Annotated in this window: 53 protein-coding genes and 2 pseudogenes (1 of these 55 running past the window's edge); 40 read left to right on the top strand and 15 right to left on the bottom strand. The window is 63.8% G+C overall.

The window, feature by feature from the left end; all coding sequences use genetic code 11:
• The 14 genes in view from bchF to hemA are tightly spaced (at most 37 nt apart) and all read left to right on the top strand, a layout consistent with a single transcriptional unit that may run on beyond the window.
• Window positions 1–384, top strand: partial view of a 2-vinyl bacteriochlorophyllide hydratase gene (gene bchF / locus NJ75_RS16905; protein WP_082013436.1) — the 3' portion only. 144 nt of this gene lie to the left of the window's left edge; 384 of the gene's 528 nt are visible here — the last part of the coding sequence; its start codon lies beyond the left edge, outside the window; it ends in the stop codon at window positions 382–384.
• Window positions 381–1,661: a ferredoxin:protochlorophyllide reductase (ATP-dependent) subunit N gene (locus NJ75_RS16900; protein WP_039336598.1), complete on the top strand. Its 1,281-nt coding sequence runs from the start codon at window positions 381–383 to the stop codon at window positions 1,659–1,661. The genes bchF and NJ75_RS16900 overlap by 4 nt, the downstream gene beginning before the upstream one ends.
• Before the next feature lie 3 nt (window positions 1,662–1,664).
• Window positions 1,665–3,233 carry a ferredoxin:protochlorophyllide reductase (ATP-dependent) subunit B gene (gene bchB, locus NJ75_RS16895; protein ID WP_039336596.1) on the top strand — a complete coding sequence of 523 codons (1,569 nt, stop codon included), beginning with the start codon at window positions 1,665–1,667 and terminating at the stop codon, window positions 3,231–3,233.
• Complete coding sequence (locus tag NJ75_RS16890) at window positions 3,223–6,843, top strand: magnesium chelatase subunit H (protein WP_039336593.1); 3,621 nt, start codon at window positions 3,223–3,225, stop codon at window positions 6,841–6,843. The genes bchB and NJ75_RS16890 overlap by 11 nt, the downstream gene beginning before the upstream one ends.
• Before the next feature lie 9 nt (window positions 6,844–6,852).
• Window positions 6,853–7,749 carry a ferredoxin:protochlorophyllide reductase (ATP-dependent) iron-sulfur ATP-binding protein gene (bchL, locus tag NJ75_RS16885; protein WP_039336591.1) on the top strand — a complete coding sequence of 299 codons (897 nt, stop codon included), beginning with the start codon at window positions 6,853–6,855 and terminating at the stop codon, window positions 7,747–7,749.
• Window positions 7,749–8,453, top strand: a complete 705-nt coding sequence (bchM, locus tag NJ75_RS16880; RefSeq protein ID WP_039336680.1) for a magnesium protoporphyrin IX methyltransferase — start codon at window positions 7,749–7,751, stop codon at window positions 8,451–8,453. The genes bchL and bchM overlap by 1 nt, the downstream gene beginning before the upstream one ends.
• A complete protein-coding gene (locus tag NJ75_RS16875; protein WP_082013435.1) occupies window positions 8,453–9,877 on the top strand; it encodes a BCD family MFS transporter in 1,425 nt (474 codons plus the stop codon). The genes bchM and NJ75_RS16875 overlap by 1 nt, the downstream gene beginning before the upstream one ends.
• Window positions 9,878–9,914: 37 nt before the next feature.
• Window positions 9,915–10,679 carry a photosynthetic reaction center subunit H gene (puhA, locus tag NJ75_RS16870; protein WP_039336589.1) on the top strand — a complete coding sequence of 255 codons (765 nt, stop codon included), beginning with the start codon at window positions 9,915–9,917 and terminating at the stop codon, window positions 10,677–10,679.
• A complete protein-coding gene (puhB, locus tag NJ75_RS16865; RefSeq protein WP_039336587.1) occupies window positions 10,676–11,299 on the top strand; it encodes a photosynthetic complex putative assembly protein PuhB in 624 nt (207 codons plus the stop codon). The genes puhA and puhB overlap by 4 nt, the downstream gene beginning before the upstream one ends.
• The gene (puhC, locus tag NJ75_RS16860) at window positions 11,296–11,808 is read left to right on the top strand and encodes a photosynthetic complex assembly protein PuhC (RefSeq protein ID WP_052242593.1); all 513 of its coding nucleotides are present in this window, start codon (window positions 11,296–11,298) and stop codon (window positions 11,806–11,808) included. The genes puhB and puhC overlap by 4 nt, the downstream gene beginning before the upstream one ends.
• The gene (locus tag NJ75_RS16855; RefSeq protein WP_039336585.1) at window positions 11,805–12,095 is read left to right on the top strand and encodes a hypothetical protein; all 291 of its coding nucleotides are present in this window, start codon (window positions 11,805–11,807) and stop codon (window positions 12,093–12,095) included. Before puhC ends, NJ75_RS16855 begins: the two co-directional genes overlap by 4 nt.
• A complete protein-coding gene (acsF, locus tag NJ75_RS16850; protein ID WP_039336583.1) occupies window positions 12,092–13,180 on the top strand; it encodes a magnesium-protoporphyrin IX monomethyl ester (oxidative) cyclase in 1,089 nt (362 codons plus the stop codon). Before NJ75_RS16855 ends, acsF begins: the two co-directional genes overlap by 4 nt.
• Window positions 13,174–13,953: a putative photosynthetic complex assembly protein PuhE gene (puhE, locus tag NJ75_RS16845; RefSeq protein WP_039336581.1), complete on the top strand. Its 780-nt coding sequence runs from the start codon at window positions 13,174–13,176 to the stop codon at window positions 13,951–13,953. Before acsF ends, puhE begins: the two co-directional genes overlap by 7 nt.
• Before the next feature lie 35 nt (window positions 13,954–13,988).
• Window positions 13,989–15,209, top strand: coding sequence for a 5-aminolevulinate synthase (gene hemA / locus NJ75_RS16840; RefSeq protein WP_039336579.1), 1,221 nt, complete (start codon window positions 13,989–13,991; stop codon window positions 15,207–15,209).
• 72 nt (window positions 15,210–15,281) lie between these two features.
• Here the strand turns inward: hemA and NJ75_RS16835 are convergent, their stop codons facing one another.
• Window positions 15,282–15,800 (bottom strand): c-type cytochrome, encoded by a 519-nt coding sequence (locus tag NJ75_RS16835; RefSeq protein WP_039336577.1) that lies wholly within the window; start codon window positions 15,798–15,800, stop codon window positions 15,282–15,284.
• Window positions 15,801–15,977: 177 nt separating this feature from the next.
• Here NJ75_RS16835 and NJ75_RS23835 point away from each other — a divergent pair, with 177 nt between their 5' ends.
• From NJ75_RS23835 to NJ75_RS16785, 11 genes and pseudogenes are all read left to right on the top strand, one after another.
• A complete protein-coding gene (locus tag NJ75_RS23835) occupies window positions 15,978–16,514 on the top strand; it encodes an STAS domain-containing protein (protein ID WP_211257956.1) in 537 nt (178 codons plus the stop codon).
• On the top strand, window positions 16,511–16,876 hold the full coding sequence (locus tag NJ75_RS16825) for a response regulator (RefSeq protein ID WP_039336573.1): 366 nt from the start codon (window positions 16,511–16,513) through the stop codon (window positions 16,874–16,876). Before NJ75_RS23835 ends, NJ75_RS16825 begins: the two co-directional genes overlap by 4 nt.
• Complete coding sequence (locus NJ75_RS16820; RefSeq protein WP_039336572.1) at window positions 16,873–18,933, top strand: chemotaxis protein CheA; 2,061 nt, start codon at window positions 16,873–16,875, stop codon at window positions 18,931–18,933. The genes NJ75_RS16825 and NJ75_RS16820 overlap by 4 nt, the downstream gene beginning before the upstream one ends.
• A gap of 4 nt (window positions 18,934–18,937) precedes the next feature.
• Window positions 18,938–19,429 (top strand): chemotaxis protein CheW, encoded by a 492-nt coding sequence (locus NJ75_RS16815; protein WP_039336674.1) that lies wholly within the window; start codon window positions 18,938–18,940, stop codon window positions 19,427–19,429.
• Window positions 19,426–19,731 (top strand): annotated as a pseudogene (locus tag NJ75_RS25520) (hypothetical protein); the annotation flags it as partial. The gene NJ75_RS16815 and the pseudogene NJ75_RS25520, both read left to right, overlap by 4 nt.
• Window positions 19,711–21,738, top strand: a complete 2,028-nt coding sequence (locus tag NJ75_RS16810; RefSeq protein ID WP_269078636.1) for a methyl-accepting chemotaxis protein — start codon at window positions 19,711–19,713, stop codon at window positions 21,736–21,738. The pseudogene NJ75_RS25520 and the gene NJ75_RS16810, both read left to right, overlap by 21 nt.
• Entirely contained in the window at window positions 21,735–22,223 is a 489-nt protein-coding gene (locus NJ75_RS16805; protein WP_039336570.1) for a chemotaxis protein CheW, read from the top strand. Before NJ75_RS16810 ends, NJ75_RS16805 begins: the two co-directional genes overlap by 4 nt.
• Before the next feature lie 71 nt (window positions 22,224–22,294).
• Window positions 22,295–24,220, top strand: a complete 1,926-nt coding sequence (locus NJ75_RS16800) for a methyl-accepting chemotaxis protein (protein WP_052242592.1) — start codon at window positions 22,295–22,297, stop codon at window positions 24,218–24,220.
• Window positions 24,221–24,261: 41 nt separating this feature from the next.
• Window positions 24,262–25,128, top strand: coding sequence for a CheR family methyltransferase (locus NJ75_RS16795; RefSeq protein ID WP_156135840.1), 867 nt, complete (start codon window positions 24,262–24,264; stop codon window positions 25,126–25,128).
• On the top strand, window positions 25,125–26,210 hold the full coding sequence (locus NJ75_RS16790; protein WP_039336568.1) for a protein-glutamate methylesterase/protein-glutamine glutaminase: 1,086 nt from the start codon (window positions 25,125–25,127) through the stop codon (window positions 26,208–26,210). Before NJ75_RS16795 ends, NJ75_RS16790 begins: the two co-directional genes overlap by 4 nt.
• Window positions 26,211–26,213: 3 nt before the next feature.
• Window positions 26,214–27,923 (top strand): hypothetical protein, encoded by a 1,710-nt coding sequence (locus tag NJ75_RS16785; RefSeq protein WP_039336566.1) that lies wholly within the window; start codon window positions 26,214–26,216, stop codon window positions 27,921–27,923.
• A gap of 23 nt (window positions 27,924–27,946) precedes the next feature.
• Here the strand turns inward: NJ75_RS16785 and NJ75_RS16780 are convergent, their stop codons facing one another.
• Window positions 27,947–28,129 (bottom strand): YegP family protein, encoded by a 183-nt coding sequence (locus NJ75_RS16780; protein ID WP_039336565.1) that lies wholly within the window; start codon window positions 28,127–28,129, stop codon window positions 27,947–27,949.
• Between the two features lie 349 nt (window positions 28,130–28,478).
• Here NJ75_RS16780 and NJ75_RS16775 point away from each other — a divergent pair, with 349 nt between their 5' ends.
• Entirely contained in the window at window positions 28,479–29,429 is a 951-nt protein-coding gene (locus tag NJ75_RS16775) for a sugar phosphate isomerase/epimerase family protein (RefSeq protein WP_039336564.1), read from the top strand.
• 18 nt (window positions 29,430–29,447) lie between these two features.
• The gene (locus NJ75_RS16770) at window positions 29,448–30,371 is read left to right on the top strand and encodes a sugar phosphate isomerase/epimerase family protein (protein ID WP_039336562.1); all 924 of its coding nucleotides are present in this window, start codon (window positions 29,448–29,450) and stop codon (window positions 30,369–30,371) included.
• Here the strand turns inward: NJ75_RS16770 and NJ75_RS16765 are convergent.
• Complete coding sequence (locus NJ75_RS16765; protein WP_052242596.1) at window positions 30,362–31,441, bottom strand: NAD(P)/FAD-dependent oxidoreductase; 1,080 nt, start codon at window positions 31,439–31,441, stop codon at window positions 30,362–30,364. The genes NJ75_RS16770 and NJ75_RS16765 overlap by 10 nt on opposite strands.
• A gap of 32 nt (window positions 31,442–31,473) precedes the next feature.
• Window positions 31,474–32,463, bottom strand: coding sequence for an alpha/beta hydrolase (locus tag NJ75_RS16760; protein ID WP_039336559.1), 990 nt, complete (start codon window positions 32,461–32,463; stop codon window positions 31,474–31,476).
• Between the two features lie 70 nt (window positions 32,464–32,533).
• Here NJ75_RS16760 and NJ75_RS16755 point away from each other — a divergent pair, with 70 nt between their 5' ends.
• From NJ75_RS16755 to NJ75_RS16725, 7 genes are all read left to right on the top strand, one after another.
• Window positions 32,534–33,034 carry an A24 family peptidase gene (locus NJ75_RS16755; RefSeq protein WP_156135842.1) on the top strand — a complete coding sequence of 167 codons (501 nt, stop codon included), beginning with the start codon at window positions 32,534–32,536 and terminating at the stop codon, window positions 33,032–33,034.
• A gap of 72 nt (window positions 33,035–33,106) precedes the next feature.
• Window positions 33,107–34,138 carry a Flp pilus assembly protein CpaB gene (gene cpaB / locus NJ75_RS16750; RefSeq protein ID WP_039336557.1) on the top strand — a complete coding sequence of 344 codons (1,032 nt, stop codon included), beginning with the start codon at window positions 33,107–33,109 and terminating at the stop codon, window positions 34,136–34,138.
• Window positions 34,138–35,796, top strand: coding sequence for a type II and III secretion system protein family protein (locus NJ75_RS16745; RefSeq protein WP_407668289.1), 1,659 nt, complete (start codon window positions 34,138–34,140; stop codon window positions 35,794–35,796). The genes cpaB and NJ75_RS16745 overlap by 1 nt, the downstream gene beginning before the upstream one ends.
• Before the next feature lie 14 nt (window positions 35,797–35,810).
• A complete protein-coding gene (locus NJ75_RS16740; protein WP_039336662.1) occupies window positions 35,811–36,482 on the top strand; it encodes a CpaD family pilus assembly protein in 672 nt (223 codons plus the stop codon).
• A gap of 1 nt (window position 36,483) precedes the next feature.
• Window positions 36,484–37,749: a P-loop NTPase family protein gene (locus tag NJ75_RS16735; protein ID WP_039336555.1), complete on the top strand. Its 1,266-nt coding sequence runs from the start codon at window positions 36,484–36,486 to the stop codon at window positions 37,747–37,749.
• Window positions 37,750–37,788: 39 nt separating this feature from the next.
• Entirely contained in the window at window positions 37,789–38,763 is a 975-nt protein-coding gene (locus NJ75_RS16730) for a type II secretion system F family protein (RefSeq protein WP_039336552.1), read from the top strand.
• A gap of 16 nt (window positions 38,764–38,779) precedes the next feature.
• Window positions 38,780–39,790, top strand: coding sequence for a type II secretion system F family protein (locus NJ75_RS16725; RefSeq protein WP_039336550.1), 1,011 nt, complete (start codon window positions 38,780–38,782; stop codon window positions 39,788–39,790).
• Window positions 39,791–39,864: 74 nt separating this feature from the next.
• On the opposite strand, the gene NJ75_RS16720 is transcribed toward NJ75_RS16725, so the two are convergent.
• The 6 genes from NJ75_RS16720 to NJ75_RS16695 all read right to left on the bottom strand — a co-directional run bounded on the left by NJ75_RS16720 (window position 39,865) and on the right by NJ75_RS16695 (window position 45,145).
• Complete coding sequence (locus tag NJ75_RS16720) at window positions 39,865–40,872, bottom strand: fumarylacetoacetate hydrolase family protein (RefSeq protein ID WP_039336548.1); 1,008 nt, start codon at window positions 40,870–40,872, stop codon at window positions 39,865–39,867.
• Complete coding sequence (locus NJ75_RS16715) at window positions 40,869–41,327, bottom strand: MarR family winged helix-turn-helix transcriptional regulator (RefSeq protein WP_039336546.1); 459 nt, start codon at window positions 41,325–41,327, stop codon at window positions 40,869–40,871. Before NJ75_RS16715 ends, NJ75_RS16720 begins: the two co-directional genes overlap by 4 nt.
• Before the next feature lie 203 nt (window positions 41,328–41,530).
• On the bottom strand, window positions 41,531–42,169 hold the full coding sequence (locus NJ75_RS16710; RefSeq protein ID WP_039336544.1) for a TetR family transcriptional regulator: 639 nt from the start codon (window positions 42,167–42,169) through the stop codon (window positions 41,531–41,533).
• Window positions 42,166–43,038 carry a crotonase/enoyl-CoA hydratase family protein gene (locus NJ75_RS16705; RefSeq protein ID WP_039336541.1) on the bottom strand — a complete coding sequence of 291 codons (873 nt, stop codon included), beginning with the start codon at window positions 43,036–43,038 and terminating at the stop codon, window positions 42,166–42,168. Before NJ75_RS16705 ends, NJ75_RS16710 begins: the two co-directional genes overlap by 4 nt.
• A gap of 119 nt (window positions 43,039–43,157) precedes the next feature.
• Entirely contained in the window at window positions 43,158–43,943 is a 786-nt protein-coding gene (locus tag NJ75_RS16700) for an SDR family NAD(P)-dependent oxidoreductase (protein WP_039336538.1), read from the bottom strand.
• A 29-nt stretch (window positions 43,944–43,972) separates the two neighbouring features.
• A complete protein-coding gene (locus NJ75_RS16695; protein WP_039336537.1) occupies window positions 43,973–45,145 on the bottom strand; it encodes an acetyl-CoA C-acetyltransferase in 1,173 nt (390 codons plus the stop codon).
• A 105-nt stretch (window positions 45,146–45,250) separates the two neighbouring features.
• Here NJ75_RS16695 and thiL point away from each other — a divergent pair, with 105 nt between their 5' ends.
• The 5 genes from thiL to NJ75_RS16670 all read left to right on the top strand — a co-directional run bounded on the left by thiL (window position 45,251) and on the right by NJ75_RS16670 (window position 51,493).
• Window positions 45,251–46,126: a thiamine-phosphate kinase gene (gene thiL, locus NJ75_RS16690; RefSeq protein ID WP_039336535.1), complete on the top strand. Its 876-nt coding sequence runs from the start codon at window positions 45,251–45,253 to the stop codon at window positions 46,124–46,126.
• Window positions 46,127–46,246: 120 nt separating this feature from the next.
• Window positions 46,247–48,370, top strand: a complete 2,124-nt coding sequence (locus NJ75_RS16685; RefSeq protein ID WP_039336660.1) for a sodium-translocating pyrophosphatase — start codon at window positions 46,247–46,249, stop codon at window positions 48,368–48,370.
• Window positions 48,371–48,518: 148 nt separating this feature from the next.
• The gene (locus tag NJ75_RS16680; RefSeq protein WP_039336658.1) at window positions 48,519–49,667 is read left to right on the top strand and encodes a GNAT family N-acetyltransferase; all 1,149 of its coding nucleotides are present in this window, start codon (window positions 48,519–48,521) and stop codon (window positions 49,665–49,667) included.
• Window positions 49,664–50,545, top strand: a complete 882-nt coding sequence (locus tag NJ75_RS16675) for a cupin domain-containing protein (protein WP_039336534.1) — start codon at window positions 49,664–49,666, stop codon at window positions 50,543–50,545. The genes NJ75_RS16680 and NJ75_RS16675 overlap by 4 nt, the downstream gene beginning before the upstream one ends.
• 45 nt (window positions 50,546–50,590) lie before the next feature.
• The gene (locus tag NJ75_RS16670; protein ID WP_039336532.1) at window positions 50,591–51,493 is read left to right on the top strand and encodes an acyl-CoA thioesterase; all 903 of its coding nucleotides are present in this window, start codon (window positions 50,591–50,593) and stop codon (window positions 51,491–51,493) included.
• Here NJ75_RS16670 and NJ75_RS16665 read toward each other — a convergent pair whose 3' ends face one another.
• The 4 genes from NJ75_RS16665 to uvrC all read right to left on the bottom strand — a co-directional run bounded on the left by NJ75_RS16665 (window position 51,494) and on the right by uvrC (window position 56,012).
• Window positions 51,494–51,946 carry a hypothetical protein gene (locus NJ75_RS16665; protein WP_039336531.1) on the bottom strand — a complete coding sequence of 151 codons (453 nt, stop codon included), beginning with the start codon at window positions 51,944–51,946 and terminating at the stop codon, window positions 51,494–51,496.
• Window positions 51,943–52,872: a hypothetical protein gene (locus NJ75_RS23430; RefSeq protein WP_052242590.1), complete on the bottom strand. Its 930-nt coding sequence runs from the start codon at window positions 52,870–52,872 to the stop codon at window positions 51,943–51,945. The genes NJ75_RS16665 and NJ75_RS23430 overlap by 4 nt, the downstream gene beginning before the upstream one ends.
• A 128-nt stretch (window positions 52,873–53,000) precedes the next feature.
• A complete protein-coding gene (locus tag NJ75_RS16655; protein ID WP_039336530.1) occupies window positions 53,001–54,059 on the bottom strand; it encodes a PLP-dependent cysteine synthase family protein in 1,059 nt (352 codons plus the stop codon).
• A gap of 15 nt (window positions 54,060–54,074) precedes the next feature.
• Window positions 54,075–56,012 carry an excinuclease ABC subunit UvrC gene (uvrC, locus tag NJ75_RS16650; protein ID WP_039336528.1) on the bottom strand — a complete coding sequence of 646 codons (1,938 nt, stop codon included), beginning with the start codon at window positions 56,010–56,012 and terminating at the stop codon, window positions 54,075–54,077.
• A gap of 130 nt (window positions 56,013–56,142) precedes the next feature.
• Between uvrC and NJ75_RS16645 the strand changes: the two genes are divergently transcribed.
• Window positions 56,143–56,550: a PilZ domain-containing protein gene (locus NJ75_RS16645; RefSeq protein WP_052242589.1), complete on the top strand. Its 408-nt coding sequence runs from the start codon at window positions 56,143–56,145 to the stop codon at window positions 56,548–56,550.
• A gap of 4 nt (window positions 56,551–56,554) precedes the next feature.
• Here NJ75_RS16645 and NJ75_RS16640 read toward each other — a convergent pair.
• A pseudogene (locus tag NJ75_RS16640) lies at window positions 56,555–57,080 on the bottom strand (TonB-dependent receptor); the annotation flags it as partial.

Raw genomic sequence — 57,080 nt, 5'->3', positions numbered from 1 at the left:
CAGTTCCTGGTGTTTCTGGTCAGTTTGGCACTAGTTCTACGTAGTCTTGCGTGGGGCGAAGGGGCCATGGCTGCCGACGTCTCGGTCGTGGTCAAGACGTTCACGCTCTATGCGATCATGGTGACCGGATCGATCTGGGAAAAGGTCGTCTTCGGCAAGTGGCTGTTCGCCCGCGCGTTCTTCTGGGAGGACGTGTTCTCGATGCTCGTGATCGCGCTGCACACCGCGTACCTGGTGATGCTGCTGGGCCATTACGGCAGCTTCGAGCAGCGCATGCAGATCGCGCTGGCGGGCTATGCCGCCTATGTCATCAACGCTGGACAGTTCCTGCTGAAGCTGCGCGCGGCGCGGCTTGAAACCGGCCAAGCGGAGGCTGTAGCATGAGCGGCGAAAGCGTTCTGGGATGCGCTCCGGCAGCACAGCCGCAAGTCCTGCGCGAACGCGGGCAGCGCGAGGTGTTCTGCGGGCTGACAGGTATCATCTGGATGCATCGCAAGATGCAGGATGCGTTCTTCCTCGTGGTCGGATCACGGACCTGCGCGCACCTGCTGCAGAGCGCGGCAGGGGTGATGATCTTTGCCGAGCCGCGCTTTGCCACGGCGATCATCGAGGAGCGCGATCTGGCCGGGATGGCCGATTGCCAGGACGAGCTCGACCGCATCGTCGACAAGCTGCTGACCCGGCGGCCTGAAATCCGCACGCTGTTCCTGGTGGGATCGTGCCCATCGGAAGTGATCAAGCTGGACCTGGGCAAGGCAGCGCAGCGGCTTGATGCGAAGTTTGCCGGCTCCACCCGCATCCTCAACTATTCGGGCAGCGGCATCGAGACGACCTTTACCGAGGGCGAGGACGCCTGCCTGACGGCACTGGTGCCCGAGATGCCGTCAGCCGACGCAGACAAGGCGGCCAACCTGCTCGTCGTTGGCGCCCTTCCCGACATCGTCGAGGACCAGTTCAAGCGGCTGTTCGACGAGCTGGGCATCGGGCCAGTACATTTCCTGCCCGCCAAGCGCATGGCCGAACTGCCGAAGGTGGGGCCGAACACGGTGTTCCTGCTGGCACAACCGTTCCTGACCGAGACGACCGGGGCGCTGCAACGTCGCGGAGCCAAGCGGCTCGACGCGCTGTTTCCGTTCGGCGCCGAAGGCACGACCGACTGGCTGCGTGCGGCGGCAGAAGCGTTCGGGATCGACCGGATGCACTTCAACCGCGTTGTGGCTCCGGGCCGCGAGCGGGCCAAGCGCGCAATCGCCCATTGGCGCGAGCGGCTTGAGGGAAAGCGCATCACGTTCCTGCCGGATTCGCAGCTGGAACTGCCGCTGGCGCGCTTCCTTCACACAGAGCTTGGCATGATGCCGGTGGAAGTGGGCACGCCCTACCTCAACCGCGAGCTGAATGCGCGCGAACTGGCACTGCTGCCTGCCTCGACCCGGCTGAGCGAAGGGCAGGATGTCGACCTGCAGCTCGACCGCGTGCGGCTCGACCGCCCGGACCTTACGGTCTGCGGCCTGGGCCTTGCCAATCCGCTGGAAGCCGAAGGGCTTTCGACCAAGTGGGCGATCGAGCTGGTGTTCTCGCCCATCCATGGCTTCGAGCAGGCGGGTGACCTCGCCGAGCTCTTCGCGCGGCCTCTGCGCCGTCGCGACATCCTGAGGGTATAGACGATGCAGCTGGCGGTCTGGACATACGAGGGTCCGCCACACGTGGGGGCGATGCGTGTCGCAACTGCGATGCAGGATCTGCATTACGTGCTGCATGCCCCGCAGGGCGACACTTACGCCGACCTGCTGTTCACGATGATCGAACGGCGCGGCAAGCGCCCGCCGGTGACCTATACCACCTTCCAGGCGCGCGATCTGGGCAAGGACACGGCGAGCATCTTCCAGAACGCCGCACGCGATGCCTACGAACGGTTTGCGCCCAAGGCGCTGCTGGTGGGTGCATCGTGCACCGCCGAACTGATCCAGGACGACCCTGCGGGCCTTGCCGAAGCGCTGGAGCTGCCCTGCCCGGTGATCCCGCTTGAGCTGCCGAGCTATCAGCGCAAGGAGAACTGGGGCGCGGCCGAGACATTCTACCGCGTCGTGCGGCAGCTGGTGGATCGGGACGTGCGTCCCTCCCCGCGCGAAGGTCGGCGTCCGCTGGTCAATCTGCTCGGCCCTTGTGCACTGGGCTTCCGCCATCGTGACGATGTGCTCGAAGTGCGCAAGTTGTTGTGGAATCTCGGGGTCGACGTCAATTGCGTCGCCCCGCTGGATGCTGCACCGGACGACATTCGGACGCTGGGCCGGGCCGATTTCAACATCGTGATGTATCCCGAAGTTGGCGGGGAAGCGGCGCGTTGGCTGGATCAGGCGCTGCACCAGCCGGCGATCCGCACCGTGCCGATCGGGGTGGGCGCGACCCGGGATTTCATTGCGGAAGTCGCTGCGCTGGCCGGCGTCGACGCAACGGAGGCCTTGGCCGACCCGCAATCGCGCATGCCGTGGTGGAGCCGTTCGGTCGACTCGACGTACCTGACCGGCAAGCGCGTCTTCATCTTCGGCGATGCCACGCACGCCATTGCCGCGGCGCGGATCGCGCATGAGGAACTGGGCTTCGAGATCTGCGGCCTGGGCTGCTACAACCGCGAATTTGCGCGCGAAATGCGCGCTGCGGCAGCGCATTATGGCGTCGAGCCGCTGATCACCGACGACCATCTCGAAGTGGAGGACGCGATCCTCAATGCCTCGCCCGAACTGGTCTTGGGCACGCAGATGGAGCGCCATATCGCCAAGCGCTTCGGCATTCCCTGTGCGGTAATCTCCTCGCCGGTGCATGTGCAGGACTTCCCTGCGCGCCACAGCCCGCAGATGGGCTTCGAAGGCGCCAACGTGATCTTCGATACTTGGGTCCATCCGCTGGTGATGGGGCTGGAGGAACACCTGCTGACGATGTTCCGCGACGACTTCGAGTTCTCGGACGAGGCAGGGCCATCGCACTTGCATGGGGCGGCTCCAGTGGCACGGCAACAGGCGGAACCAGCGATGCCCTCAACCCGGGGCGAACTGGCCGAATTGCCGACCGCGACCACCATCGCGTGGACCGCCGAGGCCGAGCAGGAACTCAAGAAAGTCCCGTTCTTCGTGCGCGGAAAGGTTCGCCGCAACACCGAGGCCTTTGCGCTTTCGCAAGGGCGCGGCGCGGTCGATCTGGCCACGCTCTATGATGCGAAGGCCCACTATGCCCGGTAGCCGCGCCCCTCAGGTCCGTGTCGCGATCGTCACGCTGGACAACCACCTCAAGGCTGGCGTCGAACGCGCCGATGCGCGACTGCGGCAGGACAATGTCAGCGTCACGCTGCATGCGGCGACCGATTGGGACCGGCCCGGCAGCAAGGCGCTGGAGGCGACCAAAGCGGCAATTGCGCAGGCCGATATCGTCATCGTGACGATGCTGTTCCTCGACGATCACATCCGCGCGATTCTGCCGACGCTGGAAGCGCGGCGTGAAGATTGCGACGCGATGGTCTGCCTGATGTCTTCGGGCGACGTGGTGCGGCTGACGCGGATGGGCGGTTACCGTATGGACGCACCTGCCAAGGGGCCGCTCGCCATGCTGAAGAAGCTGCGTGGATCGGGCAAACCGGGCGCGAATTCCGGCGCGGGCCAGATGCGCATGCTGCGCCGCCTGCCCAAGATCCTGCGGTTCATTCCCGGCACCGCGCAGGACGTGCGCGCCTATTTCCTGACGTTGCAATACTGGCTGGCCGGATCGGACGACAACGTGGTGTCGATGGTCCGTGCGCTGATCGACCGTTATGCCGCGGGCGAGCGTCTGACCCGGCGGGGCATGACCGGGGCCGAAGCGCCGCGCGACTATCCCGAAGTTGGCGTCTATCACCCGCGCACCGAACAGAAGTTTTCGGACAGCCTGCGCTTGTTGCCAACCCGGCAGGGCGCGAATGGCACGGTCGGCCTGCTGCTGCTGCGCTCCTACCTGATTTCGAAGGACGCCGGGCATTACGACGGCATGATCGCTGCACTGGAAGCGGCCGGCCTGCGCGTCATACCCGGCTTTGCCAACGGGCTGGATTCGCGCCCGGTGATCGAGAAGTTCTTTCTCAAGGACGGCGAGCCGGTGGTCGATGCGGTGATCTCGCTGACCGGATTCTCGCTGGTCGGCGGGCCCGCCTACAACGACGCAAAGGCGGCGGAAGAGATCCTCGGCCGCCTGAACGTGCCCTACATCGCGGCGCATCCGCTGGAGTTCCAGACGCTGGAGCAGTGGGGCGCATCGCGGCAGGGGCTGCTGGCGCTGGAATCGACCATCATGGTGGCGATCCCGGAACTCGACGGCGCAACGATGCCGACGGTGTTCGGCGGGCGTTCGGACGGTGTGGGCAAGGCTTGCGCAGGATGCGCCAGGGCCTGCGTTTTCGAGAGCACCGGGCCGGTCAACGCTATGCGTGCCTGCCCCGAGCGGGTCGAAGCGCTGGCGGCGAAGGTCGTGAAGATCGTGGCGCTGCGCAAGGCTGAGCGAGCACGGCGCAAGGTGGCGATCACCATCTTCAACTTCCCCCCCAATTCCGGGGCGACCGGGTCTGCAGCATTCCTTGCGGTGTTTGAATCGCTGCATGAGACGCTGAAGCGGATGGCGCGCGAGGGCTATCAGGTCGAAGTGCCCGAAAGCGTCGACGCGCTGCGCGATGCAATCCTGAAGGGCAATGCCGAGCGGTTCGGCGCCGACGCCAACGTCTACACCCGCATCGATGCCGACGAGCACGTGCGGCGCGAGCCCTACCTGGCCGAGATCGAGGCACAGTGGGGCCCGGCACCGGGCAAGATCCAGAGCGATGGCTCGCACGTCCACGTCCTCGGCGCGCGGTTCGGCAACGTGTTCGTGGGCGTACAGCCGGGGTTCGGCTACGAGGGCGATCCGATGCGCCTGCTGTTCGACGGCGACTTTGCCCCGACGCACGCGTTTTCGGCCTATTACCGCTGGATCCGGGAGGACTTCGGCGCCGATGCCGTGGTGCATTTCGGCACGCATGGCGCGCTGGAATACATGCCGGGCAAGCAGGTGGGCCTGACCGGCAAGTGCTGGCCGGAGCGTCTCTTGGGCGATCTGCCCAACTTCTACCTCTTTGCCGCCAACAATCCTTCCGAGGGCGTGCTGGCCAAGCGGCGTTCGGGCGCGACCATGCTGAGCTACCTGACACCGCCGCTGGCGCGGGCCGGGCTCTATCGCGGCTTTGCCGATCTCAAGGCGAGCATCGAGCGCTGGCGCATGACAACGGACGAGGCGGAGCGCCGGGCGCTAGAAGAGCTGATCTGGGACGAGTGCGACGCGCTCGACGTGACGGCTGAGAGCGTGCCGGAACTGAGCGCCAATCTCTATGAACTGGAGCGCACGCTGATCCCGCATGGGCTGCATGTTCTGGGCAAGGCCCCTGCCGGTTCGGAGCGCGCGGAACTTGTTGAAGCACTGATGGAAGCGGGCGAGAGTTCGGCCGAAGCGATCGAGGCGGCGCTGGATTCCTGCGACGAACTTGGCGCGCTGATGCACGCGCTGGATGGCGGATACGTCCGCCCTGCCCCCGGCGGCGATCTGCTGGCCAATCCCGAAGTGCTGCCGACCGGGCGCAATCTCCACGGCTTCGACCCGTTCCGCCTGCCCACGCGCTTTGCCTGCGAACAGGGCAAGCTGCAGGCGAACTGGTTGCTGGCGCGCCACGCCGCGAACGGAGAGGCCGCTCCGGAAAGCCTCGCCATGGTGCTGTGGGGCACGGACAACATGAAGAGCGAAGGCGCGCAGATCGCGCAGGTACTCTCGCTGATGGGCGCGCGGCCGCGGATGGACAGCTATGGCCGCCTTGCCGGGGCCGAACTGATCCCGCTGGAGGAACTGGGCCGCCCGCGCATCGACGTGGTGGTGACGCTTTCGGGCATCTTCCGCGACCTGCTGCCGCTGCAGACGCGGATGCTGGCCGAAGCCGCACTGCTTGCTGCGAATGCAGACGAGCCGCTGACCATGAACTTCGTGCGCAAGCACAGCCTTGCCCATCAGGCCGAACATCACTGCGACATGGAAACCGCCGCACTGCGCGTGTTCTCCAATGCCGAGGGTGCCTATGGCGCGAACGTCAACCAGCTGATCGAAGGCGGCGTATGGGCCGATCCCGACGAGCTGGCCAACGCCTTCGAGACGCGCAAGGGCTATGCCTATGGCGTCAAGGGCACGCCGGTGGCGCAGCGCGACCTTCTGCGCAGCGCGCTGAAGGACGTGGATTTCGTCTACCAGAACCTCGAAAGCGTCGAGGTCGGGATTACCGATCTTGACCAGTACGTCGACAGCCTGGGTGGGGTGAGCCGGTCGATCGCGCGGGCCAAGGGGGCAGAAGCGCCGGTCTATATCGTCGACGCCACGGTGGGCGAAGCCAAGGTGCGCACGCTGGCCGAACAGATCGATCTGGAAACACGCACGCGCACGCTCAATCCCAAATGGTTCGAAGGGATGCTCAAGCATGGCTTCGAAGGGGTGCGCAACATCGAGCAGCACGTGACCAACACCGTGGGCTGGTCAGCCACCACGGGCCAGGTAGCGCCGTGGGTGTACCAGCAGATCAGCGAGACTTTCGTGCTCGACCCGGCGATGCGCGAGCGCCTTTCGCAGCTCAACCCGACCAGTTCGGCGCGGGTGGCGAACCGCCTGCTCGAAGCCTGCGAACGGCGCCTGTGGGAACCCGACGACGATACGCTCGAAGCGCTGCGCATGGCCAGCGACGAGCTTGAGGACAGGCTGGAAGGCGTGTTCGTGGGGGCTGCCCCTTCCACCATCACTTCCGCAATTGCGGCGGAATAGGAGTTTGCGATGAACCTGCTCGACCCAAGGGCGCGCTTCAGCCAGCCGGACGGCGAAGGATCGATGCAGGTCTCATTGGACCCGCGCGACGAGATCAAGGGCGCGAAGGTCTTTGCCGTCTATGGCAAGGGCGGGATTGGCAAGTCGACGACATCGTCGAACCTCTCGGCCGCTTTCTCCAAGCTTGGCCATCGCGTGCTGCAGATCGGTTGCGACCCCAAGCACGATTCCACCTTCACGCTGACCAAGAAGCTGATGCCGACGGTGATCGACGTGCTCGAAAGCGTCGAGTTCCATGCGGAGGAGCTCCGGCCCGAGGACTACATGTTCGAGGGTTACAACGGGGTGATGTGCGTGGAGGCCGGAGGACCGCCGGCAGGCACCGGTTGCGGCGGCTATGTCGTGGGGCAGACGGTGAAGCTGCTCAAGCAGCACCACCTGCTGGAAGATACCGACGTGGTGATCTTCGACGTGCTGGGCGACGTGGTGTGCGGGGGCTTTGCTGCACCGCTGCAGCATGCCGAACGCGCGCTGGTGGTGGCGGCGAACGATTTTGATTCAATCTTCGCGATGAACCGGATCGTCGCGGCCATCGGTGCGAAGGCAAAGAACTACAACGTGCGGCTTGCCGGCGTGATCGCCAACCGTTCTGCCGCGACGGACGAGATCGACCGCTTCAGCGAAGCGATCGGGATGAAGCGCCTGGCGCACTTCCGCGACGTCGACGCTATCCGCCGCAGCCGCCTGAAGAAGTGCACGCTGTTCGAGATGGAGCCTTCGCCGGAAGTGATTGCTGCGCAGCAGGAATACCTGCGGCTTGCACAAATGCTGTGGGATGGCGTCGACCCAGTTGTCGCCAACCCGATGAAGGACCGCGATATCTTCGACTTCCTGGGGTTCGAATGATGGCCACGCAATTTGCTCCCAACCGCTATGACAGCCAGCGCGAAAAGCTGGCCGCATACTTCGACGGCACGGCGCAGAAGGCGTGGATCGACCTGACCTCGACCGCGAAGGTCAGCGGCATTCGCGCAACCGTGCGGGCGGGGCGCGATGCGATGCGGGCGCAACTGCTCGGCTGGCTACCCGAGGATCTGCGGCGGCGCGACGTGCTGGATGCAGGTTGCGGAACTGGCAGCCTCAGCGTGGAAGCGGCCTGTCGCGGTGCCGTGGTGACGGCGATAGACGTGGCGCAGGGGCTGGTCGACATCGCGGCCGAGCGCGCGCCTTCCTATCTTGGCCATGGGCGCATCCAGTGGCGCGTGGGCGACATGCTCGATCCGGCCTTGGGCAGCTTCGACCATGTCGTGGCGATGGACTCGCTGATCCACTACACCTTGCCGGACATGGTCTGGGCGCTGTCGGCGCTGACCCGCCGTTGCACAGGCTCGATCCTGTTCACTTTCGCGCCCTACACCCCGCTGCTCGGCGCGATGCATACCGTGGGCAAGGTCTTTCCGCGCTCTGATCGTTCGCCCGCAATCGTGCCTATTGCCGAAAGCCAGCTGCGTGCAGCGCTCAGCCAGTTCGAAGGGTGGGAGGTCCGCCGCTCCGGCCGGATTTCGAGCGGGTTCTACAAGAGCCATGCGATGGAGCTGGTGAAGATCTGATGGCGCAGCGGCAGGCCCTTTCTGCGAAATGGAGCAAGGTGGCGCTCACCTGGCTGCCCTTCGCCGATGCGGCCAGCGCCGAGATCCCGCTGTCACGCCTGCTGCGTCTTTCACTGTTCCAGGTGAGCGTGGGCATGATGACCGTGCTGCTCAACGGTACGCTCAACCGCGTGATGATCGTGGAACTGGGCATTCCGGCATGGCTGGTCTCGCTGATGATCGCCATTCCGCTGCTCGCCGCGCCATTCCGCGCGCTGATCGGGCACAAATCGGACGTGCATCGTTCGGTTCTGGGCTGGCGACGGGTGCCATTCATCTGGTTCGGCACACTGATGCAGTTCGGCGGCCTTGCGATCATGCCGTTCGCGCTGCTGCTTATGGCGCGGCCCGAGCTTTTCGCAATTGGCACTGCGGCGAGCGCGCTGGCGTTCCTTCTGGCAGGCTTCGGCATGCACACGACGCAGACGGCTGGCCTTGCCCTGACCGGCGACCTTGTCGATGACGAGCGCCGCCCCCGTGCGGTCGCCCTGCTCTATCTGGCGCTGCTGGCGGGCATGATGATTGCTGCACTGGTGATCGGCGGACTGCTGGCGCACTTCACGCCCACCCGTCTGGTGCAGGTGATCCAGGGTTCGGCGATCCTGACCTTCTTCCTCAACGTCATTGCACTGTGGAAGCAGGAGGCACGCAGTGCGACAATCGCTTCGGCTCAGACGCCGCGCCCCGCCTTTACCGACGTTTGGCAGAGCTTCGTGGCCGAGCCGATCACGATGCGGCTGCTGGTCGCGGTCGGGCTTGGGGCCACGGCATTCTCGATGCAGGATGCGCTGCTCGAGCCTTATGGCGGCGAAATCCTTGGCCTTTCGGTGGGCGCGACCACGTTCCTGACCGGTGGCTGGGCCTTGGGCGCACTGGCCGGATTCACGCTTTCGGCCCGGTGGCTCTCGCGCGGGATGGACGCGCTGCGGATTTCCGGGTTCGGCGCGGTCGTGGGGATCGCAGCATTCATGCTGGTGATCTTCGCCGCACCGCTCGCCAGCCCCGTCGCCCTGCTTGCCGGTGCGACCGCGATCGGTGCGGGCGCCGGGCTGTTCCTTGTCGGCACGCTGACCACGGCGATGACCTTGGCAACCGACAAGACGTCGGGCCTTGCCCTGGGCGCCTGGGGCGCGGTGCAGACGACGTTTGCCGGGCTTGCCATCGCCATGGGCGGGGTGCTGCGCGATATGGTCTCAAGCCTTGCCGTCTCGGACGAGCTGGGCCTGACGCTGGCCAATCGCGCCACGGGATATGCCACGATCTACATCATCGAGATCTGCCTGCTGCTGGCCACGCTCGTCGTGCTGGGCCCGCTCGTGGGCCAGACCCCGGCGGCTATCCGGCGGGAGGGACGAAGCTTTGGACTGACGGAATTCCCCACATGAGCAGCAGGGGCACAGGGAACGCGAAGAGGACACGCACATGAACTACGGCAATATCGTCGGCACGATCGATGCCGCTCAGATCGCGATGATAACCTTCATCGGGTTCTTCATCGCTCTTGTCTTCTGGCTCCGGCGCGAAGACCGGCGCGAAGGCTATCCGCTGGAGGATGCGCTGACCGGGCGCCTGCTCAGCGAAGGCGGGCCGCTTTCGGCCGCCGCGCCCAAGACCTTCATCCTGCCATTCGGCAAGGGCACGAAATCCGTGCCCACCGGCGAGCGCGATCCGTTCGAAGTGAACGCCAAGCGTCGCGAGAACTTCGGTGGCGCACCGCTGAGCCCGGTGGGTGACGTGTTTGCCGCGGGCGTCGGCCCGGGCTCCTATGCCGACCGTGCCAAGTGGGCAGATATCGATGCCCACGGCAATCCGCGCCTCGTGCCGATGGGCCTGGTGCCGGAAATCAGCGTTGCCACGGCCAGCACCGATCCGCGCGGGCTTCCCGTCTATGGCGCAGATGGCCTCAAGGCTGGCGTCGTCACCGACATGTGGGTCGACCGGGCCGAGCACTTGGTGCGCTATCTGGCGGTCGATACCGGCGGCAAGACGGTCCTCGCTCCGATGCCGATGGCAGTGGTGAAGAAGAACGCTGTGATCATCGACGCTATCAACGCGGCCGACTTTGCCGGGGCCCCCTTCCCCGCCAATCCGGGCGAGATCACCCGGTATGAGGAAGAGCGCACGGTGGCCTACTTCGGCACCGGCTACCTCTATGCAAACGAAAACCGGCTGGAACCGCTGATATGAGCGAGTACGACCACGAGCCGATCCGCGGGCTGCCGGGCGATCTGCCCGCCGGCGAGAGTATCCTGTGGCAGGGCTCGCCCGATTGGCGAACCTTTGCCCGCAGCGCTCTGCACACCCGCTGGGTCAGCGGCTATTTCGCAGTGCTGGCCCTTTTCGGCCTCGCCAGCGGCAAGCTGTTTGGCGCGGGCGCGGCCGTGGTCGGCGGGGCAATCACGCAAGGCTTGCTGGCAGTGTTCGCGATCGCCGTGGCGAAGACGACGGTCTACACGATCACCAACCGCCGCGTGGTGCTGCGCATCGGCGTGGCGCTCAACAAGTGCGTGAACCTGCCGCTGGCGATGATCGGCTCGGCGGATCTACGGCCGCAGGGCGGCGGGCATGGTGACATTGCGCTGACACTGACCGGACGGCACCGGCTTGGCTTCGCCATGCTGTGGCCGCACGCGCGGCCGTGGCGGCTTGGCCAGCCCAGCCCGATGTTGCGCGCCCTCCCCGACGCGGCAGCCGTCGCCAAGGTTCTCGCCAAGGCCTGCTCGGCAGTGGTGCCGAACGAAGCAGCAGCGTTGCGGTCCAAAGCTGTGCCGGTGCGTGACCATGGCCTGCAGGGAGCGGCGGCATGAGCTCCCACCATGGCAGCTTGGTCCATGACCACGAGAACACCGTCCCCCGCCCGGCGCTGATCCTGGCAGGGGCGCTGGTGGCGACAACGCTGGCGCTGACCGCGCTGGTGCGCGTCGGGGTGCTCGAGCGGGAGGCGGTGCCGGCCGTGGCACGCGCGCGGGATAACGTGGCGGCGCTGGAGGTGCGGCATCTGGCATTCGAGGACCGGGCGGATGGAGCCGTCATGGTCAAGGATGCCGATACAGGGTCGACACTCGCCGCGATGATCGGCGAGAACGATGGCGGCGGGTTCGTGCGCGGCGTGATGCGCGGCATGGCTCGCGAAAGGAAGATGAAGGGGATCGGCCCAGCGGCACCCTTCGAACTGACGCAGTGGGAGAACGGATCGCTCTCGCTGCGCGACCCGGCGACGGGGCGTTCGATCGAGCTTGGCTCGTTCGGCGCGACCAACCGGGCCGCCTTTGCCAAATTCCTCAGTGGAGCCAAAGCAAAGGGCAATCAGGCATGATTCGCGCCCGCGCCTTCGAAGTGCCCTGTCGCATAGCGGTGGAGCAGAGCGAGGCGCATTTCCACGCGCATGTCGAGCTGGCGGGCAATCTGTCTGTCGAGCCCGGCGACAAGGTTCGCGTTCATGGCGAACCAATCCGCGTGGCCTTCGGCGAAAGTGCCGTGTTCGAGCGGACGGCTACCGTCGTCCGCGCAGGCCCCCTGCTGCGGGGGTGGATGCGGATTGTCGCCTACCTTGGCCTGACCGAACTGTACGAGGTCAGCTTCAATCCTGGGAGCCTGAGATGAACGCGATCACACTCGAACGTCCTGTGGCAGCGCCCGAACGTGCGCCCAAGCCCGATGTGCACAAGATGGTGCAGCATGAAACAGTGCTGAGCCCGCGCTTCTACACCACCGACTTTGCCGCGCTCGATTCCATCGACGTCTCGCTGGTGCGCCAGGAATGGGACGAGCTGATGGCCGAGATGGTGAGCGATCCCAACAAGAAGCACTTCAAGCGCCAGGAAAGCTTTGCCGGGGTGATCGAGGGGCTGGAACCGGAGCTGCGGGCCGAGTTCATCGACTTTCTGGTCAGCTCGCTGACCTCGGAGTTTTCGGGCTGCATCCTCTATGCCGAAATGGCGCGGCGGACGAAGAACCCCGACATGAAGCTGCTGTTCAAGCTGCTGGCACGCGATGAAAGCCGCCATGCCGGGTTCATCAATGAATCGCTGAAGGATGCCGGGATCGGCATTGACCTCGGCTTTCTGACGAAGGCCAAGAAATACCATTATTTCAAGCCGAAATTCATCTTCTATTCGGTCTACCTGTCCGAGAAGATCGGCTATGCGCGCTACATCGCAATCTATCGCCAGCTGGCCGCGCACCCCGAACTGCGCTTCCATCCGATCTTCAACTGGTTCGAGAGCTGGTGCAACGACGAGTTCCGTCATGGCGAGGCCTTTGCCCTGCTGCTGCGCGCCGACCCGAAGCTGCTGACGGGCATGAACAAGCTGTGGGTGCGGTTCTTCCTGCTCGCGGTCTATTCGACGATGTACGTGCGTGATCATGCGCGGCCGGTGTTCCACAAGGCGCTGGGCCTCGATCCCGAGACCTATGACTACCGCGTGTTCGAGATCTGCACCGCAATCAGCCGTCAGGTGTTCCCGGTCGAACTCGACACAGATGATCCTCGCTTCCGCCGGGCGATGAAGCGGCTGCTGGTGGCGAGCAGGAAGATCGAAGAGGGCAAGAAGCGCGGCGGGCTTTCGGGCGCGCTGATGCGGGCTTCGGGTGCTTTGGGGGCCGGCGCGAACTTCGCGCGGATGTACCTGTTGCGCCCTCGCCGCAACGAACTGCCTACCACGGTGCGGATGCAGCCCGCGTGGTAAGCTGGACCGGCCACGTCCTGCCGGTGATCGCCACGATCGTGGTCTGGTTCCTTGCGACCGGCCTGATCGCTTGGGCGGACAACCGCGAGCGCCGCACTTTCCCGCGCAGCCTGAAGCTGGCGGGAATCGCGGGCGTCGGCGGGCTGGCAGTGGTGGCCTGGTCGATGAACAAGCCGACGCTGATCGGGGTCTATGCCGCGTTTGCCGGAGCGATCCTCCTCTGGTCGTGGCACGAGATCAGCTTCCTGACGGGAGCGGTGACCGGTCCGAGGCGCGAGGCTTGCCCCGCCGAAGCGCGCGGGCTGGAGCGGTTCTTCCACGCCGTGAGTGCGGTGGCCTGGCACGAGATCGCGCTGGCGCTGAGCGCCATCGGGTTGATCTCATTGAGCTGGAACGCGGCAAACCAGATCGGCGCGATGACGTTCACGCTGCTGCTGGCGATGCGGCTTTCGACCAAGCTGATGATCTTCTTCGGCGTGCCGAACATGAGCACCGAGATCTTTCCGCCGCACCTCGCCTACCTCAAGACCTATTTCGGGCCGCGGCGCTTGGGAGCGGAACTTTTTCTCGCGATTGCAGGGACTTCCGCTCTTGCGGTGTGGCTCGGTTTGATCGCGATCAATGCGCCGGAGGGCAGTGCCAGTGCATCGGGCGCGAGCCTGCTCTTCGCGCTGGCCGCCCTTGGCGCACTCGAACACCTGTTTCTGGCCCTGCCGATCCGCGACGGGGCGCTGTGGGGTTGGGCCTTGCCCAGCCGCCGCCCTGCCAACTGACCGCAAAGAAGAATTCACGAAGAGGACCGACGACCATGGACTACGAGGGCTACTTCAAGGGGGAACTGGACGCGGTCCGGGGTGAAGGGCGCTATCGGATCTTTACGGAGATCGAGCGCAAGTGCGGCAATTTCCCGCACGCCACGCGCTATGTCGATGACCGGACCGAGCAGGTCACGGTGTGGTGCTCGAACGACTACCTTGGCATGGGGCAGCACCCCGCAGTTCTTGAAGCCATGCACAACACGCTCGACGAATGCGGCGCGGGCGCTGGCGGTACGCGGAACATCTCGGGCACGAACCACCATCACGTGCTGCTGGAACAGGAACTGGCCGACCTCCACGGGAAGGAAGCGGCGCTGCTCTTCACCTCGGGTTATGTCTCGAACTGGGCGGGTCTTGGCACGCTGGCGGCGAAGATCCCCGGCTGCGTGGTGTTCTCGGACGCGCTCAACCATGCCTCGATGATCGAAGGCATCCGCCATTCGCGCGCGACCTGCCGGGTGTGGCGCCATAACGATGTGGCGCATCTCGATGAGCTGCTTTCGGAATACGGGCCGGACGTGCCCAAGTTGGTCGCGTTTGAAAGCGTCTATTCGATGGACGGCGACATCGGTCCGATCGCCGAGATCCTCGACGTCTGCGAGAAGCACGGCGCGATGAGTTACATCGACGAAGTTCACGCGGTGGGGCTCTATGGCCCGCGCGGCGGTGGTGTCGCAGAGCGCGAAGGCCTGATGGACCGGATCACCGTGATCGAGGGGACGCTGGGCAAAGCGTTCGGCGTGATGGGCGGATATATCGCGGCGTCAGAGGCGCTGTGCGACTTCATCCGCACTTTCGCCAGCGGGTTCATCTTCACGACTGCGCTGCCCCCTGCCCTTGCCGCCGGTGCCGCTGCCAGCATCCGTCATCTCAAGACGAGCGAGATGGAGCGGGCCCGGCACAAGGAGCGTGTGGCGACCGTCCGCCGCCGCCTCGACGCGATCGGGATTCCGCACCTGCCCAACCCCAGCCACATCATTCCGGTGATGGTGGGCGACCCGCACAAGTGCAAGCGCATCAGCGACTGGCTGATGGACAACCACGGCATCTACGTCCAGCCGATCAACTACCCGACCGTGCCGCGCGGGACCGAGCGCCTTCGCATCACACCCTCGCCGGTGCACAGCGACGGTGACGTGGACAAGCTGATCCATGCGCTGAGCGACATCTGGTCGCAGTGCGAATTGGCGCGGCGTTCGGCTGCCGCCTGATACTGCTGCTACGTTAAAGGGGTGCGGACCATGATGGTCCGCACCCCTTCTTGCGACCCGAAGGGACCGAGGTCAATTCGGAGCCTTGAGATAGGCAATGACGTCGGCACGGTCCTGCGCCTTGGGTAGGCCGGCAAATGACATCTTGGTACCCGGCACGACGCGCGCGGGCTTTTCCAGATACTGGAACAGCTTTTCCGCAGACCAGGTGATGCCGCTGTTCTTGTTGGCGGCCGAATAGCTGTAGCCCGCCTCTGAACCCGCCTTGCGCCCTACGACACCGGCGAGCGACGGACCGATCATGTTCTTGCCCGCTTCGAGCGAGTGACAGGCCTGGCACTGAGCAAAAACGGTCTTGCCATGCGCGGCATCGCCGGTCAGCGAAGCGAGCGTCGCGCCATCGAGCGTGTCTGTCGAATCTGCTGTCGGCGCAGCCGCGCTGGTTGCTGCTGCAGGGGCTGCGGCAGTGGTTGTTTCAGCAGGCTTTGCCGCCGAGTCGGCTGCGGTCTTGTCAGAGCTGCCGCCACCGCCGCAAGATGCGAGGAGCAGGGTCGCAGTTGACAGCGCAAGGTATTGAAAAACTTGCCTCATATGCATCCACCCTTATTCCGTGTAGCAGCATGATTGGACCACACGGCGGCAAAGTAAAACACTCATCGTAGCGCTCCGCAACACGGTATTTCGGGCCGGATCAAAGTCTGTTCTCAAGTGTTGTCGTGAAAACTTTTTTGCCCGTCCGAACGCTCACAACCAGCTGTGCTGCAGGCTTTGGAACGCGACGGCAGCCATGTCATGGCGGGGGCCGACAAGCGACTGGACCGCATTTTAGAAGTGCCGTCGCGAACCGCTCATGACCACACGTGGTTAACGAAGTTTCTTCGGCAATGGCTACCTGAACGGAAGCTTCTGCCTAGTAACAACAACTATATCGCGGAAAACGTAAAAAGAGCAGATCGCAAGCCATCAGTCATGTCGTCGGCCGGAACGGGCGGAGGGAACATGACTATCCCGATTGGCACTATTGCAAACCTGAGCACCGCCCCGGACATCCGCGAGGCGATCCTCGACGAGCTGAAGATCCATTCCTCGATCGAGATCGATTGCTCGAGCGTGGTCGAAGCCGACCTCACCTTCCTTCAGATCCTCGCGGCGGCGCGCAAGTTTGCCCAGCGGGAAAGCAAGAGCATCTCGATCGTGCCCGCTGCCGATCCTGCCGTTGCCGGCCTGATCGAGCGCGCGGGCCTTGCCGGGCCGATCTCTGCGATCTGTGAAAATCTCTGTGCGACCGGAGCCACCGAGCAATGACCACCATACTCACCGTCGATGATTCCATGAGCGTCCGGATGGCAATCCGGATTGCGCTGTCGGGAGCCGGACATCAGGTCGCGGAGGCAGCCGATGGCAAGGAAGGGCTCGAACAGGCCAGGTCATCGAAGTTCGACATGATCATCACCGATCTCAACATGCCGAATATGAATGGTCTGGAGATGATCCGGGAAATCCGCAAGCTGCCGCTTCAGGCCGGTACGCCGATCATATTCCTCACGACGGAATCTGATGAGGGCATGAAGCAGCAAGCCAAGGCCGCAGGCGCGACCGGCTGGCTGGTCAAGCCGTTCGTTGCCGAAAATCTGCTGAAGGTAACCCGCAAGGTGCTGGGGCAATGACCGGGCAGGACCCGATCGAAGCCTTCCGGATCGAAGCCGGGGAGCTACTCGAAGCGACCGAGCAGGCCTTGCTCGATCTCAGCCACGACCTGACCAGCCGGGAGCTCATCGACACCGTCTTTCGCGGGATGCACACGCTCAAGGGCTCGGGCGCGATGTTCGGCTTCGATGCTCTGGCCGCATTTACCCATCACTGCGAAACAGCCTTCGACAAGGTCCGCAAGGGGCAGGCCCGCGCTTCGCCAGAGCTGGTTGCGCTGACGCTTTCTGCCATGGACCACATGCGCACCCTCATCGACCAGCCGAACAGCGATGGCGTGGACAGTGAAAGCGCCGATCTGCTTGCGAGGCTTCAGGCCCTGCTGGACGGAGCAGGCGCCCCTGCAGCCGTGGACTGCGGCGAAGATGCCGGTCACGACACGACAACGGCCACCACGATCACCGCCGGGCCAGGTCAGGGATGGCACCTGAACTTCCGCCTGCCCGCCAATGCACTTGCCACCGGAACAAACCCGCTCCTTCTGCTCGACGAGTTGCGGGAACTGGGCGCCACCGATGTGGTCGCGGATTTTGACGCTGTTCCTCCACTTGACGAGCTCGATCCCACGCAGTGCCTGATGGGCTGGTCGTTGAACCTGCCCGCCAGCGCGACGCGCGATGTCATCGAAGATGTCTTCCTGTTCGTGCTTGACGACATGGAACTGTCCATCACGCCGATCGCGGATGACGAAGCCGCTGCCTTGGCTGAAGGCGGTCCGCCAGACACTGCTGCTGTGGCAGTCTCGCCCGCGCCGTCGGAGCATGCGGCGCTGGCCATCGCGGAAGTCGCCAGCGCAGAACCTGCCAGCGCGAAAGCCGCGCGCGGCCCCAGCGAAAGTGTGCGCGTCCCGGCTGAACGCCTCGATCTCTTGATGGACCGGGTGGGCGAACTCGTGATCGTGCAGAGCCGCCTCGCCCAGCTTGCGGGCAATGGCATTTCCGGCCCTGCGGGCGAACTCGCGCTGCGCTCGATCTCGGAGGAAGTCGAACGACTTGCCAATGAACTGCGCGACACGATGATGGTCTTGCGCATGGTGCCGATTGCCGCGTTGTTCGGACGGTTCCGCCGCCTGGTCCACGACCTGGCCCGCGAGACCGGCAAGTCGATCGAGCTTGTGACCGATGGCGAAAGCACCGAGATCGACAAGACCGTCTCCGAAAGGCTCGCCGATCCGATTGTCCACCTGATCCGTAACGCTTGCGATCATGGACTTGAGACCGAGGAAGAGCGGCTTGCCGCGGGCAAGGCCGCGACCGGTCGCATCCGGCTTTCGGCCCAGCAGGCCGGGGGGGAAGTGCTCATCACAATCGAGGACGATGGCCGCGGCATCAGCCGCGAACGGGTCCGCGCCAAGGCCGAGGCCAATGGCCTGATCCAGCCAGGCCAGGTGCTGAGCGACAGCGAGCTGCTGCAGCTGATCTTCCAGCCCGGCTTTTCCACCGCCGCCCAGATCACCAATCTGTCAGGCCGTGGCGTCGGCATGGACGTGGTCAAGCGCACGATCGAAGGCCTGCGGGGACACATCGACATGACCAGCGAACCCGGCAAGGGCTCGGTCATAACCCTGCGCATTCCGCTGACTTTGGCGATCATCGACGGGCTGCTCGTGAGGGTCGGGGATAACAACTACGTGATCCCGCTGGCGGCGGTCGAAGAGTGCCTGGAGCTTAGCCTGGAGGAAGACATCCGTTCGCGCGGGAGGAGCATGATCCAGTTGCGCGAACGCCTGGTGCCCTTCCTGCGCCTGCGCGAGCTTTTCGCGACGGGCACCCGGCCCGACCCCTTCCAGAAGATCGTGGTGATCGCAACCGGAGGCGAGCGGGTCGGACTTGTCGTCGATCAGATCATCGGCAGCCACCAGACCGTGATCAAATCCATGTCGAGCCTGCACCGTTCGATCCCGAGTTTCTCTGGCGCGACCATCCTCGGTGATGGTGGGGTCGCGCTCATTCTCGATGTCGTCCAGCTCGTTGCGCTGGGCCAGAGCCATGAGGAGCGGCTCCGTGCCGCAGGGTGACGCCATGACCACGACCAGCACAACGCCATGGGATGACAACGGCCAACTGGAAGTGCTGACATTCGACGTAGGCGATGAATGCCTGGCGATCGAGGCCGTCAGCATCCGCGAGATACTCGACCTGCTGCCCGAAACGCCCGTTCCGGGCGCACCGGATCTGGTGGCCAGTGTCGTCAACTTTCGCGGCAAGATCATCCCGATCGCCGATCTGCGGGTGGCCTTCGGCATGCCGCGCAATCCCGGCGAGGAGGCCAGTGCCGATCACCGCATCGTCGTGATCGAGACCGAGATCGACGGAGAGCCGCTCCAGATCGGGCTGCGCTCGGACAAGGTCCACGAAGTGACGATCCTCGACAAGGCGCACAGCAGCGAGCCGCCCGTGCTGGGCATGCGCTGGAAGCGCGAATTCGCGCGCGAACTGGTGCGCCAGCCGGGGTCGGTCATCGTCATTCCCGATTTGCCCACAATCTTCACGTCCCTCGCGGAGGCCGCATGATGCGCAATGTTTTTTCGAGAGTTTCCGAACAGCAGGTTCTCGATGAGGTAAGCCGGGTCGAGCAGGCGCTTGCTACGGGTAATCTTCTGCTTCGGCTTGATGAAACCTCCGGAAATGCCCCGACCCGGGCGGTGATGGCGGCGTTCAATCGGCTGCTGGATGCCGTCACCAATCCGGTTCAGGACCTGTCCACGCAGATCGCCCGGATGACCGACGAACATGCAGCCGGCGATATCGATGTCGTGATCGACGCCAATGCCCTGCCCGGCAAGCTTGGCATCATGGCGACACAGATCAACGAGCTCGTTGCAGCACACATCAACGTCAAGAAACAGGCGATGGCCTGCGTGCGCGAATTCAGCCAAGGCAATTTCGACGCGCCGATGGAACAGCTGCCCGGCAAGAAGGCGTTCATCAACGACACGATCGAGACCTTGCGCGGCAATCTTGTCGGGCTGATCTCGGAAATGAACCACATGTCGAGCGAGCATGATCGCGGCGATATCGACGTGGTCATCGACCATGCGAAGTTCCCGGGCGATTTCGGCATCGTGGCACGCGGCATCAACGACATGGTTGCCGGGCACATCGCGGTGAAGAAAAAGGCCATGGCCTGCGTCAAGGAGTTCGGCGAAGGCAACTTCAAGGCACCGCTCGAACAGTTCCCGGGCAAGAAGGCCTTCATCAACGATACGATCGAAACCCTGCGCGGCAACCTGACGGGCCTGATCGCCGAGATGAAGCACATGGCGGCCGAACATGATCGCGGCGATATCGACGTGACGATCGACGATGCCAGGTTCGAGGGCGATTTCGGACTGGTTGCGCGCGGCATCAACGAAATGGTCGCGGGCCACATCGCGGTGAAGAAGAAGGCCATGGCCTGCGTGAAGGCGTTCGGCGAGGGCAATTTCGACGCCCCGCTCGAGCAGTTCCCGGGCAAGAAAGCCTTCATCAACGACACGATCGAAACCTTGCGCACGAACCTGCGCGAGATCACCGCAGAGATCCAGCGGCTGATCGTGGCAGCGACCGAAGGGCGCCTGTCGGAGCGAGGCATTGCCTCGCGCTTTGTCGGTGACTTCGCCCGCCTCGTGAGCGGCATCAACGGCATGCTCGATGCCATCATCCTGCCCATCGAAGAAGGCAACCGCGTTCTGCGGCTGGTCAGCATCGGCAACCTGCAGGAAACCGTCAATATCGAATGCCACGGCGATCATCAGCGGATGCGTGACGCCATCAATTCCCTGGTATCAAACCTGAAAAAGACCGCCGGCGTGGCCGACCGCATCGCCGATGGCGATCTCACGGTCGAATACCGGGCGCTGTCGGATGAGGACCAACTCGGCAGCGCGCTGATCACGATGATCGACAAGCTGCGGACTGTCGTCGGCACGACCTCGGCTGCGGTTGACAACGTCTCGGCCGGGAGCCGCCAGCTGGCAGCAAGCTCCGAGCAGGTCTCCCAGGGCGCGACCGAGCAAGCCGCCTCGGCCGAGGAAGCGTCTGCGTCGATGGAGCAGATGGCGGCGAACATCAAACAGAACGCCGACAACGCGGCGCAGACAGAGAAGATCGCCCGCCAATCTTCCAAGGACGCTGAAGTTTCGGGCCAGGCAGTCGAGAAGGCAGTCAACGCCATGCGCACGATCGCCGAGAAGATCAGCATCGTCCAGGAAATCGCGCGGCAGACCGACCTGCTTGCCCTGAACGCTGCGGTCGAGGCCGCGCGCGCAGGCGAACACGGCAAGGGCTTTGCAGTTGTCGCCTCGGAAGTGCGCAAGCTGGCCGAGCGCAGCCAGAGCGCGGCAGCCGAAATCGTCTCGGTTTCGTCAGAGACGGTCAAGGTGGCGACCGACGCGGGCGAAATGCTGGCGCGACTGGTTCCGGACATTCGCCGCACAGCCGAACTCGTGACGGAGATCAGCGCAGCCTGCCGCGAGCAGGACATCGGCGCGTCGCAGATCAACGAAGCCATCCAGCAGCTCGACAAGGTCACGCAGATCAATGCCAGCGCGTCGGACCAGATTTCGTCCACGTCCGAGGAACTTGCATCGCAGGCCGAGGAATTGCAGAGCGCCATTTCCTTCTTCCGGACCGGCAATAGCTATGCCGAGCCGCGTCAAAGTACGCAAAGCCGCCGCCAGGCAAGTCCGCCGCGCAAGACCGGCGTGACGCCGCGCGTGGCCACCAAGCCGGTAAAGCGCAACAGCGTAGCCGAACAGAAGGAGCGACTGGCCGGCTTTGCCCTCAACCTTACCGACGGTGGCGCCGACGCCGACGATGCAGACTTCGGACGCGCAGCATGAGCAGCGCGGGTGAACTTCAGGTCGTGGAATTCGGCCTGGGCAACGAGGTTTTTGCCATACCCGTCGCTCTAGTGCGCGAAATCCTCGATTATGCGCCACCCTCCTACCTGCCGAATGGGCCTGCGCATTTCATCGGCCTGACGGATCTTCGCGGCCAAGGCGTGCCCACGGTCGACTTCCGCCGGCGTCTCGGCCTGCCGTCTGCCGACCCCACGCTGGCCACGCGCATCCTGATCCTCGATGTGCGGTTGACCGACCGCCTGCTTACGCTGGGCGTTGTCATCGACCGGGTGTTGAGCGTCACGAGTTTCGAGAAGGCGGACATAGAACCTGCCCCGGATATCGGGATCAGCTGGAACTCCGAATACATAACCGGCGTGGTGCGCCGGGACACGGGCTTCGTGGTCATCGTCGACGCGGCCCGGATTTTCACGACCGAAGATGCCATCGGGATCGGCAGCGAAGGTCAATTGGTCAACGCCTGAAACACCCGCGACAGCGAACGGAACGCGCTGCCGCGATCAAGGTGAACGGAACAAGAAGGACGGGAACAACCATGGTCATCAATCCATTCACGGCAGTGTCTTCTGCCCAGGTTCAGCAAGAGATTGCCCGCGTAGAGGCCGCCATCTCGAACGGCGATCTGGGCGCTCGCCTGCACGCTTCAGGCTGCAATGCCCGCACCAGCGCTTTGATCGACGCGATCAATGGCCTGCTCGACCAGTCGCAGGCTCCGGTCCGCGAGCTTGGCAGCGCGATAAAGCACATGACGGCGGAGCATGAGCGGGGCGATATCGACGTGGTCATCGCCTCGGACAATCTTCCGCTGGAAATCGCTGAGATTGCCGCTGACATCAACCATCTGGTAAACGCGCACATCGCGGTAAAGAAGCTTGCGATGAGCATCGTCCACGAGTTCAGCCTCGGCAACTTCGACGCCAGGCTCGATCCGCTGCCGGGCAAGAAGGCGTTCATCAACGACACCATCGAGACGTTGCGTCGCAGTCTGACCGGATTGATCGCCGAGATGAACCACATGGCGAGCGAGCATGAGCGCGGCGATATCGACGTGGTCATCGATCATGCCAGGTTTCCCGGGGATTTCGGTGTCGTGGCACGCGGCATCAACGACATGGTCGCCAGCCACATTGCCGTGAAAAAGAAGGCCATGGCATGCATCAAGGCCTTCGGCGAAGGTGATTTCAACGCCCCGATGGAACAGTTGCCGGGCAAGAAGGCCTTCATCAACGACACCATCGAGAACCTGCGCCAGAACCTGCGCGCGATAACCTCGGAGATCCAGATGCTGATCGGCGCTGCCACGGCCGGTCGCCTCGGCGAGCGTGGCGACGATCGTCGCTTCGTGGGGGATTTTGCCAGCCTGATCAGTGGCATCAACGGTATGCTCGATGCGACGATCCTGCCGATCGAAGAAGGCAATCGCGTGCTGAGCAAGCTCAGCGCCGGCGATCTTGGTGAGCGGGTCGAGATCGATTGCCAGGGCGATCACCAGAAGATGCGGGATTCGATCAACGTGCTGGTCGACAACCTGCGTGCCTTTGCCAGCAACGTGAGCCTTGCCGCCAACGAGGTGGCCGAAGGCAGTTCACAGATGGCAACCAGCTCGCAGCAGCTATCGCAGGGTGCGACCGAACAGGCCGCGTCGGCAGAAGAGGCTTCGGCCTCGATGGAGCAGATGGCCGCGAACATCAAACAGAACGCCGACAATGCGGCGCAGACCGAGAAGATCGCGCGCCAGTCCTCAAAGGATGCAGAGCTTTCGGGAACGGCAGTCGACAAGGCCGTCATTGCCATGCGCACGATCGCGGACAAGATCGGCATTGTTCAGGAGATCGCGCGCCAGACCGATCTCCTGGCCCTGAATGCCGCGGTCGAAGCCGCGCGCGCAGGAGAGCATGGCAAGGGCTTTGCCGTTGTTGCGTCGGAAGTGCGCAAGCTGGCCGAACGCAGCCAGAGTGCTGCAGCGGAAATCGTTTCGGTGTCGGCCGAGACGGTGAAGGCAGCGAGCGAAGCGGGCGAAATGCTCAGCAAGCTGGTACCGGATATCCGCCGCACGGCAGAACTCGTGTCGGAAATCAGCGCCGCATGCCGCGAACAAGACATCGGAGCTTCGCAAATCAACGAGGCGATCCAGCAGCTCGACAAGGTGACCCAGCAAAACGCCAGCGCTTCGGAACAGATTTCCTCGACGTCGGACTCTCTTGCGGCGCGGGCCGAAGAATTGCAGCAAACGACCGCGTTCTTCCAGCTGGAAGAGCAGCGCACGTTCTCGCCAGCGGCACCGCGCACGCAGCGCAGCGCCAAGCCGAAGCCAAAGTCGGCGCCTCAGGCTCCCACGAAGGCTCGGCCCGTCAAGCCGAACTCGGTCGCCCACCAGAAGGAGCGGCTCAACGGCTTCGCACTCGACCTGACCAGTGGTGGGGCAGACCAAGAGGACAGCGACTTCGGCCGGGCGGCCTGATTGAAGACCGCCCCTAGAACCCTCATGAAAATGGTGCGCACTTGAACGATCTCAGCCCCCTCTCCTTTGGTCTGGCACCGGATAGCGATTGCATTTCCGCAAGGCAGTTCAAGGCGCTCGCCGAACTGATCCAGCTTGAAACCGGCATCAACATCAAGTCCAGCAAGAAGACCATGCTGGAGGGGCGGCTGCGGCGGCGCGCCCGGGCGCTCGGCGTCGATACGGTGGGCGCGTATTGCGACCTGGTTATCGGCGGGCAAGTCGATCCTGACGAACTCGAGCACCTGATCAACGCGGTCACCACCAACAAGACCGATTTCTTTCGCGAGCCCGGGCACTTTGATTACCTCACGGGCACGGTCCTTCCTCTGTATGCAGAGGAAGGGTGTCGCCAGATCCGCTGCTGGAGTGCGGCATGTTCGACGGGCGCCGAACCGTACACGATCGCCATGCTGCTGGATGACTTCACCTCGAAACACCGCGGCATCGACTATCGGCTTATCGCCACAGACATCGATACCGAGGTTCTGGCAACGGCGATGAAGGGGATCTACCCTCGCGAACAGGTTGAGCCCGTCCCGGCCCCACTGCGCCGACGCTACATTCTCGAATCCAAGGACCCGCAACGGCAAGAGATCCGCATTGCTCCCGAAATTCGGCGTCGCGTGGGGTTCGGCAGGCTGAACCTGATCGATGATTCCTATGCACTCGATCAGCCGGTGCATCTCATCTTCTGCCGCAACGTCCTGATCTATTTCGACAAGCAGACGCAGGGGCAGGTCGTGCAACGTCTGTGCGAGCAGCTTTTGCCCGGGGGCTATCTCTTCCTCGGCCACTCGGAGTCGATCACCGGCTTCAAGCATGACCTCACTCAGGTTGCCGGCACGGTATTTCGGAGGTCATCATGAACAAGCGCCCCGCACGTACCCGCGTTCTGGTGGTCGACGACAGTGCAAGCGTGCGCCAGACCATGAAGGCGATCCTGGAGGAAGACCCCGAACTGGAAGTCATCGGCACTGCCGCCGATCCATTTGCGGCAGCCCGCATCATCCAGACCGAAGTGCCGGACGTGATCACCCTGGATGTCGAAATGCCGAGGATGGACGGCATCACTTTCCTGCGCAAGCTGATGAGCCAGTGCCCGGTGCCCGTGGTCATGTGCTCGTCCTTGACAGAGCAGGGTTCGGAAACGCTGCTCCAGGCTCTCGAGGCCGGGGCCGTCGATGTGATCCTGAAACCCCGGCTTGGCGTGGCCGACCACCTCAGTGAAGCCCGCGCAACCATTTGCGAGGTCGTGAAGGGCGCTGCCCGGGCCCGCGTTACGGCGCGCAAGCCCGTGCCGCCGCGCATGAGGCCGGAGCAGAAGCTGACAGCAGATGCCGTGCTGCCGCCGCCCAGCGGCCGCGCGATGAGCCGCACCACCGAAATGGTGGTCTGCATCGGCGCGTCGACAGGCGGGACCGAAGCCCTGCGCGAGGTCCTCGAAGCTCTGCCCGCGAACTCCCCGGGCATCGTCGTGGTCCAGCACATGCCAGAGCGCTTTACGCGAGCGTTCGCCAGCCGTCTCAATTCCCTGTGCGAAGTTTCAGTGAAAGAGGCCGAGCAGGGTGACACCGTCATGCGCGGGCATGTGCTCATCGCGCCCGGTGGCAAGCATACCCTGCTGGAGCGACAGGGCGCGCGCTATCTCGTCTCGGTCCGCGATGGACCGCTGGTTTCCCGGCACAAGCCATCAGTCGACGTGCTGTTCCGATCAGCCGCGCGGTGCGCCGGTTCGAATGCGGTGGGCGTGATCATGACCGGCATGGGCGATGACGGAGCGCGCGGACTGCTCGAGATGAAGGAGGCGGGTGCACGCACTTTCGCACAGGACGAGGCAAGCTCGGTCGTGTTCGGAATGCCGAAGGAAGCAATCGCGCGCGGTGCGGCTGACCGCGTGCTGGGACTCGATAGCATTGCCGGGGAAATCCTCCGGGCTACGGCGCGCTGAGCGATGGCGGCTCTCAAACTTGTCGTCCCCACTCCCGCCAAGGACATCGGTCACGCAGCGCTGATCGAGGACCTGGTCTCGCTGCTCAAGCGTCTGGACGAAAGCTTCGACATGGCCAGCACGCACCTGTGCCAGTCGGTTACGCGCATCCAGACGATCACCTCGGCCCTGACCGAAGTGACCGGCATGTTCGATGGCGGCGTCGGCGTCGAAGCGGTCAATGGATTGCGGATGGCCGCCGAATCCCTGCGCAACGTGCGCAGTCTGGTACAGGGCAGGTCTCACGAGATCGCGACCATGCACGAGGCCGCCCGGTCTTTGCGGGCCAGCGCTGGCGAGGTCATGCGCTGCCTGCAGGTCCTCGACATTTACGGCATGAACGTGAAGATCACCGCATCGGGCCATCCGCAGTTCATGGAATTTGCAGATGCCATGCGCGGCAAGCTCGATCAGGGTGACCGGGAACTGCGCGGCCTCGACCATATGCTCGGAGGGCTTCTCGAAAGTCTCCGCGAGATGGGCGAGAACGACAGGCTGCTCGATCGCGAATGTGCGAAGGTCTTCCCGCAGGTACCCGATGCGCTGATGCGCGAAGCGGGCAACCTGCAGCAGCACCAAATGCGTCTTGGCAACCTGGCCAAGACCATTGCCGGCCTTGCTCTGGCGATTCAGACCGAGCTCCACGCCGCCATCCAGGCAATGCAGATCGGCGACAGCGTGCGCCAGCGACTCGAGCACGTGCTGGCGAGCCTGCGCACGCTTGAAACGCGACGCCAGGACGGCAGCATGGCCAGCTCTGCTGGCGCACCGTTGCTTCGCGTTCTCGCTGCATTGTTCGAAGCGGCAGTCTCCGACTATGGGCGCGACAGGGCCGAACTCGCGGCTTCTCTTTCGCGACTGCAAAGCCAGTGCAGAAATCTCCAGGGTCTTGACGACGACCAGGCCAGCGAGGGCGACAGTGACATGCTGGAGCGCATCGAGGCAAGTGTTGCCGAGGCGCACCTGATGCTGCGCCAGCTGGACCGCGCGAACAGCGAGGGCATGGCAACACTCGACCTGATCCTGCAGACGGTCGACGAAGTTACGGAACGGGCAGAAGCCATCACCCGGCTGCGGCTGGATGTGCAGCACATGGCGATCAATATCGGTCTGAGCTGCCGCACTGCGCAATCCATCGGACGACCGGTGATGGTCATCGCCAACGAGATCAGGACATATTCCGAACGCCTTGATGCAATCGCCGATGCCATCCAGCGAACGCAAACGAACCTGTCGGCGCCCTGCCACCGCCTGCAGAGCCAGTCGCACGAGAACGGTGGTGCATCGGGGGAACTCCTCGCCCGCTTCCTCACCACGATTGGCGATTGCAACGAAAGAGGCCGACAGGCGATGGCCGTGGTTGAGGCCGAGTCAGACCAGTTGGGATCAAGCCTGGCACTGGCAATCGATGCACTGGAGGAAGCAGGGATGCTGGAAGTGCCCATGCGAAACCTGTCGTCCGTCCTGCAAGGCGCCGGTTCGGATTGCCAGCCGGTCGACGGTGACAAGGCGGTTCTATTGCAGACTATGCTCGACGATCTGGCGCGAAGCTACACGATGGCAGACGAGCGCCTCATCCACAACCAGGCGCTTGTTCCTGGCCTGAATGGGATCGCCATCGCGCCGGATGTGACGTTGGCCCCTGATGACGACGAGGACGATGGCCTGTTCTGAAACCGGCCAATCATCCCCAGCTCTCAATCGGTGGTCGTATCCACCACTGCCGCCTCGGGACCGTTCTTGAGGATCGATTCAATGGCATTCCGGGCGCCGGCCTTGCTAGCGTAGCCTTCGGTCCAGAAGATGGTTTCGCTGTTGTGGCAGAAGTAGGCGACAAACTCGCCTGCCTTGTTTCTGCGGATCTCGAAACGGTGCGCCATAATGACTCTCCCTGTCGTTAGCCCAGGTCCGCAGATATCACGGAAAAGGCGCAGCACAGCAGGCAAATTACGCGCGCGGGGTTGATTTTTGCCTGCAAATGGCGGATGTCCGCCAGCACAAAGTAGCGGGCGTCTGACCCGCCAGGCAAACGAGCGCCAGTGCGCGTCGGGGCCGTGGAATGGGAATGGATCCTGTGTCTGCGGCGGTAAACTCATCACCTGCCAATAGCCATGCCGCCAGCGCATCTGCAGGCGTGGTTCACTGCGCCTGCGCGGCACGCGACCATGCCCCCAACATGCACGAACGCAATTGCCCCTTTGCCGGGGCAGGAACGCCAGAAGGTTGACCATGAACCCCAAAGATACCGCGATAAGCCTCGACCTTATCAATCGCCACTACCAGGAGCCGAACCGCAACCGGTTCGAAAGCAAGTATTTCTGGGAGGAGCTTTACCCCCTGATCGCCACGGCAGGGTTTTCTGCCATCGAAATTCCCTATGAGCCGGTTTGGCAGTTCGGCGGGCGCAGCGGCGTGCCGATGAACCGCTATTGCATCAACACCAAGTACAGCAGCGCGGCGCAGTACCGCGAAGTGCTGGCCGCAAGCGGAATCACGCGCGTCACAGGCGTGACCTTCGATCCCAACCTGTTCATGCGCAACGACAACATCCACTTCTTCTTCGGCGCATCCGGCCATTTCGCCGGCGAGGCCCTCGCCCATGCGGCCGATCTTGGCGCGGACTATTTCGCCATAAGCCCCTCGCCCTACTACGGGCGCATCAGGCAGTATCACCCCGATATCGACGCCCAGATCGCCATGTTCACCGATCGCACGGTCGAACTGCTGAGCGGCCTTGCCGCCAAGGCCGAGGAACTGGGCGTAAAGCTGGTGCTGCGCAATGAATACTGGAGCCTGTTCGGCGGTGAACGGGTGCTCGCGCTGCTTGCGCGCTTGCCCGAAAGCGTCGGCCTTGACGCTGACACCGCCAACCTCACCGTTGCCGGGATCGACCCGGTGCAGTTCATCACCACCAACATCGCCCGCATCGGCTGTGTCCACCTGACCGACACCAGCTTCGTTGACAGCAACGACACATGGAAGACGCCGAACCCCGAACACCCGCAGCCCCAGGCCACGCAGGTCTTCCGCGATCCCGGCACCGGCTCGGTCGATTTCGCCGCGATTGCCAGCACGCTCGACAAGCTGGGCTATTCAGGCCCCGTGACCTGCAGCGCCCGCCAGACGCGTGATCCGTTCCGCGCACTGCTGCGCACGCGCGCCATGCTCAACCAGCTTTGATTTCCGGAGTTATCCGAAATGCCCAATATCCAATACGCCAACATGAGCCACTGGAAGTCGATCCCTTTCAAGCAGATCGATAACTTCCGCGACTTCTATTACGAGGACAAGACCAACAGCGCCTACTATTCCGACTGGGACAACATCCTGAAATATCAGTCGGCGCTGGGCTTCAACGGCATCGAGATCGCGCCGTGGGACATGGCAGACATCCTGCCGCTGTTCGGCTCGCCCGAAAACTTCACCGCCTTTGCCAAGGACCGCGGCGTCGAGGTTATCGGCATGTTCCATGGTGCCCACGCCTCGCACGATGTCGGCCACTTTGATGAAGCCGTGCAGTCAGGCCGCGAAGCGGTGGACACCATCGTGCGCTTCGGCGGCACCTACATGAACACCTGCCCGACCCAGAACTACTTCGGCTGCGGCCCCCTCACCCGCGAGGAAGTGCAGCAGTGTGCCAAGGTGATGAACGAGATCGGCCGCTATGCCACCGACAAGGGCGTCAAGATCGGCCTGCACAACGAGTTCTTCTGCGCGATCAACCTGCCAAACCATCGCGAACTGATCGAATCCACCGATCCCGCGCTGGTCCACTACTGCATCGACACCGCCCAGATCTCGATCATGGGCGAGGATCTGGTGACCTTCTACAACGACTATCACGACCGCATCAGCACGTTCCACCTCAAGGACACCGCCTCGTCCAACCAGCGCGACAGCCTGCGCTATTCACAGGACCCGGAAATCACAGACGACGGCACGCGCTGGTTCTGGGAACCGGGGATGGGCACGCTCGATCTCAAGGGACTTTACCACGCGCTCAAGCAACACGGGTTCAAGGGCTGGATGTCGATCGAGTACGACGGCTCGCCCGACCTCCTCGCCTCGATGGCGATGACCCGCTACTACCTAGATAACGAACTGCGCCCGATCTACGATTGATCAGGCAGGAATCGCGCCGGCGCATATGCGTCGGCGTCGATTTCCACGGTCAGCTCGTCGCGGGGCAAGCCGAGCAGTAGCTGAGCGCCCAGCCGCGCCGCGGCAGGTGCCGTCTGTATGCCGAAGCCGCCTTGCCCGGCGAACCAGAACAAGCCCTCCACAACCGGATCGAAGCCGTAGACCGGCAGGCGATCCGGCGAGAAGGATCGAAGGCCTGCCCAGCGGCGCTCGAGGGCGGCAATGTTCCAGTCCACCACGTGCTGAAAGCGGTCGATGGCAATGGCAACGTCCAGTTCCTCGGGCGCGGCATCGCCAGCGACATCGGGGATCTCATCGTGCGGTGAAAGCCACAGACGCCCGGCTTGGGGCTTGAAATAGAAGTCCTCGTTGATGCCCAGCGTCAGCGGCAGGGAATCTGCCGGGGCAGGATCGGTGCGCAACTGGACAATCGTGCGGCGCAACGGCTGGATGCCAAGCGGGCAGGCACCGGCAAGGCTGGCAAGCGAGTCCGCCCATGCTCCGGCAGCATTGGCGATGATAGGAGCGCGTGCCTCGCCCCCGGCCCAGGCCAGCCGCCACTGTCCGCCTTCCCGCTCCAGCCGCTCGACGCGGGCCCGCACGCGCATGACTGTGCCGGTCCGCTTCGACGTTGCAAGGTAGTGCTGGTGCAAGCCGGCAACGTCGATGTCAGCGCAGCCGGGCTCCCACGCGCCGACAACCCATTCGGGCTTCAGGCCGGGCACGCGGGATTCAAGCGCCGACCGGTCCTGCAGATGCAGGGTGGCACCCAGGGCAGCGAACTTCTCGATGAAGGCCTCAACCTTGTCGCGGTCCGACGCCTGCCCGATGTTCAGCGCGCCACGCCGGGACAGGAACCCGCCTTCCCGCAAGTAACGGCCCGAAGCCATCGTCAGCGGGAAGACACCGGGTCCGCCATAGGTTTCTTCCCAGAACGCGGCAGAGCGTCCGGTGGTGTGGTAGCCGGGGATGTCCTCGGCCTCGACCAGCAGCACGCGGGCGTGGGGCGCGCATTCGGCGGCGAGACTGGCACCTGCCATGCCCGCGCCCATGATGGCGACATCAAAGTCTCCGGCAAAGCTGGTCACGCGATGGGGGCCTCCGCGACGGGCGCCATGCGGTCTAGGAAATCGTCAATCGCAGCCATGACCTTGTCTCTCACCGGGTCAGCCTCTCGCAGCAATTCGTGACGGGCTTCCCGTCCCCAGGTCATCAGTTGCGCACGTGGCAGGCGGCGGGCGGCACGCTCGATCGCCTTCCAGCTGACCAGACCATCGTGACGCGCGGCAAGCAGAAGCACCGGCACGTCGACCGCTTCCAGAATCCCGGGAGCATCCAGCACCAGCATCGAGGCATAGGCACGCTCGACCCACCGCCAGGAGCCGGGGCCCATTCCGAGAAAGGAGCGCTGCAGCTTCCATTGCGCCTCGTCCTCGTACCGTTCGGCATCATGCGTCAGCAGTGTGTTCCGGGCTGCGGCGGTCGTCCCGGGCTTCTCGCTGATCTTCCAGGCGGGGCGGGCAGGATCGCCGAATCGGCACATCGCCTCGGCCACCTTGTGCAACGCCCGATTCGGTCCCGGAGTGAGAAAGCCCAGCATCGGAGCACTCAGAACCACGGCAACAGGGTTAATGCGCCCTTCCGCAAGAGCACGTAGCACGAGGTGACCACCCATCGAATGGCCGATGACGACATGGGGGCCAGGCGTCTGGACGACCCATTGCGACCAGAATGCGGAAAGGTCCTCGATCCAGATCGAGAAATCTTCGACGTGCCCGATTGCAGGATGGGCAGAGAGCCGTCCTGAACCTGCCTGCCCGCGCCAGTCGAGCGCGGTTACCTGCCACCCTTCCTCATGCCAGTAATCGAGAGATTCCAGATACTTCTCGTAGAAATCTCCACGCCCCGGCAAGAACAGGATCGAACCGCGCGGACCGTCCTGGCCCTGAGGAGCGCCATGACCGGGCCAGTCGATCCGGCGGATGACATGGCCGTCTGATGCGGTCCAGAACCCTTCGTTCGCATCCGCCGGAATCGCCCTGCGATCGATCCGACTGCTGGTACCGAACTCCATGCCTGAAACGCCTCCAATGGCGCAGTTGCGCGCCAAGGTTTGGTTACCGTTTGGTAAGTGATTGTCCCGTATGCCCCAGGACATGCAGGGGAACATCTTCGTTTACGGACTGGTCGGGGCATTGGCAATCGCGCTGCTGGTTGCCGCCTTCACCGATATCCGCCGCCGCCAGATCGACAACTGGCTGAACGCTGCCATCGCACTGGCCGCTCCGGCCTACTGGTGGGCGTCAGGGCTGTCACTGTGGCCGGGCGCGGCGATGCAGGTGGGCGTGGCGTTCGTCGCCTTTGTCGTCCTGGCGGGACTTTTTGCCCTCAAGCTGATGGGCGGCGGAGATGTAAAGCTGCTGGCGGCACTGGCACTTTGGTTGCCGCCGTTGAGCTTCGTCAAGCTGCTAGTGATCATGTCGCTGCTGGGCGGCGCGCTGACCATCGTGGTCGCCGCGTGGCACTATACCGTGACGCGCCGGCGCGATGCAAAGATTCCTTACGGCGTAGCAATCGCAAGCGCCGGACTGATCGTCCTGGCCCCGATGCTCGAGGCCGGTTGGCGCTCCGTTACAGGTGCATGAACATCATATCACAATTTTTAACCATTTTGCCCGAGACATGCGGGCCTGAGTTAAGAGGGCGGGACAAGTAGCATGGACAAGAGGAAGCTGATGTTGCTGGTGGGGGCGCTGATCGTTGCGATCGGCACGGCCTTCGCAGCAAGGAGCCTTTTCGCTGGCGCGTCCACGCCTCAGGCAGAAGCTGCGGCAAAGATGCCGATGGGCCCGAAGGTGCTGGTAGCCCAGCGCGCCCTGCCCGTCGGCACCATCATTACCGCCGACGCCCTCAACTTCCAGGCATGGCCCAAGGACATGGTCCAGGACGCCTACTTCGTCGAGGGCGAAGCTGACATGCAGAAGCTGCTGGGCACCGTGGTGCGCAACCCGATGACTGCAGGCGAGCCGGTCACCAAGGGCAACCTCGTTGCGCCCGGCGACCGTGGCTTCCTCGCAGCTGCTCTCGGGCCAGGCATGCGCGCCGTCACCATCCCTGTCTCGGCCCGCACCGGCGTAGCCGGCTTCGTCTTCCCGGGCGACCATATCGACCTGGTGCTGACCCAGACCGTCAAGGGCAGCGGCGACAGCGGCATGGCACTGAAGGCATCGGAAACGATCCTCAAGAACCTGCGCGTGCTCGCAACGGACCAGTCAACCGAGCAGGAAATGGTCGAGGGCAAGACCCGCGTGCGCACCTTCAGCACCGTCACGCTCGAAGTCACGCCCAAGATCGCGGAGAAGATTGCCGTGGCCCAGACGATCGGCACGATCAGCCTTTCGCTGCGCTCTCTGGCGGACAACTCGGCCGAGCTTGAGCAGGCGATTGCCTCGGGCGACGTCAAGATCCCGGCCGGCGCTACCAAGCAGCAGGAAGAGGCGCTGATCAAGCAGGCCATGGCTCGCCCTATCGAAAGCAGCAAGGCCAGCTTCGTGACCGGCGGCGATGTATCGCGCTTCCAGCGCACGACCGTGCCAGTGGCAACTGCTCCGGCAGGCGGCGGATATTCCGCTCCCGCCGCGAGCCCGGCCCCGCAGATGGCAGCAAACGGCCGACCGGTGCCTACCGGCCCCGTGGTCCGCGTGACCCGCGGCAAGGACACCGAAGATGTCTCGATAGGAGCGAAGTGATGAGCTGCGCTCTCCACACCAAGATCATGCGACAGATCCCGACCTCGAAGGGCAGCACCATGAACCGCCGTTTTTCCTCCAAGCTCCTCACGGCCGCGCTGATCGCTGCCCCGCTGGCGATGATGCCCGCATCCGGCATGCTCCACGCACAAAGCCTGACGAGCCCCGCCCGCACCGTCACGATTTCGATCGGTCGCGGAGAGCTGGTCACCGTCCCCGGTCGCATGGCCGACGTGTTCGTCGCCGACGACAAGGTGGCAGACGTCCAGGTCAAGTCGACCAACCAGTTCTACGTGTTCGGCAAGTCGGGCGGCGAGACAACCGTATACGCCAGCAACGCCAAGGGTGACGTCGTCTGGTCGGCCAACATTCGCGTCGGCAACAACATCGACTCGATCGATCAGATGCTGCACCTCGCCATGCCCGAGGCTCGCGTCAACGTCGCAACGATGAACAACACGGTCCTGCTGACCGGCACGGTCGGCGCGCCCGAGGACGCGGCCGAGGCAGAGCGCCTCGTGCGCGCTTTTGTCGGCGACAAGACCAACGTGATCAGCCGCCTGAAGATGGCAACGCCATTGCAGGTCAGCCTCCACGTGAAATTCGCCGAAGTCAGCCGCACGCTGGTGCGCGACCTGGGCGTGAACCTGACCAGCATCGATGGCACGGGCGGCTTCAAGTTCGGCATCGGACAGGGTCGTTCCGCAGCATCGACCTACACCACCGACCGTAACCTGCCGTTTGGTGTCGGAACTTCGTCGACCACTGGATTTACCTTCGATCCGACCAAGGTAACTGAGTCCAATCCGCTTGGCCTGGTGGAAAAGGCCGGCAGTTCGGTCACGGCCACCACTACCGGCACCACCATTGCCGGCATGGGCAAGCTTCTCGGCCTCGATCTGCTCGGGGCGCTCGATGCCGGCGAGACGCTGGGCCTTGTCACTACCCTGTCCGAGCCGAACCTGACCGCGCTTTCCGGCGAGACTGCCGACTTCCTGGCGGGTGGCGAATACCCGATCCCTGTTTCGCAGGGCCTTGGCACCACCTCGATCGAGTACAAGCGCTACGGCGTCAGCCTCGCCTATACGCCAACGGTCCTGGCCAACGGCCGCATCTCGATCCGCGTTCGTCCTGAAGTCTCCGAGCTTTCGAGCACGGGCGCACTGAAGCTCGACAGCGTCGAAATCCCGGCCCTGACCGTGCGCCGGGCCGAGACGACGATCGAACTCGGTTCGGGTCAGTCCTTCATGATCGCAGGCCTGCTGCAGAATGGCGCGCAGAACGCGCTGACCAAGATGCCTGGCGTGGGTGACGTGCCGATCCTTGGCTCGCTGTTCCGCTCGACCCGCTATCGCAAGGGCGAGACGGAACTGGTCATCGTGGTCACGCCGTATCTGGTGAACCCGGTAAACGCCAACGACATCAAGCTGCCGACCGACGGCTTCCAGAGCCCGAACGACATCCAGCGCCTGCTTGGCAACATGGAGAACGACGGGGTCACCGGTGGCGACCGGCCAAAGCCGACCGAAAAGGAAGGCACGGTTCAGACCGGTCCCAAGGTCGGCGCTCTCGACAAGCCCGCGAAGGCACCGCAGCCAGCCGACCGCCGCAGCGACAAGAAGGTCGCCAGCGCCGAACCCGGCTTCAGCATCCAGTGAACGAGGGACAGCTCATGCGCACCAATCATACCCGCCGCGCTTCCGCAGCGCTGCTGCTTTCACTGGCAACGGCCCTCTCGGCCTGTTCGGTCAACGCCCCCGAGAACCGCATGCTCAACTCGGTGCATCAGCCGATTGTCGAGCGCGACCGTTACGTCTTCGATGTCGAGACCCTGCCGGGCGGTGGCATTTCGATCCCGGAACAGCGGCGGCTCGCCGGGTGGTTCGAAAGCCTTGGCCTCAAGTATGGTGACAAGATCGCGATAGACGATCCCTTGCAGTCGAAGGCCACGATCGCGTCGGTCGATACGGTCGCCGGTCGCTGGGGCATGTTCGTCGAAGGCCCCGCCCCGGTTACCCCCGGTTATGTTCCGGCTGGCGGTGCGCGCATCGTCGTGACCCGCGCCACTGCCTCGGTACCTGGCTGCCCCGACTGGACGGCCAAGTCCGACTTCTCGATGAGCAACCGGACGACGTCGAACTTCGGCTGCGCCATCAACAGCAATCTCGCCGCGATGGTCGCCGACAAGGAACACCTCGTGAAGGGCGCCAACAGCACCGGGGAAACGGTGGTGATGAGCGGAACCAAGGCCATCGACAGCTTCCGCGCCGCCAAGCCAACCGGCGAAGATGGCCTGAAGAACAATTCGACGTCCAATGCCTCTGGCGGCAGTGGAGGAAACTGACATGAGCTGGAAGAATGCCAATCGCGACGCCTTCGCCGCCTTCATGTGCGACGAGACCGCGCTCGACGTCCTTCGCCCGGTCGTCGTCGACATGGGCTGGGCGCCGGAGAAGTGCCACCGTGGTGGCCTGCGCAACGCGATCCAGTCGCTTTCGATCACGGCCAGCCCGAACATCCTCATGGTCGACCTGTCGGAAAGCGGCGACCCGCTGAACGACATCAACGCTCTTGCCGAAGTTTGCGAGCCCGGCACCGTGGTCATCGCCGTGGGGCAGGTCAACGACGTACGCCTGTATCGCGACCTGATTGCCTCGGGCATTCAGGATTACCTGCTCAAGCCGCTCAATGCGGGGCAGATCCGCGATGCACTCGTCCAGGCGCAGACCATCTTTACCGCGCCCAAGAGCCATGATCCGAGTGCGGCGAAGCGCCACATCTCGACCGCCATCGTCGGCACGCGTGGCGGCGTCGGGGCGTCGACGCTGGCGACATCGCTCGCCTGGCTGTTTAGCACCGATCACAAGCTGCCCACTGCATTGCTGGATCTCGACGTCCATTTCGGCACCGGCGCACTGACGCTCGATCTGGAGCCCGGTCGCGGCCTGACCGACGCGATCGACAATCCAAGCCGCATCGACGGCTTGTTCATCGAACGCGCAATGATCCGGGCAAACGACAATCTGGCCATTCTGTCGGCCGAAGCGCCGATCAGTTCGCCGCTCATGACCGATGGCAGCGCATTCGTGCAACTGGAGGAGGAATTCCGCCAGGCGTTCGAGATGACTGTGATCGACATGCCGCGCAACATGCTGATCAACTTCCCGCACCTGCTGGGTGACGTGAACGTGGTGATCGTTGCGACCGAACTGACGCTGGCCGGCGCGCGCGATGCCATTCGCCTGCTTTCGTGGCTCAAGACCAATGCTGCCCACGCCCGTCCGATCGTGGTTGCCAACAAGGTGCAAGCCGGCGCCAACGAGATCAGCAAGGCTGATTTCGAAGCCTCGATCGAGCGCAAGATCAACTTCATGTTGCCCTACGACATCAAGGGGGCATCCAACGCGGCCAAGCTCGGACAGTCGTTCGTTGCAGCCAATCGCTCCTCGAAGGTCGGAGCCACGATCCGGGACATCGCCTTCGCGATCATCGGAACCGGTGAGGAAGATGCAGCGGCGGACACCACAGCCAGTGCGCGCAAGCCCTCGCTGCTCGGCAAGTTCGATCTCAAGAAGATGCTAAACAAGCCCAAGGCCGGTGTGCCCGCCTGACGGCCCGCATTCGCTTGAGGTGACGGGAAGAGACCTGCAATGGGGAATACGATCCAGCTGATCCTGATGGCCGGCGGCATGATGGCGGCGATGGTGCTTGGCTATGCCGCGCTGTCCGGCCCGTCCGCGTCCAAGGAGAGCGGCCGCCGTCTCCAGTCGGTACGCTTTCGGCACTCGGACAGCGCGGTTGACAAGGTCGAAGCGCAATACCGCAAGACCGTGGCAGCCCGCAAACCGCGTGCAGGAAAGATCGCCGGCTCGGGATCGCGGATGGAAGCGCTCGAACTGCGCCTCCACCGCACCGGCAAGGGCTGGACGCTGTCCCAGTACCTCTATGTCAGCGGCGGTCTTGCCCTGGCGGTCTTGCTTCTGGTCTTCCTCAAGACCGGAGCGCCCTTGCTGTCGCTGGTCGCTGGCCTGTTTGTCGGCATCGGCTTGCCGCACTTCATCGTCGGCCGGGCCATCGGCAAGCGCGTCGAAAACTTCACCACGCGCCTGCCCGATGCTCTCGATCTGCTGGTACGCGGGCTTCGATCCGGTCTTCCGGTGACGGAGACCCTGGGCGTGGTCGCCAGCGAACTCCCCGGCCCTGTGGGTGAAGAGTTCAAGCTGGTGACCGATCGCATCAAGGTCGGACGCACCATGGAAGAGGCACTGCAGGATACCGCCGATCGCCTCAACATGCCCGAGTTCAACTTCTTCTGTATCACGCTTGCCATCCAGCGCGAGACCGGCGGCAACCTGGCCGAGACGCTTTCGAACCTTTCGGACGTGCTGCGCAAACGCGCGCAGATGAAGCTCAAGGTCAAGGCGATGAGCTCGGAATCGAAGGCATCAGCCTATATCGTCGGCTCGCTGCCCTTCATCGTGTTTGCGCTGATCTATACGATCAACCCGGCCTATCTCAGCAAGTTCTTCGTGGACGAGCGCCTGATCATCGCCGGTCTGGGCGGGCTCACCTGGCTTGGCATCGGTTCGTTCATCATGGCCAAGATGGTCAACTTCGAAATCTGAGCGGGAGGGACCGGCCATGATCAACAACCCCGCAGGACCAACGCTGCTCGGCTTCGACGTTTACCTTGTCGGTTCAATCCTGATCGGGATTGCCGCAGCGGCCGTGATGCTTGCAGTCTACGCCGCCGTCACCGTGCGCGACCCCATGGCCAAGCGCGTGAAGGTCCTGAACGAACGGCGCGAACAGCTCAAGGCCGGCATCGTCACGGCGAATGCCCGCAAGCGCCAAAGCATCGTCCGCCGCAACCAGACCACCGACCAGATCCGCGGCTTCCTCGAATCGCTCAAGGTCCTGCAGGACAGCCAGCTGGCGGTGATCCAGCAGAAGCTGGCGCAGGCCGGCATCCGCAAGAAGGAATGGGCCGTCGCGGTCATCCTCGGACGCCTGGTCGGCCCGATCACTCTGGGGCTTCTGGGCGCGGTGCTCTTCTACTGGACCAACACGTTTGGGGATTGGGGTCCCATGAAGCGGATGGGCGCCTTCATGTTCATGCTCATCGCAGGGTATAAGGGGCCCGACGTCTTCATCCAGAACATGGTTTCCAAGCGGACCCACGCGATCCGCAAGGGCCTGCCCGATGCGCTCGACCTGCTGGTCATCTGCGCCGAAGCCGGCCTCACGGTCGATGCGGCCTTCAGCCGCGTCGCACGCGAACTGGGCCGCGCCTATCCGGAACTCGGGGACGAATTCTCGCTGACCGCCATCGAGCTGTCGTTCCTGACCGATCGTCGTCAGGCGTTCGAAAACCTCGCCTATCGTGTCGATCTGGAATCCGTCAAAGGCGTGGTGACCACGATGATCCAGACCGAGCGCTATGGTACGCCCCTCGCCTCGGCGCTGCGTGTCCTCTCTGCCGAATTCCGCAACGAGCGCATGATGCGTGCCGAGGAAAAGGCTGCACGCCTGCCCGCGATCATGACCATCCCGCTGATCCTGTTCATTCTGCCGGTGCTGTTCGTCGTGATCCTCGGCCCTGCTGCCTGCTCGATCAGCGACACGCTGATCAACAAGAAGCCCGGTAGCTGATCGGACCAGCCAAGGCATGAAAAAAGCCCCGCCGGACCTGCCGGCGGGGCTTTTCATTTTGCGGCAGAACGCGATCAGGCGCGGGTAACGGTCTGATCGATTGCCCCGAAGATGCTCTTGCCCTTAGCATCGCGCACTTCGATGCGCACCGTATCGCCCCACTTCAGGAACGGAGTCGAAGGCTGGCCCGAGGTAATCGTTTCAACCATGCGCTGTTCGGCAATGCAGGCGTACCCCTTGCCGCCTTGCGACACCGGACGCCCGGGCGAACCATCAGGATCGCGATTGGACACCGTGCCGGAGCCGATGATCGTCCCCGCCCCCAGACCGCGGGTCCTGGCAAGATGCGCGATCAACACCCCAAAATCGAAGGTGCATTCCTCGCCCGCCTCGACCCGACCGAAAGGCTGGCCGTTGACGTCGACCGAGAGCGTCCGCATCAGCTTGCCACCGCTCCATGCCTCGCCAAGGCTGGCCGGCGTCACGAACACCGGTGAAAAGTGGCTGGCAGGCTTCGACTGGACAAAGCCGAACCCTTTGGCAAGTTCGCCCGGAATGAGATTGCGCAGCGAAACGTCGTTCACCAGGCCAACGAGACGAATGTGCTTGAGTGCTTCGTCAGGCGCAACGCCTTGGGGAACGTCACCGGTCACGACGACGATCTCGGCCTCAAAGTCGCAACCCCATGCCTCGTCCCTCAGGGCAAGCGGTTCGCGCCCTCCGCGCAAATCGTCGCTACCCCCTTGGTACATCAGAGGATCGGTCCAGAAGCTTTCCGGCAGTTCCGCCCCGCGAGCCTTGCGGACGAGTTCAACGTGATTGACGTAGGCGCTGCCATCGGCCCACTGGTAGGCACGTGGGAGCGGGGCGCAGGCTTCACGTTCGTGGAACCGCTTGCGCGGAATTGCTTCATGGGCAAGCTCGATCGAAAGCGCCTCGACCAAGGGGAAGTAGCGGTCCCAGTCATCCAGCAAGGCCTGCATGGTCGGCACGATGTGATCGGCGTCGGCATACCAGGCAAGGTCGTTCGACACGACGATCAGCCGACCGTCGCGTCCCTGCGGTAATGATGCGAGCTTCACTTCTCTTCGCCTTCGAGCGTCCGGGCAGCCTTGAGCAGTTTCTCAAGAATGGCGCGCAGCTTTTCCTGTTCACGCGGGGTTATTGCCGAGAATATCTTCTGGTACATCTCGAACGCCTGCGGCCAGATCCTGCCGTGCAGTTCGCATCCCGATGCCGTCAGTTCCAGATGATGAGAGCGACCGTCCTGCTCGTTCGGGCTGCGCTGGACCAGGCCACGCTCCTCAAGCACCTTGCAAGCACGATTGACAGCCACCTTGTCCATCAGCGTGGCTCGAACAAGATCGCGTTGGGTCAAAGGCCCTGCGTCACCCAGCACGGCCATGATCCGCCATTCGGGAATCTTCAGGCCGAATTCGCTGCGATACTCGCCCGCTATGAGGCCGCTCACCGCATTCGAGGTGATGGCCATCCGGTAGGGCATGAAGTCGGTGAGGCGCGTTTGTGTTCCGGGCATGATTTCGTATCACATGAAACCAGCCTGATGCGCAAGAGCGAAATATTATGCCACCAAGCGGTGGCATGCGCGTTAGATCAATGCGCACGTAGGCGCTAGACGACATTTTCTTTATGCCGCCATGCCTCCAGCTTTAGCGCGCATTGCAGCGCAAGGGGTGCAGCATGGTTTCATGCTGCACCTGCTCGAGACTGCGATCCCGCTCAGTGTGCGAGGATGCCGGCCATGATGAAATCGACGGTGTGCTCGCGGTAGCTGTCGCGCAGTTCCTCGGTGAGGGTGTCTTGATCGAAGCAGTGCTTGAGCACCAGACGCGCCGAAAAGAAGCGATCGGCCGCGCCGGTAACCGTGAAGTAGAACAGCTGCGGGTTGATCGGCCGGAAGACGCCCGCCTTCACGCCATCGCCGATGAACCGGTTGTAGGCGCGATGCAGCGGCAGCAGATACTGGTCGGCGATTCGCTTCGCTTCAGCCTCGTCACTGTCACGAACAAGACGCATCAGCAGGCGGTTGAGATAGGGATATTCGAAATAGGTATCGATGCACTTCGAAATGTGCAGCCGCAGCTTGGCCTCGGGGCTCATGTCGTCCTTGGCGAGCAGGGCGTCGACCGACTTGACGATGTTCTCCATGTCTCGGTCGAGCAAGGCCTTGAGCATGCCCGCCTTGTTGCCGAAGTAGTACTTCACCAACGCGGAGTTCAGGCCGGACCGCAGGCTCAATTCCGATAGGGAGATGTCGACGACATCTCCCTCGCGCATGATGCTCGACGCGGTCTGCAGAAGCTGCTCGCGTGCGCCCGGCGTTTCCAGGCTTTCCCCCTTTGACACTTCCGTACTCATTCCCAACCCGGCTCGTTCCACCACGGATAAAACGACGGCATATCCGAAGAAACGCGTCCGGGGTAGCGGGGAGCGCGTTTTTCCAGAAAACTCGCGATGCCTTCGGCCGCATCGCCGCCGCGCGAGAGGGTGTAGATCGCACGGCTGTCGACGCGGTGCGCCTCCATCGGATGCGAAAACGACGGGTTATGCCACAGCATGGCGCGGGTCATCGCGACCGAGACCGCACTGGTGTTGTCGGCAATTTCGCGTGCGAGCGCGATTGCCACGGGCATGAGGTCCTCAGGTTCGTGCAGCGAGCGAACAAGGCCGCCGCGCAGGGCTTCCTCGGCATCGAAAACACGGCCGGTCATGCACCATTCGAGCGCTTGGGGCAGCCCCACGATACGCGGCAGAAACCAGCTCGACGCGGCTTCGGGCACGATCCCCCGGCGCGCAAAGACAAGGCCGAAGCGCGCCTTGGTCGAGGCCAGGCGGATGTCCATCGGCAACTGCATGGTGACGCCGACACCGACCGCCGCACCGTTGATAGCGCCGATCACCGGCTTCTTGGACTGATAGATGCGCAAGGTGATCATGCCGCCGCCATCGCGCACGCGAGGATCGGACAGGTCTTCCACCGCATCGCCGCTGGAGAAGACGTGCTTGCCGTCACTGGGTGTGAGGTCTGCGCCGGCACAGAATGCGCGGTCTCCCGCCCCGGTAACGATCACCGCGCGCACGCTGTCATCCGCATCGGTGCGATCGAACGCATCGATCATCTCGTTCATCATCGTGCCGGTATAGGCGTTCATCTTTTCGGGGCGGTGCAACGTGATCGTCGCGATGCCATCGGCGATGTCGAGCTTGATCTGCGTATAGTCGGCCACGAAACTCTCCCTTGAATGCCGTTGCGCTCCCGCGCAGGCGGGAGCCTCAGTCGGTTAGCGGAAGCGCCCCGCAAGACCACCGAGGTCCCCGCCTGCGCGGGGACACAACCTTAAGGCGATCAGCGCGGCGCCATGCGGATGGCGCCATCGAGGCGGACGTCCTCGCCGTTGAAGTAGCCGGTCTCGATCATGCACATGGCAAGGTTGGCGTACTCCTCGGGCATGCCGAGGCGCTTGGGGAACGGGACTGACGCCGCGAGCGCGTCCTTCACGTTCTGCGGCGCGCCCTGCAGCAGCGGGGTGTTGAAGATGCCGGGCAGGATGGTGTTGACGCGAATGCCCTCGCTCATCAGGTCACGCGCGATCGGCAGGGTCATGCCGACTACCCCGCCCTTCGAGGCCGAATAGGCGGCCTGGCCCATCTGGCCATCTTCAGCAGCAACCGAAGCGGTATTCACGATAGCGCCGCGCTCACCGAACTCGTCGCAGGGATCGAGAGTCATCATGCCGGCGGCCGACTTGGCAATGCAGCGGAACGTGCCGACGAGGTTGATCTGGATGATCCAGTTGAACGCATCCATCGGGAAGTGCTTGATCTCGCCTGTTTCCTTCGAACGGCTTGCCGTCTTGATGGCATTGCCGGTGCCGGCGCAGTTGACGAGGATGCGCTCCTGGCCATGCGCCGCGCGCGCCTTGGCAAAGCCGGCGTCTACACTCTCGTCGCTGGTCACGTTCACTTCGCAGAACACGCCGCCGATCTCGGCAGCCACGGCCTCGCCCTTTTCCTTCTGCAGATCGAAGATGGCGACCTTCACGCCCTTGGCGGCAAGCGCCCGGGCGGTGGCTGCGCCGAGGCCGGAAGCGCCGCCGGTGACCACGGCGGCAACGGTATTGTCGAGCTTCATTGCGAATTATCCTCTCTAAAGGGCTGAAATCAAAGAGCTTCGATAATGGTGACGTTGGCAACGCCGCCACCTTCGCACATCGTCTGCAGACCGTACTTGCCGCCGCGGGCGCGCAGGGCGTGGACGAGCGTGGCCATGAGCTTCGTACCCGAAGCGCCCAGCGGGTGACCGAGCGCAATGGCGCCGCCATTGACGTTGAGCTTCTCGGGGTCTGCCCCGGTGTGCTTGAGCCAGGCCATCGGCACCGACGCGAAGGCTTCGTTCACTTCATAAAGGTCGATGTCCGAGATCTTCATCCCGGCCCGCTGCAGCGCACGGTCGGTGGCGAAGAGCGGCTCTTCGAGCATGATCACCGGATCGCCCGCAGTCACGGTAAGGTTGTGGATGCGCGCCAACGGGGTGAGCCCGTGCGCCTTCAGTGCGGCTTCCGAGACGACCAGCACAGCGCTGGAACCGTCGCAGATCTGGCTGGAGCTGGCGGCGGTCAGCGAACCTTCCGGGCTGAGCAGCTTGACTCCGGCAATGCCTTCGAGCGTGGCATCGAAGCGGATCCCTTCGTCCACGGTGTGCATGGCGGGGCCTTCAGGTGCCTCGATTTCGACCGGCACGATCTCATTAGCGAAAGCCTGCGCGTTCGTCGCGGCGATAGCCTTCTGGTGACTGTTCAGCGAAAAACGATCGAGGTCATCCTTGGAGAACCCGTGCTTCTTGACGATCATTTCCGCGCCCATGAACTGCGAGAACATGATCCCCGGATACTTCTCGTCCAGACCCGGCGACTTGTAGTGGCCAAGGCCCTCCTTCATGTGGAACGTGGCGTTCGAGCCCATCGGCACCCGGCTCATGCTTTCCACGCCCGAAGCGATCACCACGTCCTGCACGCCCGACATCACCGCCTGCGCGGCGAACTGGATCGCCTGCTGCGAAGAACCGCACTGGCGATCGATGGTAACGGCCGGCGTCGATTGCGGCAGCAGCTTCGAGGCGAGCACGGCATTTCGGCCGACCTGCATCGCCTGCTGTCCGGCCTGGGTGACGCAGCCCATGATCACATCATCGACGGCAGTCGGGTCAATGCCGGTCCGAGCGATGATGGCATCCAGGCTGCGCGCGGCGAGATCGACAGGGTGAACGCCTGCAAGCCGTCCGCCGCGACGTCCTCCAGCCGTGCGTACTGCGTCGACGATATAGGCTGTTGCCATGTGTTCCGACTCCTCTCGATACATCTTTAATCGAACGATTAAGGGGCGAAATGGTGCTGGTCAAGCGGACTTGTGCGGTTCGCCAGCGCGCCCCATAGACCGGGCGTGAGCAAGGAATCCGACCTGATTGCGGCCATGCGCAAGCTGGCCCTGCACCCCGCCGCCCGCGGGTTGACTGATGACTGCGCGGTATTGCCGTTCGGCGGCGAGACGCTGGTGCTGACCCATGACATGATGGTCGAAGGCGTACACTGGCTGCCGGGACAGGACATGGCGGACGTGGCCTGGAAACTCGTCGCAACCAACTTGTCCGACCTGGCAGCCAAGGGGGCCGAACCGGTGGGTGTGCTGCTGGGCTTCACGCTGGGCGAGGAGGACACGCGCTTTGTTGCCGGACTTGGCGAGGCATTGCAGGCGTTTGGCGTGCCCTTGCTGGGAGGCGATACTGTCAGCGGCAACGGGCCCCGCAGCCTTGGACTGACCGCGCTGGGACGAGCGACCTGTTCACCCGTACCTTCGCGCAGCGGGGCAAAGGTGGGCGACACCCTCTGGCTTACCGGGCCGGTTGGTGCGGCGATGCTGGGGTTCGAAGCACTGCGCGACGGAACCGGCCGCGATAGCACCACTTTCCGGCGGCCCTTGCCTCGCCTTGCCGAAGGCCGGACACTTGCCCCACTGGCAACCGCGATGATGGACGTGTCTGACGGCCTGCTGATCGATGCGGCGCGCATGGCACAGGCCAGCGGCGTGACCTTCGCCATTGCCAGCGAGAGTGTGCCCTTCCCTGCCGCCCTGCCCGACAGCCGTCGCGACGATGCAATGCGCTGGGGCGACGATTACGAACTGCTGTTCACGCTCCCCCCGGGGTTACCTGCACCAGTCGCCGCCCTTCGCATCGGGGTGGCGCAGGCGGCGACATCATCACCTGTAATCATCGATGGTGCAGTGCCGCATGGCAATCTGGGTTATATGCACGATTAAAAAGCCCTTGGCCAAGGTCATGGAAGGGCTTGCGGGGCAGAAATAAAACGATAGCTTCCCCCCACCCGCAACGACGGGGACGGGCCACTCGTGGCACCGGACATAAAGGGGGATGCCAACGTGAACCTAGTCGTATTATCGATAATACTCGGGTTGCTTGCCGTCGTTTATGGCTTCGTGACCAGCCGTCAGGTGCTCGGCGCACCGGCGGGCAACGCCAGGATGCAGGAAATTGCCGCCGCCATTCAGGAAGGCGCGCAGGCCTACCTCAAGCGCCAGTACACCACCATCGCCATCGTCGGCGTGGTCGTCGCCGTGATCATTGCCGCAACGCTGGGCGCAATCTCAGCCACCGGCTTCGTGATCGGCGCCGTGCTTTCGGGCGTTGCGGGCTTCATCGGGATGAACATCTCGGTCCGCTCCAACGTGCGCACGGCTGCGGCGGCACAGAACGGCCTGCAGGCCGGCCTGACCCTCGCTTTCCGTGCGGGCGCAATCACTGGCATGCTGGTGGCAGGCCTCGCCCTGCTCGCCATCGCGGTTTTTTACCACTACCTGACCGACATCGCCGGTTACACCGTGGGCGGCGATGATCGCACCGTGGTCGACGGCCTCGTCGCGCTCGCGTTCGGTGCTTCGCTGATCTCGATCTTCGCGCGTCTTGGCGGTGGTATCTTCACCAAGGCGGCCGACGTCGGCGCCGACCTCGTCGGCAAGGTCGAAGCAGGCATCCCCGAAGACGATCCGCGCAACCCGGCCGTTATCGCCGACAACGTGGGCGACAATGTGGGCGACTGCGCCGGCATGGCCGCCGACCTGTTCGAAACCTATGTCGTGACCGTTGGCGCAACCATGGTGCTGACCGCACTGCTGCTCAAGGGCCTGGGCGATGCGCTCGGCGCGATGATGGCCCTGCCGCTGCTGATCGGCGGCGTCTGCATCGTCACCTCGATCATCGGCACCTACTTCGTCAAGCTCGGCTCCTCCAACAACATCATGGGCGCGATGTACAAGGGCTTCCTTGTCACCGCCGTCCTCTCCATCGGTGCGATCTGGTGGGCGATTTCCTATGCGCTGGGCGACATGGAAACCGCTATGAGCTACACCATCCTCGACAACACGGTGACCTTCACCGGCCGCGTGCTGTTCTACTGCTCGCTGCTCGGCCTCGTCATCACCGGCCTGATCATCTGGATCACCGAGTATTACACCGGCACCAACTATCGCCCGGTGCGCTCGATCGCCAAGTCGTCGGAAACCGGCCACGGCACCAACGTCATCCAGGGTCTGGCCATCAGCCTTGAATCGACCGCAATGCCGACGATCGTGATCTGCGCCGGCATCATCATTGCCTACCAGCTCGCCGGGCTGATCGGCATTGCCTATGCGGCAACCGCGATGCTGGCGCTGGCCGGCATGGTCGTGGCATTGGACGCCTATGGTCCAGTGACTGACAACGCCGGTGGCATCGCCGAGATGGCGGGCCTCGACGATTCGGTCCGTGACAAGACCGACGCACTGGACGCGGTGGGCAACACCACCAAGGCCGTAACCAAGGGCTATGCAATCGGATCGGCCGGCCTTGCCGCGCTTGTCCTTTTCGCGGCCTACACCACCGACCTCAGGGAGTTCTTCCCGAACCTCGCGGTCAGCTTCAGCCTCGAAAACCCCTATGTCATCGTCGGGCTGCTGCTCGGCGCGCTCCTGCCGTACCTGTTCGGCGCGATGGGCATGACCGCTGTGGGCCGCGCGGCGGGCGACGTGGTGATCGACGTGCGTGACCAGTTCCGCGACAATCCGGGGATCATGGCGGGCACCTCGAAGCCTGACTATGCCCGCACGGTGGACCTCGTCACCAAGGCCGCGATCAAGGAAATGATCGTGCCTTCGCTGCTGCCGGTGCTGGCCCCGATCGCGGTCTACTTCGTGATCGCAGCGGTGGCCGGTCAGGCCAACGGCTTTGCCGCCCTTGGCGCCCTGCTGCTGGGCGTGATCGTCGGCGGTCTGTTCGTCGCCATCTCGATGACCTCGGGCGGCGGCGCATGGGACAACGCCAAGAAGTACATCGAGGACGGCAACCACGGCGGCAAGGGCTCGGACGCCCACAAGGCCGCTGTCACGGGTGATACCGTGGGCGATCCCTACAAGGACACCGCTGGCCCTGCCGTGAACCCGATGATCAAGATAACCAACATCGTAGCTCTGCTGCTGCTCGCCGCTCTTGCAAGCAACGCCGTGGGTTAAGGAGCCAACGCCCAAGTTGGGGAGAGGATGCCCCGTCCGGAGCAATCCGGGCGGGGTATTTCTTTGCTGGCTTGTTAACCGAGTTTTCGGGCATTCCACCTAAGGCCGGTGGCGGAGACCCGAGAACTTGAACGTCGCGACATTCACCATGGCAAGCACGCCCAGTTCCTTCTGTCCGCCGAGCGCGGCGGTGGCAACGGTGCGGCCTTGGCGCGAGTGGACGGTCGACGGACGACCGGCGCAGTGGCAGGCGCTGGCCGAGAGTGCCTCGACAACCAATCCCTTCTTTGAACCCTGGTATCTCATACCCTCGCTCGAAGCCTTCGATCCCCAGGGGACCAAGCGCTTGCTGACCGTCGAGATTGGTGGCGAACTGGCCGCGCTGATGCCGCTGACCAGGCCGCGCCGCTATGGGCGTTGGCCGCTGCCGCACTTGGCGAGCTGGCTGCATCCCAACGCCTTTCTGGGCGTGCCCTTGGTTCGGGCCGGCTGCGAGAGAGTGTTCTGGCAAGCGCTGTTGCATTGGGCCGACGAAGCGGCGACACGCGAACAGGCTCTGTTCCTGCACCTGCCCGCAATGCCTCTGGAACAGCCATTGACCGCGGCGTTGTTCGAACTGTCCGAACTGCAGGGCCGCAAGTCTGCGCTCGTCATGCGCGAACGACGGGCCATGCTGCATTCGCCGCTTTCGCCGGATCTTTACCTCGAGCGCGCGCTGACCGGCAAGAAACGCAAGGAGTTGCGTCGCCAGCACGCGCGCCTGGCCGAACAGGGCACGCTGGCCTTCGAACGACAGCTGGATGCCACGGATCTCGAAAGCTGGATCGAGCAGTTTCTCCTGCTTGAAAGGCGCGGCTGGAAAGGCACCAGTGGCAGCGCAATGGCCTGTGCGTCCACGACGGAATCGCTGTTTCGCAAGGCGCTTGTCGAAGCTGCGGGGATTGGCAGGCTGGAGCGCCTGGCGCTGACGCTGGACGGGCGCCACATCGCAATGCTGGCCAATTTCCTGACGCCGCCCGGCAGCTTCTCCTACAAGACCGCCTTCGACGAGGATTTCGCGCGCTTTTCTCCCGGCGTCCTGTTGCAGCGCGAGAACCTCGCACTCCTGTCGCGACCGGACATCAGCTGGTGCGACAGCTGCGCCGCACCCGATCATCCGATGATCGACAGCCTCTGGACCGAACGCCGGCCGATCGGACGCATTTCGGTTGCCATCGGCGGCAGTATCCGGCGCAGGTTCTTCGAAACTCTCCTGTCGCTCGAATTGGGGCGCAACCCTGTCGGACTGAGCCGATGAACAAACCGATTGCCTTCGCTGGCGGAGCCGCGCCCCTCGACGCTTTCGACGAGACCTCGCGCGCCGCTTTCGCCGCCTCCTATCCGGAAGTGCCGCACAAGCTGGTCCACCGGCTGGGCATGCACCCGCTGATGCATCCCGATGCCCTCGCTATCCTTGGCGAGGCGCTGCCGGACCGCTCGGTCGAATACAATCGTGCGGCCTTGCCATTGGGGCTCAACGGGGAAAAAGCTCCCGCCAACGGCATTGGTATCGGCGAGACGATCCGCAACATCGCATCCACCGGCAGCTGGGCGGCTCTCAAGAATATCGAGCAGATCCCCGCCTATGCGGAGCTTCTCGACAGCCTGCTCGACGAATTGCGCCCGGTCATCGAACAGCGCACGGGCGCAATGCTGAAACCGCAGGGCTTCATCTTCGTGACCAGCCCGGGCGGCGTGACACCCTATCACTTCGACCCCGAACACAACATCCTCCTTCAGGTGATGGGGTCGAAGGTCATGACGATGTTTCCGGCAGGCGATGCCCGCTTTGCCCCGGACGAAACGCACGAGACCTATCACACCGGCGGCGGGCGAGACCTGTTCTGGCGCGATGAATTGCTCGGCGGCGGCAAGGACTGGTCGCTGTCCCCGGGCGAGGCGCTCTACGTGCCGGTGATGTCGCCCCATTTTGTACGCAACGGCCCGCAGCCCTCGGTTTCCCTCTCGATCACCTGGCGATCAGAATGGAGTTTTGCCGAAGCAGACGCGCGCGCCTTCAACGGGTTGCTGCGCAAGTTTGGCATGAAGCCACGCCCGCCCGGCCGCTGGCCGAATGGCAATCGCGCCAAGGCGCTGTGCTGGCGGGTCTATGCCAAGGCGCGTGGCTTGCGCTGAATTGATCCCGTTGACGTAAACGGCAGCCACGTCCATCGCGTTCGCATGACCGACTCTGAAAATCCGACACCGCAGGAACTCGTCGAAAGACTGCTCGACCTTCTCGACGTGAAGGACCACGGCGGCGACCGCTTCGAGGGTCGTCGCAAGATCGGCGGCGTCGGCCGCGTGTTCGGCGGCCAGGTGATCGGGCAGGCCTTGGCAAGTGCAGAACGCACCGTCCCCGCCGACCGCCCCGTCCATTCGCTCCATGCCTATTTCCTGCGCGGCGGAAACGAGGATCACGAGATCGACTTCAAGGTCGAGCGTGACCTCGATGGCGGCAGCTTTTCGAACCGCAGGGTGGTCGCCAGCCAGCTGGGCAAGCCGATTCTCAACATGGTCGCTTCGTTCCACCGGCGCGAGGACGGGCGACACCATGCAGAGCCGATGCCCCAGGTCGTGGGGCCGGACGACCTTGCCAGCGAGAGCGAGTTGCGCCTGCGTTATGCCGCAAAGATGCCCGAGAAGCAGCGCCAGCAAATGCTGCAGCCGCGGCCGATAGAGCTGCGCCCCATCGAGGCCCGGCACTGGATGAACAATGGACCGCAAGAACCGCGTGCGCACACCTGGTTCCGCTCGGTTGGCGCCCTGCCCGATGATCCCCGCATCCACCGTGCGGTCCTGGCCTATGCCAGCGACATGACCTTGCTTGGCACGTCCACCCTCCCGCACGACATCAGCTGGTCGAAAGGCAACCTGATGGGGGCGAGCCTCGATCATGCGATCTGGTTCCACGACGAGTTCCGCGCGGACGAATGGATGCTCTATGCGTGCGACAGTCCCTGGGCAGGGCGCGCGCGCGGTTTCAATCGCGGACGGATCTACACGCGTGATGGCCGTCTTGTCGCCAGCGTGGCGCAGGAAGGCCTGATTCGACCGATCGAGCGGAAGACGTCTGCCGACTGATCAGGGCTTGGCACAGACGGCGCCGACGATGCGGGGCTTGTCGATCATTGCGAAGACCACCCGTCCGAGCGACGTCACACCGGGTTTGCCGGCAAGTTCCCGGGCGACTTTCTCGAAACGGTGACAGTTGGCAGTGTCAGTCGCGCCCCCGCCATAGCGGTTGCCAAGTTGCGTGGAATAGCTTTCGTACGCCCGCTTCTGCGGCGCGAAGAACGCGCGCATGCGCCGGTCCGCCGCCGCAAAGATCGGGCGGTGCGTGCCCATCATGGCTTCGATGACCGGCCCGATATCGGTGCCGATCGCCTTGCAGCGCAGGGTCACCGCCATCATCATCGTCTCGAATTCGTGAACGCGCGCCGCAGTGATGGTTTCACGGTCAAGGCACGCTTCGGCCTGGGCCGGGGTTGCTGCAAGCAGCACGCCAGCCATTCCCAGTTCCACCGCGCGCCTCACTTCGTCGCCGTCGCGATCTGGCAGGCCGTTATCGGCAAGGCCATGAGCTGGTCGAACTGGCGAACCACCGCAGCCTGACGCGCATAGGCGGTAGCGGCGACCTGCTGCTGGTAGGAGCTGGCTTCCGCCGCCAGGGCATTCATCGGCGAAGGATCGCGGGACAGCTGAAAACTGTCATAGGCCTGCTGCAGCTTCTGCATATGGGCAATGGCCGCATCATTGTTGGCGCGGGCAAGATCGAGGTGCGGCTTGTAGCGGGTCTCGTAGAACGCATTGCGCTGTTCGGCCGAGCAGAACGAGGTTGGCAAGGACAGGTCGGCAATTTCGGTCAGGACTGGCCGCGGGGGCAACGCAAAGCCATTTGCTGCAGCGACCCGGTCCGTGCCGCCGCCAACTTCCTGCGACCTCGCGAGTTCGAGCAGCAGGTTCGCATCACTGGTCACGTCCGAGGCTTCGGCAATGGCAGCCTTGGGCGCTGCAACCACTGCTGGCTTTGGTTCCGCGGGGCTCTGCATCGGCACAGACGCGGCCGCTGGCGCAGTTGCAGCGACAGGCGTTGGCGGCGCGGACGGCGGAGCCGGCTGCGACACCACGGTCGCCACGGCCGGCGTCAGTTGAGCCGCAGGCGCCGCAACCGGCGCAACGGCTGGAGCGGCCACCGGCGCGACTGCAGCAGGCGAAATCGGAGCCTTGCGCAAGGTGGCAAGTTTCGCTCGCGCCAATCCGGCAAAGGTGCCGGCAGGGTACTGCTGCAGATAGGCATCATAGACCGCCGGATCGTCGCTTCCTGCCACCGACTGCCAGAAAGCCAGTTCAAAGGGCGACCCGACTCCATTGGCGGATTGCGCATGCGCAGGAGCAGAAACGCTCAGCAGCAGGCCCGCTGCCAGCGGAAGCGCTGCCTTGCGCAAATTCAGCCCCGCCATGCCACTAGCCCCCCGGCTTCATCCATATTCGATGCAACTTCTGTAGACAACAGACAGCAGCAGCCTGAAACCGCTCCAAACAGAATAGGTTACCGATGCGTCAATAGTGTTTTTGCGTATATCCTCCTTTAATTAAGCAAGTGTGTCGCCTTTTGGCCAAATTCGCGCCAATGTAAGCCCTGCGCTTCCAGCCACTGATCATCGTAATAGGTCTGGGCATAGCGCAAGCCCGAATCACACAGAATCGTTACGATCGATCCCACCTCACCCGCAGCCGCCATCTCTTCGACCAGCTGCAGGCAGGCGTGGATATTCGTTCCGGTCGAGCCGCCCACTGGCCTGCCGATCCGCGTGGCGATGGCACGCATTGCACCGATCGAAGCAGCATCCGGCACGGCGATCATGCGATCGATCACCTCCGGCACGAAGGAAGGTTCGACGCGTGGGCGGCCGATGCCTTCGATCAGGCAGCACGCACCCTGCGGCGGTGCTGTCACGCTACGATCGGCATGGTGACGATGGAAGACGGAGCCTTCGGGATCGGCCACGCAAAGCCGCGTCGGATATCGGCCATAGCGGATGAAGCGGCCAAGCGTGGCCGAAGTGCCGCCCGTCCCTGCCCCGCAGACGATCCAGGCCGGCACCGGATGGTCCTCGCGCGCCATCTGCTGGAAGATCGACTGCGCGATGTTGTTGTTGCCGCGCCAGTCCGTTGCCCGTTCAGCGTAAGTGAACTGATCAAGGAACAGTCCGCCCGCTTCGGCGGCAAGTCGCTCTGCCGCAGGGTACATCTCGCTCGCGCTGTCAACCATGTGAACATCGCCGCCATGGAAGCGGATGGCCTCGATCTTCGCAGGTGAGGTGCTGCGCGGGATGACAGCCACGAATTTCAGGCCGATCAGCTTGGCGAAATAAGCCTCGGAAACGGCGGTCGAACCGCTGGTGGCATCGACCAGCAACGTGCCGGGCCCGATGCGGTTGTTGCACAGGCCATAGAGGATCAGCGAGCGCGCCAGGCGGTGCTTGAGGCTGCCGGTCGGGTGGACGCTCTCGTCCTTGAGATAAAGCGTGATCCCCGGAAACTTGGGCAGTTCGACGCGGATCAGGTGGGTGTCGGCAGAGCGGTTGAAGTCCGCCTCGATCCGGCGCACGGCCTCGTCGCTCCATGCCCTGCGCTGGTCTGCCATCCTTGCCTCCATCCTCTACCCATTGGGATGATAGAAGTCATAGACGGTTTGCGCCACTGCCGCGCTGACGCCCGGTGCCCGCTGCAGATCATCAAGGCTGGCGGCGCGCACCTTGCCCGCCGTGCCGAAGTGCAGCAGCAGCGCGCGCTTGCGCGCCGGGCCGATGCCGGGGATTTCGTCCAGCGGACTTGCAGTAATCGCCCGGCTCCGCTTGGCGCGGTGTGCGCCAATGGCGAAGCGGTGGACCTCGTCGCGCATGTTCTGGAGGTGGAACAGCACCGGAGAGTTCACGGGAAGCATCTTCTCGCGCCCGTCGGGGAAGTGGAACACCTCGCGCCCTTCGCGCCCGTGGTGGGGGCCCTTGGCAATCGCGATCAGCGGCACGTCCTCGATACCAAGCTCGCCCAGTGCTTCCTTCACCGCCGACATTTGCCCCTTGCCGCCGTCGATCAGAACGAGGTCGGGCCACATGCCGCTTTCGCGATCAGGATCTTCCTCCTGCACCTTGCCGAAGCGGCGGGTCATCACTTCGCGCATCATGCCGAAGTCGTCGTTGGTCTGCGCGGTCTTGATGTTCCACTTGCGGTACTGGCCCTTCAAGAAGCCTTCCGGCCCCGCGACGATCATCGCACCCAAGGCATTGGTGCCCTGAATGTGGCTGTTGTCGTAGACCTCGATGCGCTGCGGCACTTCCGGCAGCTCGAGGAACTCGGCCAGCTCGCGCATGACTTTGGCCTTGGTGCCGCTTTCGGCCATGCGGCGGTCGAGCGATTCCACCGCGTTGCGCTGTGCCTGCTCCATCAACCGGCGCCGGTCGCCGCGCTGTGGCACCGAGATCTCGACCTTGCCGCCCGCGCCCTCGCACAGGGCTTCGGCCAGCAGCGCAGCCTCGGGCAGTTCGCGGTCCACCAGGATCAGGCGTGCAGGTGGCACTTCCTCGTAGAACTGCGCGAGGAAGCTGGTCATTACCTCTTCCTCCGACAGGCCCTCGGTGTGGCTGGGGAAGAAGGCGCGGTGGCCCCAGTTCTGCCCGCCGCGGATGAAGAAGGCCTGCACCGCAACCTGCCCGCTCTTGACCGCCATGGCGAAGACATCGGCATTGCCGACCCCTTCGGCATTGATCGCCTGGCTGCCCTGGATGAAGGTGGCGGCGCGCAGGCGATCGCGCAGCATCGCGGCGCGCTCGAAGTCAAGGTTCTCTGCCGCCTCCTGCATCTGCGCCTCGATCTCGCGTTGGACGGCGCTTGATTTGCCGCCGAGGAAATCCTTCGCCTGCCGGACCAGTTCGCCGTAGTCCTCCGAGCTGATCCGGTCGACGCAAGGGGCCGAACAACGGCGGATCTGGTAGAGCAGGCAAGGCCGGTCACGCCGCGCCATGAAGCCGTCGTTGCAGCTTCGAAGAAGAAACAGCTTCTGCAACGCGTTGATCGTGGTGTTGACGCTGCCAGCGCTGGCAAAGGGGCCATAATAATTGCCCTTGGCCTTGCGCGCTCCCCGGTGCTTCTGGATGCGCGGGAACGCGTGATCGCCGCGCAAAAGGATGAACGGGAACGATTTGTCATCGCGCAGCAGCACGTTGTAGGGCGGGCGGAAGCGCTTGATCAGCTGTGCTTCAAGCAGCAGCGCCTCGGCTTCGGAATTGGTTGTGACAATCGTCATGCTGCGCGTCTGGCTGACCATGCGGCGAAGGCGGTTGGGCAGGCGATCCACCTGTGTGTAATTCGCAACGCGGTTCTTCAGCGCCCGTGCCTTGCCCACGTAGAGCACGTCCCCGCGCGCATCGAGCATGCGGTAGACGCCGGGCTTGGGCCGCAGCGTGTTCACCGTATCGCGGATGACCGACACGCCCAGCTCAATGTCCGGCTTGTCCGCTCCGCGCACGGTGGTGGACGCGCGATCTTCGTGGAAGCGCTCGGTATCGCGGTCGGGTGGAGGGGCGGGCGTGCGGGCCATGGCGTCCCCCTGCAAATAGTCGCTGAAGCGCGCGGCGCAATGGCAAGGTGGCCGGTTTCCCCAAAGTCATCAGGGTTTTCCCGCATGGTCCGTTTTGGCAGTATTAGCGCCGTTGCGCGACAAGCCTCACATGATCGGTCAACCATTTGGCAGGGCTGGAACGAGCGCAAGCGCCATTCCTCAGGGGCGGCGTAGCGACGCTCGCGTTCGCCTGCATCTGCCCGCACGCCTGATCCTCCTGACAAGCGTGCAGTCCTGCATACTCGAAGATCTCTCGGCTACCGGAGCCGCCCTTATTCCTGAGGAAGGCCTGCCCCCGGTCGGCGCTTCAGCGATCCTGCAATGTGAACATATTGAAGCCTTCGGCCAGATTCGCTGGGCCCGTTATGGCCGTTGCGGCGTGATGTTCGAGGAGAAACTGCCCCTGTCGCAAGTCATCGCCCTCAGGCACTTTTCCGACAACTTCGAGCAGACCGAGCGCGAACGCCACAAGGAACGCGCCCGGGCCTGGGTTCAAGGCAAGAGCCGGATCGTCTGAACCGTCAGAACTGCTTGCGGAACTCGATCTCGAACACCCGGCCGCGCGGATCCTGATACCCCGGCTGATAGCGCAGTGGCACCGCCCCGCTATCGTCAGTGACCCGCTGCTGAGCGTTGAACACGTTGTCGACAGACAGAGACACGCGCGAGCCTTTCAGGAACGGCACCTGCTCCACCAGTTTCGCCTTTCTGCCCAAATCAGCGAAAAGGCGCAGGTTGAATGTCGCGATCGGCGCGAACCTGAGAGTTGTGGAACCCGGCAGGCCGCTGGCATCGATGCGGGAACCGCCAGTGTAATTGCCACTGAAGCGCAGGCCGAACCCGCGATAGAATCCGCCGCCCTCCATCTCGAGCGAATGGCGCGCCACGCTCCCGCTGATGGCATCGCCATCCAGAAGGTTAAGCACGGTTCCACCCGACGCGATCTGCACCGATTGCTGGAAGCGCACGGTGTGGAACACAGAGAGGTTCCATCGCCCCCGGCCGTCGGAGTTTAACCCGCCCGGCCCACCGCGACCGCCGCCGCCC

It is taken from the genome of Novosphingobium subterraneum (genome assembly GCF_000807925.1).
Classification (GTDB): Bacteria; Pseudomonadota; Alphaproteobacteria; order Sphingomonadales; family Sphingomonadaceae; genus Novosphingobium; species Novosphingobium subterraneum.
Note: the sequence above shows the minus strand (reverse complement) of the source record. Positions and strands in the feature narration are given on the sequence as shown.

Coding starts and splice junctions, on each gene's coding strand:
- NJ75_RS16900 (WP_039336598.1), top strand. CDS start 381: ATGAGCGGCGAAAGCGTTCTGGGATGCGCTCCGGCAGCACAGCCGCAA.
- bchB (WP_039336596.1), top strand. CDS start 1,665: ATGCAGCTGGCGGTCTGGACATACGAGGGTCCGCCACACGTGGGGGCG.
- NJ75_RS16890 (WP_039336593.1), top strand. CDS start 3,223: ATGCCCGGTAGCCGCGCCCCTCAGGTCCGTGTCGCGATCGTCACGCTG.
- bchL (WP_039336591.1), top strand. CDS start 6,853: ATGAACCTGCTCGACCCAAGGGCGCGCTTCAGCCAGCCGGACGGCGAA.
- bchM (WP_039336680.1), top strand. CDS start 7,749: ATGGCCACGCAATTTGCTCCCAACCGCTATGACAGCCAGCGCGAAAAG.
- NJ75_RS16875 (WP_082013435.1), top strand. CDS start 8,453: ATGGCGCAGCGGCAGGCCCTTTCTGCGAAATGGAGCAAGGTGGCGCTC.
- puhA (WP_039336589.1), top strand. CDS start 9,915: ATGAACTACGGCAATATCGTCGGCACGATCGATGCCGCTCAGATCGCG.
- puhB (WP_039336587.1), top strand. CDS start 10,676: ATGAGCGAGTACGACCACGAGCCGATCCGCGGGCTGCCGGGCGATCTG.
- puhC (WP_052242593.1), top strand. CDS start 11,296: ATGAGCTCCCACCATGGCAGCTTGGTCCATGACCACGAGAACACCGTC.
- NJ75_RS16855 (WP_039336585.1), top strand. CDS start 11,805: ATGATTCGCGCCCGCGCCTTCGAAGTGCCCTGTCGCATAGCGGTGGAG.
- acsF (WP_039336583.1), top strand. CDS start 12,092: ATGAACGCGATCACACTCGAACGTCCTGTGGCAGCGCCCGAACGTGCG.
- hemA (WP_039336579.1), top strand. CDS start 13,989: ATGGACTACGAGGGCTACTTCAAGGGGGAACTGGACGCGGTCCGGGGT.
- NJ75_RS16835 (WP_039336577.1), bottom strand. CDS start 15,800: ATGAGGCAAGTTTTTCAATACCTTGCGCTGTCAACTGCGACCCTGCTC.
- NJ75_RS16825 (WP_039336573.1), top strand. CDS start 16,511: ATGACCACCATACTCACCGTCGATGATTCCATGAGCGTCCGGATGGCA.
- NJ75_RS16820 (WP_039336572.1), top strand. CDS start 16,873: ATGACCGGGCAGGACCCGATCGAAGCCTTCCGGATCGAAGCCGGGGAG.
- NJ75_RS16815 (WP_039336674.1), top strand. CDS start 18,938: ATGACCACGACCAGCACAACGCCATGGGATGACAACGGCCAACTGGAA.
- NJ75_RS16810 (WP_269078636.1), top strand. CDS start 19,711: ATGGCGACACAGATCAACGAGCTCGTTGCAGCACACATCAACGTCAAG.
- NJ75_RS16805 (WP_039336570.1), top strand. CDS start 21,735: ATGAGCAGCGCGGGTGAACTTCAGGTCGTGGAATTCGGCCTGGGCAAC.
- NJ75_RS16800 (WP_052242592.1), top strand. CDS start 22,295: ATGGTCATCAATCCATTCACGGCAGTGTCTTCTGCCCAGGTTCAGCAA.
- NJ75_RS16790 (WP_039336568.1), top strand. CDS start 25,125: ATGAACAAGCGCCCCGCACGTACCCGCGTTCTGGTGGTCGACGACAGT.
- NJ75_RS16785 (WP_039336566.1), top strand. CDS start 26,214: ATGGCGGCTCTCAAACTTGTCGTCCCCACTCCCGCCAAGGACATCGGT.
- NJ75_RS16780 (WP_039336565.1), bottom strand. CDS start 28,129: ATGGCGCACCGTTTCGAGATCCGCAGAAACAAGGCAGGCGAGTTTGTC.
- NJ75_RS16775 (WP_039336564.1), top strand. CDS start 28,479: ATGAACCCCAAAGATACCGCGATAAGCCTCGACCTTATCAATCGCCAC.
- NJ75_RS16770 (WP_039336562.1), top strand. CDS start 29,448: ATGCCCAATATCCAATACGCCAACATGAGCCACTGGAAGTCGATCCCT.
- NJ75_RS16765 (WP_052242596.1), bottom strand. CDS start 31,441: ATGGGCGCGGGCATGGCAGGTGCCAGTCTCGCCGCCGAATGCGCGCCC.
- NJ75_RS16760 (WP_039336559.1), bottom strand. CDS start 32,463: ATGGAGTTCGGTACCAGCAGTCGGATCGATCGCAGGGCGATTCCGGCG.
- NJ75_RS16755 (WP_156135842.1), top strand. CDS start 32,534: ATGCCCCAGGACATGCAGGGGAACATCTTCGTTTACGGACTGGTCGGG.
- cpaB (WP_039336557.1), top strand. CDS start 33,107: ATGGACAAGAGGAAGCTGATGTTGCTGGTGGGGGCGCTGATCGTTGCG.
- NJ75_RS16745 (WP_407668289.1), top strand. CDS start 34,138: ATGAGCTGCGCTCTCCACACCAAGATCATGCGACAGATCCCGACCTCG.
- NJ75_RS16740 (WP_039336662.1), top strand. CDS start 35,811: ATGCGCACCAATCATACCCGCCGCGCTTCCGCAGCGCTGCTGCTTTCA.
- NJ75_RS16735 (WP_039336555.1), top strand. CDS start 36,484: ATGAGCTGGAAGAATGCCAATCGCGACGCCTTCGCCGCCTTCATGTGC.
- NJ75_RS16730 (WP_039336552.1), top strand. CDS start 37,789: ATGGGGAATACGATCCAGCTGATCCTGATGGCCGGCGGCATGATGGCG.
- NJ75_RS16725 (WP_039336550.1), top strand. CDS start 38,780: ATGATCAACAACCCCGCAGGACCAACGCTGCTCGGCTTCGACGTTTAC.
- NJ75_RS16715 (WP_039336546.1), bottom strand. CDS start 41,327: ATGCCCGGAACACAAACGCGCCTCACCGACTTCATGCCCTACCGGATG.
- NJ75_RS16710 (WP_039336544.1), bottom strand. CDS start 42,169: ATGAGTACGGAAGTGTCAAAGGGGGAAAGCCTGGAAACGCCGGGCGCA.
- NJ75_RS16700 (WP_039336538.1), bottom strand. CDS start 43,943: ATGAAGCTCGACAATACCGTTGCCGCCGTGGTCACCGGCGGCGCTTCC.
- NJ75_RS16695 (WP_039336537.1), bottom strand. CDS start 45,145: ATGGCAACAGCCTATATCGTCGACGCAGTACGCACGGCTGGAGGACGT.
- NJ75_RS16680 (WP_039336658.1), top strand. CDS start 48,519: ATGGCAAGCACGCCCAGTTCCTTCTGTCCGCCGAGCGCGGCGGTGGCA.
- NJ75_RS16675 (WP_039336534.1), top strand. CDS start 49,664: ATGAACAAACCGATTGCCTTCGCTGGCGGAGCCGCGCCCCTCGACGCT.
- NJ75_RS16670 (WP_039336532.1), top strand. CDS start 50,591: ATGACCGACTCTGAAAATCCGACACCGCAGGAACTCGTCGAAAGACTG.
- NJ75_RS23430 (WP_052242590.1), bottom strand. CDS start 52,872: ATGGCGGGGCTGAATTTGCGCAAGGCAGCGCTTCCGCTGGCAGCGGGC.
- NJ75_RS16655 (WP_039336530.1), bottom strand. CDS start 54,059: ATGGCAGACCAGCGCAGGGCATGGAGCGACGAGGCCGTGCGCCGGATC.
- uvrC (WP_039336528.1), bottom strand. CDS start 56,012: ATGGCCCGCACGCCCGCCCCTCCACCCGACCGCGATACCGAGCGCTTC.
- NJ75_RS16645 (WP_052242589.1), top strand. CDS start 56,143: ATGATCGGTCAACCATTTGGCAGGGCTGGAACGAGCGCAAGCGCCATT.